This is a genomic window from Undibacterium pigrum (assembly GCF_003201815.1).
GTDB classification, from domain to species: Bacteria; Pseudomonadota; Gammaproteobacteria; order Burkholderiales; family Burkholderiaceae_D; genus Undibacterium; species Undibacterium pigrum.
Window position 1 is genome coordinate 1 of record NZ_QJKB01000009.1, and the last position, 57,671, is coordinate 57,671.

At 51.3% G+C, this 57,671-nt stretch carries 41 protein-coding genes (1 of these 41 running past the window's edge); 18 read left to right on the forward strand and 23 right to left on the reverse strand.

All coding sequences use genetic code 11. The features are described from left to right. Nucleotides 1-1,467 (forward strand): DUF4214 domain-containing protein (locus tag DFR42_RS21650; RefSeq protein WP_146218941.1); only part of this gene is annotated, 1,467 nt, incomplete at its 5' end. Here DFR42_RS21650 and DFR42_RS21655 read toward each other — a convergent pair. The 5 genes from DFR42_RS21655 to edd all read right to left on the reverse strand — a co-directional run bounded on the left by DFR42_RS21655 (nucleotide 1,468) and on the right by edd (nucleotide 12,621). Further along, a complete protein-coding gene (locus DFR42_RS21655) occupies nucleotides 1,468-5,187 on the reverse strand; it encodes an ATP-binding protein (protein ID WP_110257139.1) in 3,720 nt (1,239 codons plus the stop codon). A gap of 242 nt (nucleotides 5,188-5,429) precedes the next feature. Beyond that, nucleotides 5,430-8,216: a phosphoenolpyruvate carboxylase gene (ppc, locus tag DFR42_RS21660; protein WP_211324390.1), complete on the reverse strand. Its 2,787-nt coding sequence runs from the start codon at nucleotides 8,214-8,216 to the stop codon at nucleotides 5,430-5,432. Nucleotides 8,217-8,417: 201 nt separating this feature from the next. Then, nucleotides 8,418-10,052, reverse strand: a complete 1,635-nt coding sequence (pgi, locus tag DFR42_RS21665) for a glucose-6-phosphate isomerase (RefSeq protein ID WP_110257140.1) — start codon at nucleotides 10,050-10,052, stop codon at nucleotides 8,418-8,420. Nucleotides 10,053-10,115: 63 nt separating this feature from the next. After that, a complete protein-coding gene (eda, locus tag DFR42_RS21670; RefSeq protein WP_110257141.1) occupies nucleotides 10,116-10,757 on the reverse strand; it encodes a bifunctional 4-hydroxy-2-oxoglutarate aldolase/2-dehydro-3-deoxy-phosphogluconate aldolase in 642 nt (213 codons plus the stop codon). A 22-nt stretch (nucleotides 10,758-10,779) separates the two neighbouring features. After that, entirely contained in the window at nucleotides 10,780-12,621 is a 1,842-nt protein-coding gene (gene edd, locus DFR42_RS21675; protein ID WP_110257142.1) for a phosphogluconate dehydratase, read from the reverse strand. A gap of 382 nt (nucleotides 12,622-13,003) precedes the next feature. Here edd and zwf point away from each other — a divergent pair, with 382 nt between their 5' ends. Genes zwf through DFR42_RS21690 form a run of 3 tightly spaced genes read left to right on the forward strand, consistent with a single transcriptional unit; the run spans nucleotide 13,004 to nucleotide 16,055 of the window. After that, a complete protein-coding gene (gene zwf, locus DFR42_RS21680) occupies nucleotides 13,004-14,464 on the forward strand; it encodes a glucose-6-phosphate dehydrogenase (protein WP_110257143.1) in 1,461 nt (486 codons plus the stop codon). Nucleotides 14,465-14,478: 14 nt separating this feature from the next. Then, on the forward strand, nucleotides 14,479-15,147 hold the full coding sequence (pgl, locus tag DFR42_RS21685; protein WP_170133624.1) for a 6-phosphogluconolactonase: 669 nt from the start codon (nucleotides 14,479-14,481) through the stop codon (nucleotides 15,145-15,147). Between the two features lie 11 nt (nucleotides 15,148-15,158). Further along, nucleotides 15,159-16,055, forward strand: coding sequence for an SIS domain-containing protein (locus tag DFR42_RS21690; protein ID WP_170133625.1), 897 nt, complete (start codon nucleotides 15,159-15,161; stop codon nucleotides 16,053-16,055). Nucleotides 16,056-16,338: 283 nt separating this feature from the next. On the opposite strand, the gene DFR42_RS21695 is transcribed toward DFR42_RS21690, so the two are convergent. Next, nucleotides 16,339-17,229: a hypothetical protein gene (locus DFR42_RS21695; RefSeq protein ID WP_110257146.1), complete on the reverse strand. Its 891-nt coding sequence runs from the start codon at nucleotides 17,227-17,229 to the stop codon at nucleotides 16,339-16,341. 381 nt (nucleotides 17,230-17,610) lie between these two features. On the opposite strand from DFR42_RS21695, the gene DFR42_RS21700 reads away from it, so the two are divergent. Beyond that, nucleotides 17,611-18,453 carry an HDOD domain-containing protein gene (locus DFR42_RS21700; protein ID WP_110257147.1) on the forward strand — a complete coding sequence of 281 codons (843 nt, stop codon included), beginning with the start codon at nucleotides 17,611-17,613 and terminating at the stop codon, nucleotides 18,451-18,453. Between the two features lie 15 nt (nucleotides 18,454-18,468). On the opposite strand, the gene ribA is transcribed toward DFR42_RS21700, so the two are convergent. The 4 genes from ribA to pepN all read right to left on the reverse strand — a co-directional run bounded on the left by ribA (nucleotide 18,469) and on the right by pepN (nucleotide 25,300). Beyond that, nucleotides 18,469-19,101, reverse strand: a complete 633-nt coding sequence (gene ribA / locus DFR42_RS21705) for a GTP cyclohydrolase II (protein ID WP_110257148.1) — start codon at nucleotides 19,099-19,101, stop codon at nucleotides 18,469-18,471. 291 nt (nucleotides 19,102-19,392) lie between these two features. Then, a complete protein-coding gene (gene ilvD / locus DFR42_RS21710) occupies nucleotides 19,393-21,270 on the reverse strand; it encodes a dihydroxy-acid dehydratase (RefSeq protein WP_110257149.1) in 1,878 nt (625 codons plus the stop codon). A 306-nt stretch (nucleotides 21,271-21,576) separates the two neighbouring features. Next, on the reverse strand, nucleotides 21,577-22,578 hold the full coding sequence (locus DFR42_RS21715; RefSeq protein WP_110257150.1) for a class 1 fructose-bisphosphatase: 1,002 nt from the start codon (nucleotides 22,576-22,578) through the stop codon (nucleotides 21,577-21,579). A gap of 43 nt (nucleotides 22,579-22,621) precedes the next feature. Next, the gene (pepN, locus tag DFR42_RS21720; RefSeq protein ID WP_110257151.1) at nucleotides 22,622-25,300 is read right to left on the reverse strand and encodes an aminopeptidase N; all 2,679 of its coding nucleotides are present in this window, start codon (nucleotides 25,298-25,300) and stop codon (nucleotides 22,622-22,624) included. 358 nt (nucleotides 25,301-25,658) lie between these two features. Between pepN and DFR42_RS21725 the strand changes: the two genes are divergently transcribed. After that, nucleotides 25,659-26,294, forward strand: coding sequence for a DUF4136 domain-containing protein (locus tag DFR42_RS21725; RefSeq protein ID WP_110257152.1), 636 nt, complete (start codon nucleotides 25,659-25,661; stop codon nucleotides 26,292-26,294). Nucleotides 26,295-26,352: 58 nt separating this feature from the next. Here DFR42_RS21725 and DFR42_RS21730 read toward each other — a convergent pair whose 3' ends face one another. The 3 genes from DFR42_RS21730 to DFR42_RS21745 form a co-directional block, all read right to left on the reverse strand. Continuing rightward, nucleotides 26,353-28,587, reverse strand: a complete 2,235-nt coding sequence (locus tag DFR42_RS21730; protein ID WP_110257153.1) for a DUF1631 family protein — start codon at nucleotides 28,585-28,587, stop codon at nucleotides 26,353-26,355. A gap of 328 nt (nucleotides 28,588-28,915) precedes the next feature. Beyond that, nucleotides 28,916-29,890, reverse strand: coding sequence for a quinone oxidoreductase family protein (locus tag DFR42_RS21740; protein WP_110257155.1), 975 nt, complete (start codon nucleotides 29,888-29,890; stop codon nucleotides 28,916-28,918). Nucleotides 29,891-29,918: 28 nt separating this feature from the next. Beyond that, nucleotides 29,919-30,830 carry a DMT family transporter gene (locus tag DFR42_RS21745; RefSeq protein ID WP_110257156.1) on the reverse strand — a complete coding sequence of 304 codons (912 nt, stop codon included), beginning with the start codon at nucleotides 30,828-30,830 and terminating at the stop codon, nucleotides 29,919-29,921. 485 nt (nucleotides 30,831-31,315) lie between these two features. Between DFR42_RS21745 and DFR42_RS29305 the strand changes: the two genes are divergently transcribed. Beyond that, nucleotides 31,316-31,486 carry a hypothetical protein gene (locus DFR42_RS29305; protein WP_170133626.1) on the forward strand — a complete coding sequence of 57 codons (171 nt, stop codon included), beginning with the start codon at nucleotides 31,316-31,318 and terminating at the stop codon, nucleotides 31,484-31,486. Between the two features lie 75 nt (nucleotides 31,487-31,561). Here DFR42_RS29305 and DFR42_RS21750 read toward each other — a convergent pair whose 3' ends face one another. After that, complete coding sequence (locus DFR42_RS21750) at nucleotides 31,562-33,166, reverse strand: helicase HerA-like C-terminal domain-containing protein (protein ID WP_110257157.1); 1,605 nt, start codon at nucleotides 33,164-33,166, stop codon at nucleotides 31,562-31,564. Between the two features lie 130 nt (nucleotides 33,167-33,296). Between DFR42_RS21750 and DFR42_RS21755 the strand changes: the two genes are divergently transcribed. The 9 genes from DFR42_RS21755 to DFR42_RS21795 all read left to right on the forward strand — a co-directional run bounded on the left by DFR42_RS21755 (nucleotide 33,297) and on the right by DFR42_RS21795 (nucleotide 41,173). Next, entirely contained in the window at nucleotides 33,297-34,022 is a 726-nt protein-coding gene (locus DFR42_RS21755; protein ID WP_110257158.1) for a YebC/PmpR family DNA-binding transcriptional regulator, read from the forward strand. A 1-nt stretch (nucleotide 34,023) separates the two neighbouring features. Continuing rightward, the gene (gene purD / locus DFR42_RS21760) at nucleotides 34,024-35,298 is read left to right on the forward strand and encodes a phosphoribosylamine--glycine ligase (RefSeq protein ID WP_110257159.1); all 1,275 of its coding nucleotides are present in this window, start codon (nucleotides 34,024-34,026) and stop codon (nucleotides 35,296-35,298) included. A gap of 108 nt (nucleotides 35,299-35,406) precedes the next feature. Further along, nucleotides 35,407-36,306: an oxygen-dependent coproporphyrinogen oxidase gene (gene hemF / locus DFR42_RS21765; RefSeq protein ID WP_110257160.1), complete on the forward strand. Its 900-nt coding sequence runs from the start codon at nucleotides 35,407-35,409 to the stop codon at nucleotides 36,304-36,306. Beyond that, nucleotides 36,297-36,980 (forward strand): nicotinate (nicotinamide) nucleotide adenylyltransferase, encoded by a 684-nt coding sequence (nadD, locus tag DFR42_RS21770; RefSeq protein ID WP_110257161.1) that lies wholly within the window; start codon nucleotides 36,297-36,299, stop codon nucleotides 36,978-36,980. Before hemF ends, nadD begins: the two co-directional genes overlap by 10 nt. 5 nt (nucleotides 36,981-36,985) lie before the next feature. After that, nucleotides 36,986-37,729 (forward strand): ribosome silencing factor, encoded by a 744-nt coding sequence (rsfS, locus tag DFR42_RS21775; RefSeq protein ID WP_110257162.1) that lies wholly within the window; start codon nucleotides 36,986-36,988, stop codon nucleotides 37,727-37,729. Between the two features lie 202 nt (nucleotides 37,730-37,931). Next, nucleotides 37,932-38,402 carry a 23S rRNA (pseudouridine(1915)-N(3))-methyltransferase RlmH gene (gene rlmH / locus DFR42_RS21780; RefSeq protein ID WP_110257163.1) on the forward strand — a complete coding sequence of 157 codons (471 nt, stop codon included), beginning with the start codon at nucleotides 37,932-37,934 and terminating at the stop codon, nucleotides 38,400-38,402. A gap of 20 nt (nucleotides 38,403-38,422) precedes the next feature. Continuing rightward, complete coding sequence (locus DFR42_RS21785) at nucleotides 38,423-39,040, forward strand: Maf family protein (protein WP_110257164.1); 618 nt, start codon at nucleotides 38,423-38,425, stop codon at nucleotides 39,038-39,040. Between the two features lie 21 nt (nucleotides 39,041-39,061). Beyond that, nucleotides 39,062-40,534 carry a ribonuclease G gene (gene rng / locus DFR42_RS21790; RefSeq protein ID WP_110257165.1) on the forward strand — a complete coding sequence of 491 codons (1,473 nt, stop codon included), beginning with the start codon at nucleotides 39,062-39,064 and terminating at the stop codon, nucleotides 40,532-40,534. A gap of 3 nt (nucleotides 40,535-40,537) precedes the next feature. Further along, nucleotides 40,538-41,173, forward strand: a complete 636-nt coding sequence (locus DFR42_RS21795) for a hypothetical protein (protein WP_110257166.1) — start codon at nucleotides 40,538-40,540, stop codon at nucleotides 41,171-41,173. A 55-nt stretch (nucleotides 41,174-41,228) separates the two neighbouring features. Here DFR42_RS21795 and DFR42_RS21800 read toward each other — a convergent pair whose 3' ends face one another. Genes DFR42_RS21800 through fabI form a run of 3 tightly spaced genes read right to left on the reverse strand, consistent with a single transcriptional unit; the run spans nucleotide 41,229 to nucleotide 44,707 of the window. Beyond that, a complete protein-coding gene (locus tag DFR42_RS21800) occupies nucleotides 41,229-42,491 on the reverse strand; it encodes an acetate/propionate family kinase (RefSeq protein WP_110257167.1) in 1,263 nt (420 codons plus the stop codon). After that, complete coding sequence (locus DFR42_RS21805) at nucleotides 42,488-43,900, reverse strand: bifunctional enoyl-CoA hydratase/phosphate acetyltransferase (protein WP_110257293.1); 1,413 nt, start codon at nucleotides 43,898-43,900, stop codon at nucleotides 42,488-42,490. Before DFR42_RS21805 ends, DFR42_RS21800 begins: the two co-directional genes overlap by 4 nt. A 27-nt stretch (nucleotides 43,901-43,927) precedes the next feature. Then, nucleotides 43,928-44,707, reverse strand: a complete 780-nt coding sequence (gene fabI / locus DFR42_RS21810) for an enoyl-ACP reductase FabI (RefSeq protein ID WP_110257168.1) — start codon at nucleotides 44,705-44,707, stop codon at nucleotides 43,928-43,930. A 295-nt stretch (nucleotides 44,708-45,002) separates the two neighbouring features. Between fabI and DFR42_RS21815 the strand changes: the two genes are divergently transcribed. Together DFR42_RS21815 and DFR42_RS21820 are read left to right on the forward strand one after the other, a co-directional pair. Then, nucleotides 45,003-46,835: a PHA/PHB synthase family protein gene (locus DFR42_RS21815; RefSeq protein ID WP_245937044.1), complete on the forward strand. Its 1,833-nt coding sequence runs from the start codon at nucleotides 45,003-45,005 to the stop codon at nucleotides 46,833-46,835. Between the two features lie 110 nt (nucleotides 46,836-46,945). Continuing rightward, nucleotides 46,946-47,728, forward strand: coding sequence for a substrate-binding periplasmic protein (locus DFR42_RS21820; RefSeq protein ID WP_170133627.1), 783 nt, complete (start codon nucleotides 46,946-46,948; stop codon nucleotides 47,726-47,728). 4 nt (nucleotides 47,729-47,732) lie between these two features. On the opposite strand, the gene DFR42_RS21825 is transcribed toward DFR42_RS21820, so the two are convergent. The 6 genes from DFR42_RS21825 to dnaE form a co-directional block, all read right to left on the reverse strand. Beyond that, complete coding sequence (locus DFR42_RS21825) at nucleotides 47,733-49,730, reverse strand: diguanylate cyclase domain-containing protein (protein WP_110257170.1); 1,998 nt, start codon at nucleotides 49,728-49,730, stop codon at nucleotides 47,733-47,735. 299 nt (nucleotides 49,731-50,029) lie between these two features. Further along, nucleotides 50,030-51,055, reverse strand: coding sequence for a lipopolysaccharide heptosyltransferase II (gene waaF / locus DFR42_RS21830; protein WP_342766857.1), 1,026 nt, complete (start codon nucleotides 51,053-51,055; stop codon nucleotides 50,030-50,032). An 8-nt stretch (nucleotides 51,056-51,063) separates the two neighbouring features. Then, nucleotides 51,064-51,642, reverse strand: coding sequence for a peroxidase-related enzyme (locus tag DFR42_RS21835; RefSeq protein WP_110257172.1), 579 nt, complete (start codon nucleotides 51,640-51,642; stop codon nucleotides 51,064-51,066). Between the two features lie 18 nt (nucleotides 51,643-51,660). Further along, the gene (msbA, locus tag DFR42_RS21840; protein ID WP_110257173.1) at nucleotides 51,661-53,406 is read right to left on the reverse strand and encodes a lipid A export permease/ATP-binding protein MsbA; all 1,746 of its coding nucleotides are present in this window, start codon (nucleotides 53,404-53,406) and stop codon (nucleotides 51,661-51,663) included. Nucleotides 53,407-53,467: 61 nt separating this feature from the next. Then, the gene (locus DFR42_RS21845) at nucleotides 53,468-54,787 is read right to left on the reverse strand and encodes an O-antigen ligase family protein (protein WP_110257174.1); all 1,320 of its coding nucleotides are present in this window, start codon (nucleotides 54,785-54,787) and stop codon (nucleotides 53,468-53,470) included. A 4-nt stretch (nucleotides 54,788-54,791) separates the two neighbouring features. Beyond that, nucleotides 54,792-57,671, reverse strand: the 3' portion of a protein-coding gene (dnaE, locus tag DFR42_RS21850) for a DNA polymerase III subunit alpha (protein ID WP_110257175.1). Its footprint extends 639 nt past the window's final position; only the last 2,880 of its 3,519 coding nucleotides appear in the window; the start codon falls outside the window, past its right edge; it ends in the stop codon at nucleotides 54,792-54,794.

Below are 57,671 nucleotides of genomic sequence, written 5' to 3' on the forward strand. Positions count from 1 at the left end.
AATACCGTGACGGCGATTGGCAGCACGAATTGGAACCTGCCTAATCAGATTCTGAGTGGTAACAACACCCTGAAGGTCAGGGTAGCGGATCTGGCTGGTAATAATGGAACAACACAACAACAAGCTTATTCCATACTCACTTACGCCGACAATACAAGCACCAAGCCTTCTGACAATACCATCCCAGGTACTGATCCTGACGCAGATGGCGATGGCATATTGCAAAGCATAGAAGCGGAAGTACCAAACTGGCTGGCGAATGGTATTGGTAATGGCAAGGGGGATGGTAATGGTGATGGCAAAGCAGATCAGTCACAAAAAGACGTTGGCTCCCTGCTATGGAACAACGGCAGTCTGGTCAATACCCATTATGTCACCGTGAGCGTTGATCAATCACTGGCCTTAGGCAAGGTCGCAACGACGGCCAGTCCATCGAATCTCCCCAGTGACTTGCAACTGCAATATGGTTTGATCACTAGTCAGGTCAATGGTGTGACTGCAGGTAGAGAGGTCAACCTATCTCTGTATACCGACAAGCTGGGATCGGTGAATGGCTACTGGGTACAGGACAATGCCGGTCACTGGAGCAACATCGCCAGCACAATCACAGAGGTGAATGGCAAGTTGAAAGTGGATTTCAAAATCACGGACGGTGGTTTATACGACAGTGATGGCAAAGTCGATGGCAAGATCAGCTTTAGAGGTGGACTGGGCTTTAAAACCAGCTCGCTTCCCGGCGACAGGGACGGCGACGGTATCCCGGATGCCATAGAAGCAAAAGTCGGTACCAAACTCGATGTCAAGGATAATGATGTCTTGCACCGCTCGGATTTGTTTGCCATGCAGTTGTACCGTGATGTGCTGTTCCGTGAAGCGGATACAGCCGGGCTGCAATACTGGCAGGGGCAGATAGAAACCGGCAAGATGAGTCGCGCCCAGATGGCTGCATCCTTCATGGAGTCAGTTGAATTCCAGACTGGCATAGGCGGTATCACACGTCTTTACTTCGGTGCCTTTGATCGCTTGCCTGACCGTGAGGGCCTGGCTTACTGGATGCAGGCACAGAAAGATGGCATGAACCTGTCCAAGATCAGCTCGTCCTTTGTGGCCAGTGCAGAATTCCAGAAAACCTATGGGGCGCTGGACAATACCGCCTTTGTGGACCGTGTCTATCAGAATGTCTTGCACCGTCCTTCGGATGCAGCAGGCAAGGCTTACTGGCTGGGACAACTGGGCAATGGCTTGAGCCGCGGCGACATGCTGGCAGGCTTTACGGAGTCGACCGAGTTCAAGGCCAATTCACAAGCCAAAGTGTCGTTAACGCTGGATTATGTGGGCTTGCTGGGACATGCGCCTGATCAGGCGACCTTTGATGCCTTGCTGGCGCAATCTGGCACGGATATCGTCACGCTCATTGGGCAATTTATGAACTCGCCGGAGTATTTGGCGAGGTTTATGGCTGGGTAATCAACTTTGCGTAGTTGCTGGCAGCAAAATATGTTTTTGCTGCTGCAACTGCAAAACTGTCATCGTTTGCGATATAGCCCGAAGCAATCCCTGCGCACCTTGCGCTGTTGCCATCTCCAAGGCATGGTCAAGTGTTTCGCGAGCCAGTTCAGGATTGCCATCTTGCATATGACATAAACTACTCAATCGCAGTAAATCTGCATGACAGTAATAGTCTTCGTATTTGTCGATTTCGCTTAGCGTCTTGTTCAACAAATACCTGGCTTCATCCCAGCAATGCAGTTTGATCAGGGTGCTGGCCAATACCCAACTTGCCGTAGTAGTACCAGCCCGGTAGGCATTATGTAAATTATCTGCTGCCTGTAAGGCAGGTGTAAAGTCTTTCAGCTTGCCGCCGCTTGCCTGCGCAGACAGATAAAACAGACTGTTCATGCTTTGCCATAAAGGGAAACCATACTGCGTACCCAGTTGCACCCCCTCCCCTGCCAATATGCTTACTTCATCTATTTGACCAGCAGTCCAGCACATAGCGGTATTAAAGGTCAGCATGAAACACAGGGCGTGACTCTTCTTGCGTTCGCGTGCAAGTAAGGTGCTTTCGAGTGCGAGGGCATACGCACTGTCATCATTCAGGAACCACAAGTTCCAGCACAGAAAAGCACGTATCAGTATTTCAAGGTCCTCGGCCCAGTATCGTTGCCTTTCTTCAAGGTTCAGTTCTCTGGCAATAGCTAATCCTTCTTGCTGATAATTGAGTGCCTCAACAAACAAGCCGCGCCAAAACAAGGAATTGCCGAGCGCAAAGCACGCCATCAAGCTCTTGGCGGGGGTATCCGCCAATTCTTCCAGTCTTCGCGCAATGCCCAGGCCATCGCTCTTGCCTTGCGAACTTCCACCCATGTATAAACCACTTAAGGCACGGAACAGGGCTTCGGTTTCTGCTTCACTGGGTGCAGACAAACCATTCAGACTATCGCATACAGCGCGGAATTGCTGATGCCCCAACTCTGAACCATAACCCTGGCAAAGCAAGGCTGCACCACCAACTGACAGGCGCAAAGATGTCTGTAAATGCTCTAACCCGGATTGCTGCTTTAAAACAATTTCCAGGGCCTTGCTGAAATGATGCAAGGCGTCCATGGCAAACTCATTCGCCAATGCTTTCTGACCACTAACCGTCCACCAGTCGACTGCTTCTTTCCAATGATGTGCTGCTTCAAAATGTCTCGCGATCTCGGCACTTGATATATCGGTATCTTTCAATAATTGCCCAGCCACTTGCTGATGCACAAGGCGTCTTTGTATCTCAGGGCAGCTCTGGTAGGCTGCATCGGCAATCAATGCGTGGACGAAATGATAGTAGCCTGGCTTTTTACTGACTTGTATCAATCTATAGGAAATGGCTAACTGCAACGGACCGTCAACGTCTGCATCCGGCACTATCTCATGCAAAATGCGTGCATTGAAGTTGTTACCAATGACAGCAGCCAATTGCAAAACTTTTTTGTAAGGGCCTAATTTATCCAGTTCGCTCTGCAGCAACTCTTTAACCGGTACCAGATAGTGTTGCCCATTCTCTGCGAGACTGAGCGTAAGGCGCTCAATAAACAGAGGGATACCACCACAATCAAGGGCTATGCGCGCATAGTCTTGTGCTGATAAAAGATGAGCCTGATCACACGCGGCAACCAATTGCTCTGCTGCATCCAAAGTCAAAGGGAATAAATCGGTGACGACTGGTGAGGCTCCCGCATATTCCAGCGGAGAATCCGGCCTTGTGGTTACCAACAACAAAAGGCGTTGATGCTCCAGGCAAGCGGCATAGCGCGCCAGAAATTCTCGCGTGGTGAAATCGGACCAATGAAAGTCGTCAATCAAGATCATGCAAGTATTTTTCTTGGACAATTGATCAAACAAAGTGCCTAACGCTGCAAATATCTGATTCTTGTTATCAACTTCCGCCAGCATGCTTTGATCAAACAAGGACAAGAAGGCATGCAAAGTCTCTTCCTCCGGCTCATAGCCAGGGATCAGTTGCTGCAATTGCTCTCTTATTTTTTCTGAAAATTCATTAACTCTGATGGATGTTAAACCAAACAATTCTGCCAGCGCGAGCCGTAAAGGCGCCAGTGATTGATGCTGATATTCGAGAGTGCAATAAATGCGTATGACACGGTTTCCAGCGGTATCAAGCCGACGTGCCAGTTCGCTGGCCAAACGAGTTTTTCCTATACCTGCATTGCCGCGCAAGACCAGCCATTGTGGTTGACCGCGACTGGCCTGCTCCCAGTACGCCATCAAGGCTTGCATTTCTTCTGTGCGACCTATCAAGGGAAGTTCCTGCTGGCTGTAGATAGCTGACACTTTTCTAGTTAATGTATACTTGTCTATGCCACAGGCATAGCGTTCATGCGCTTGCACTGGAACAGCATCGATAGCCAACCTATCCCTGATCTGAATGGCAACCACATCATCAAATACAAGACCACCTGCATCAGCAGCCCAGCAAAGCTCCTGCGACAATCTTGGCAAAGGACCAAGAAAGCGTATATCATCAAGGGAACACTGCACCTTGCCTGCGCAAATCCCTATGCGCAAGTGTTGTTGCGACTCGTCACTGAGCATGATTTCCTGAGCGGCATAAATACTCCTGAGAGCATCTTGTTCAGGTTCAGTATGCATACCAAAACTGGCATGAAAGCCTTGTCCCACTACAGCATTGCAACGCCCTCCCCACAACTTGATTTTTTCCTGTGCGTAGCTAAGCGACTGCTCTAGTTGAAGCAGCATTTCAGTATCAGTGCCACCAGCACTTTGCGACAGATCAAATTCCACATACACGATCGTTAACCAGCGTATTTCTGGTAACGCACTGGGAACAAGCTGCTCGATCAGATCTCGATTTCCGACTACTTCTGCGACAGTGGAAATGGGATTTTGCTGCAATAGATTGCGTGTTGCAGCAGAGGCGCGCGTACCAAAGGCAGACAGTAAATTCTGCTCCAATGCATACAATACAAAACTGGCACGTTTCAAATCACCATAGGCAAGCAACAGACGAATCAAATGTGCCGCAGTAGTTTCATTCAGGGAGTCCTGCTCCCACAGTTGATTCGCAATCGCTACTGCGGATGCGACACGTCCAGATTTCTCCTGTTCAAGACACAATCTTGATGCGAGATCACGCCAACGCGTTTTCAAATACTTGCGCGTCTGAGCTATCCAGGCATGTAATTCAATGCCCACATTGAGTTCAAGTCGCTCCAAAAAATCAAGATTCAATTGGGTTAGCCGCGGCTCAAAGCTCTTTACCAGCCAATCACAAAAAGCGACATGCTCGTCATCTGCTTGCCAGTCATTGAGCAACAAGGCAATATCTACATTGACGCGCTCATCAGAGAAAAAAGCAATGCTGTCTCGCCTGCTCTGAATTATCTGAGCCCCCACCGCACCATTAATGAGTTTGCTGAGATTACTGAGTACCTGACGTAAATTGGTAAGTGCTGCTGTCCCGCGCAAATCGGGCCAGAGTAAATCTGCCAACTGTTCCCTGGCTACCCATCGGCCATTAGCGACTGACAGGTAAGCCAGCAGATAAATGGCTTTGCGGTATTTTAGCTTCCCAGAGACATCCTCACCATTCACTTTCAACTGAAACGCCCCCAGAAAAGAAATATCTAGACGCGCTATGGGAACATCGGATAAAACTGAGCTATGCATGATCAAGTTCTGTGAATATTTTCACTAATAAATCAGGGTTAGCAGAACATGGATCTAAAACAAAGACCCTGTGTCCAACCCTAAAGCGACATATTATAAGTGATAAATATTCAAGCCGAACCTATCCATCTGCCTTGCACTTGAAGCTACGCAAGTACGGCGTGGATTTTTGATCGGCTATAAAAATATAAAAACCTCTCTTGTCACATACAAGAGAGGTTTTTGGCTGGAAATCCATTTCCTCAACCGCTATTACGCAAACCTGCAGCAATACCATTGATGGACAAATGTATGCCGCGATGCACCCTCTCATCATCGTCACCATTGCGATAACGCTCCAGCAATTCCACCTGCACGTGATTCAAAGGTGAGAGATAAGGGAAGCGATTGCGTATGGACCTTGCCAGCAGGGGATTCGCCGCAAGCAATTCATCCTGACCAGATATGGATTTTAATATTTCTATCGTTGCTTCATGCTCAGCCTGTATGCGCGGGAAGATGCGGTTGCGCAAAGACTCGTCCTTGACCAGCTGTGCATAACGGCTGGCGATGCCGATGTCGCTCTTGGCCAGCACCATTTCCATATTCGATAACACGGTACTGAAGAAAGACCATTCCTTGAACATGGCCTGCAGAGTCTGCAAACCGTTATCAGGATGCGTCTTCAGGTATGCTTGTACTGCTGAGCCAAAACCAAACCAGCCCGGCAACATCAAACGGCATTGCGACCAGCTAAATACCCACGGGATGGCGCGCAAGTCTTCTATCGCTGTCGATTTTTTGCGTGATGCCGGGCGGCTGCCTATATTCAAGCCTGCAATCTCAGAAATGACTGTCGATTCCCAGAAATATTTCTCGAACCCTTCAGTCTCATAGACCAGATTGCGGTAAGCTTTGAAGGCGTGGTCAGACAATTCTTCCATCGCTGACAGAAATTCAGGCTTGGGTGCGGTTTCAGTATGGGCCAGCAAACTGGCTTCCATGGTTGCCGCAGCCAACACTTCGAGATTACGTCTACCCACTTCAGGATTACCATATTTGGCAGTAATCACCTCGCCTTGCTCAGTCAGGCGAATTTGCCCTTGCACTGCACCGGCAGGCTGTGCCAGGATAGCCTGATAGCTGGGGCCGCCGCCACGACCTACCGAACCACCACGTCCGTGGAACAGGCGCAGGCGCACCTGGTGCTTGGCGAATACGTCTATCAGATCAAGCTCCGCCTTATACAATTCCCAGCCTGAAGTCAGGAAACCGCCATCCTTGTTGCTGTCTGAGTAACCGAGCATGACTTCCTGGGCATTACTGCGACTTGCCAGCAAGCGTGCATAAGCCGGTATGCCAAACAACCTGTCCATGACAGGCGCGCTGTTTTGCAAATCGCCTATGGTTTCAAACAACGGGATGATGTTGACATCCACACGGCCCTCAGCCGGATGCAGCAGACCAGACTCTTTCAGCAGCAAGGCCAATTCCAGCATGTCAGACACACCATCGGTCTTGGAGATAATGCAGTTTGGCACTGCACCCTTGCCATAGCGTTGTTGCGCAGTGAACGCAGCGCGGTAAATTGCCAGCTCGGACTGGGTTTCTTCCGAATATGTCAGATAAGGCGAAGCCAGCGGACGGGCTGAACTGATCTCTTTAATCAGGACTTCTATGCGCTGGTCTTCATCCAAATCCAGGTACTTCAGTTCAGGATTGGCTGCTTGCAGCAATTCATGCACTACGCGTTCATGCACATCTGAATTCTGGCGCAAATCCACAGGTGCCAGATAAAAACCAAATACCTTGACTGCACGGCGCAAGTGGCGCAAACGGCCACGCGTGATTGCGGCAGAACCATTGGCATACAGTGAGTGGTGAACGATATCCAGATCAGCAGCCAGTTCTTCTGCCGTTGCATAAGGTTCGGCGATACCACTGGGGTGTATCACTGGCTCCAGATCCAGCAATTGCTTATAGGTCGCTGACAGGCGCGCATACACGCCGCTGATGGCCAGACGATAAGGCTCGTCTGAGCGGTGCGGCGAATGATCGGGTGAACGCTCAGCCAATGCCAGCAAGTCATCAGAGACTTTCACCAGCAAATTCGCCATCGATAACTGCGAACCCAGGGTATGCAATTCATCGAGATAAAATTTAAAGGCACGGGTGGCCTGCATGGCCAGGGTCTTTTCCAGCACAGTGGCCGTGACGAAAGGGTTACCATCACGGTCGCCGCCTATCCAGCTCCCCATTTTCATGAAACTGGGCAACTCATGCTGGGCAAGCGCGGCATCTTTGCTTGCTAATAAATCTTCCAGGCCCGCATACAGATGCGGCAACTCGCGCAGGAAGGTGTAGTCGTAAAAACTCAGGCCATTTTCGACTTCATCGAGCACTGACAATTTGGAAGTGCGCAGCATACGTGTCTGCCATAGAGTCAGCACAGCACGACCCAGGGCTTCATCATTGGCTGCCGATTCTTCCGGTGTCAGTTGCATGCGGTCACGCTCGTCAAGCAGGCGGGTAATCACCATCTGGCAATTCAGGATACTCTTGCGCTGCACTTCTGTAGGGTGGGCAGTCAAGACCGGAAACACTTGTGCAGTCTCAAAAAAATCCAGTAACTGCTGGCTGCTATGACCTGTGTTGTACAGTGCTTCTATGGTATGCGCCAGGCTACCCTGGCGCGGCGCAGAACCTGCAATCAAATGCGCACGAGTACGGCGTATGTGATGCTGGTCTTCTGCCAGATTGACCAGATGTGAAAAATAACTGAAGGCGCGTATGACTTGCGTGGTCTGGTCATTGGTCAGTGTATCCAGTGTGGTTTCCAGCTCGGCGCGCGCAGCTTCATCGGCGTCACGGCGAAAGCGTATGGAATTCTGGCGCACCTGTTCAATGAGATCGAATACTTCATCACCATGCTGGTTTCTTACCGTGTCGCCTAATATGCGGCCCAGCCTGCGTATGTCTTCACGCAAGCTCTGGTCTTTGTCGTCGCTGATATCGTTCATTTTTAATTGCGGATGTAGGTGGGCATTCATGCTGACAAATTCTACGGTAAGGATAAAAACAGATCGATGAAAATTCTTGTGCGTCTGAAGTGGCAATATATTTACAACTGCGAAGACGCAGCTCTACAGAGTAAGCAACTGCCTTGACAGCATGCTTACACCTTCATATAAATTTAATATATCAAATACATTGAGGCTCGCCTACAACACCAAGGCGTCAGAAATGAAACGCTAAGCGGCCTTTTTTAATTTATGACTACGGCCAACTGCCATCAACAAACCCTTGGTTGAACTATCGTAATCTTCCTTGACTGCACTTGGATCAAGACTGATCAATTGCTGCGCCAGCGACTTACCCAACTCCACACCCCATTGATCAAAGGCATTGATATCCCAGATCACGGATTGCACAAACACCTTGTGTTCATACAGTGCAATCAAGGCACCCAAAGAACGTGGTGTAAGAGAATCCAGCAAGACCGTCGAGGTCGGGCGATTGCCTTCAAATACTCGCGGTGCCAATACCTTGTCAGGCAGATCACCAAGTTCAGCGCGTACTTCCTGCATGCTCTTACCCCAGGCCATGGCCTTGGATTGTGCAAAGCAATTTGCCAGCAGCGCCTGATTGTGACCCGGCAAACCAGCATCATCATCAGCGACTACGATAAAATCGGTAGGGATAATCGTTGCACCCTGATGCAATAACTGGAAATAAGCATGCTGGCCATTGGTGCCGGCTTCGCCAAACAATATAGGTGAAGTCGTGTAATCAACTCGCTGGCCTTCACGCGTGACGGACTTGCCATTGCTTTCCATTTCCAGTTGCTGCAAGTAAGCAGGCAAGCGCGTCATGCGCTGGTGGTAAGGTGCAATCGACAGTGCTTGCAAGCCAAGAAAATTGATATTCCACACGCCTATCAAGGCCATCAATACTGGCAGGTTTTGTTCCAGCGGTGCCTGGGCGAAATGCAGGTCCATTTCATGCGCGCCTGCCAGCATTTCTTCAAAACGGTCTGCGCCTACATACAAGGCAATCGACAGGCCAATCGCGCTCCACATGGAATAACGGCCACCGGCCCAGTTCCAGAATGGGAAGACATTTTCAGGGGCGATACCAAAATCAGCAGCAGCTTTGACATTAGTGCTCAGTGCCACGAAATGCTGGCGTATCTGATCGACCGGGCAACCGTGCGATAACATCCATTCACGCGCAGTGCGGGCATTGGTCAGGGTCTCCATGGTCGAGAAGGTCTTGGAGGCCACTACGAACAAAGTCGTTTCAGGATCAGCATTGGCCAGCGCGTCAGCCACATGACGGCCATCAACATTGGAGACGAAATGCAGGGACAGGTTTTTTTGCGACCACGGTGCCAAAGCGATGCAAGCCATTTGCGGGCCAAGGTCTGAACCACCGATACCAATATTGACGATAGTGCGTATGGCTTTGCCGGTATAGCCCTGCCAGCGCCCTTCCCTTACCGCATCGCTGAACGTCCGCATTTGCGCCAGCACCTGGTGCACATCGGCAGCAATGTTTTCACCATTCAAATCAAAGGATTCGCCTTTAGGCAAGCGCAGTACCGTGTGCAAGACAGCACGGTTTTCCGTCTGGTTGATCGCTTCACCGCGCAGCATCGCGTCGCGGCGTGACTCTACATCTTGCTGCCTGGCCAATGCCAGCAAATTCAACTTTGCTGTCGTGTCTATGCGCTGCTTGGAGTAATCAAGCATGATGCCGCAGGCAGAAGCTGAAAAATGCGCAAAGCGCTGAGGATCAGCACGAAACAAATCTTTCAGGTTGGGCATGTTGGTGGCACGTTGCTGCAACAAACCCCAGATAGGAGTACGCGATACGGAAGTGACCATAATCTTGCTTATAGACGAAAAGTGATGAGTGAAAGTGCTAAAAAATATTATTCCAAACTGTATTTACTTCTTGCCTGCTGCGGCAGCGGCTGCCGCCAGCGCGCCAATCGCCGCCCAGTCACCCGCATTAATCAGAGACGCAGGACACATCCACGAACCGCCCACGCACAGGATATTGGATTGCTGCAATAGCGCTGGCGTCGCCTCCACTGTGACACCACCGGTCAGGCAGAATTTCACATCCGGGAAAGGACCGCCCAGCGCCTTTGCCATTTTGGTGGCACCGACGATATCAGAAGGGAAAAGTTTGACGACATTGAAGCCATGCTCCAGCGCCAGCATCAGGTCACTCGCACCACCAACGCCAGGGAAGTATGGCAGGCCAGAATCAGCAGCCGCTTTTGCCAGCACAGGCGTGATACCAGGGCTGATACCAAAAGCCGCACCCGTTTCTTTGACTGCATCCAGCTGCGCTTGTGTCAGTATCGTACCCGCACCCACCGTCACAGTCGGGCAAGCCTTGACGACTTCGCGCAAGACTGTCATGGCATTTGGCGTGCGCAAAGTAATTTCCACGGCTGGCAAACCATTCTCTGCCAGCGTAGTCACACAGCGTATGGCCTGATCGACATCATCAGTAACGAGGATAGGCAATACGCGGATTTGTTCCAGTTGGGCGATGATGTTTGTTTTACTCAAGCTCATGATGGGTTTCGCTTTTAGAAAATTAATCTATAAAAAGAGTGGATGCGCCATGCTCAGGTGCTGTCACGACACGACGCTGTGCGGCAAACAAATCGCGCCCATAACCGAAAGTGACTTCCTTGCTGAGTTCACGCACGGCGCGCTGTGACCAGACATCGGCATCCACCAGGGCACGCAATTCGCCAGTGTGTACATTGAGTTCAACCACATCACCATCACGCACTTTACCCAGCGGGCCGCCTTGTGCAACTTCCGGACTGACATGCAGAGCCGCTGGCACTTTGCCAGATGCACCGGACATACGACCATCTGTCACCAGCGCAACCTTATAACCTGCCGACATCAGACTGCCCAATACGGGAGTGAACTGATGCAGCTCAGGCATGCCATTCGCCTGTGGCCCCTGGAAGATGACGACAGCAACGAAATCCATATTCAGCTCACCTGCTTTATAGGCCTTGACCAGAGCATCCTGCGATTCAAATACTTTTGCCGGTGCCTTGATGATCCATGCATCCTCAGGTACGGCAGAAGCCTTGACGATGGCACGACCCAGATTGCCATGCAATAAACGCAGGCCACCGGTTGGTGCAAATGGATCAGTCACATTACGAACGACTGTAGTGTCAGTCGATTCTGCGGGTAAGGCCTCCCATTTGACTTTGCCATCTTCAGTCAATACAGGGCGGCTGGTATGTGAATTCAATCCATCATCGCCATAGACTGTCATGACATCGGCATGCATGAGCCCAGCCGACAGCAATTCGCGTATCACAAAGACCGGGCCGCCGGCATCTTCAAAGGCATTCACGTCTGCAGTGCCGTTGGGATAAACGCGTGTCAGCAAAGGGATAACGGATGACAACTCATCAAAATCCTGCCAGTCTATGATGATGCCAGCCGCGCGGGCTACGGCAATCCAGTGGATAGTATGATTGGTGGACCCACCTGTCGCCAGCAGTGCGATGACGGCATTGACGATGGTTTTTTCATTGACCAGCTGGCCTATGGGTTTGTAGTTGCCGCTTTGCTCTGTCAATTGCAGGACACGCTCTACTGCTGCATCTGTCAGCACGCTGCGCAATGGGTCACCAGGGTGGACAAAGGCTGCACCCGGCAGATGCAGACCCATGGCTTCCAGCAGCATCTGGTTGCTGTTGGCTGTGCCATAAAAAGTACAGGTGCCTGCGCTATGGTAGGCAGCGCTTTCTGCGGCGAGTAATTCTTCCTTGGTCGCCTTGCCTTGAGCATAGCGCTCACGCACTGCGGCTTTTTCTTTGTTCGACAAACCAGAGCCCATCGGGCCTGCTGGTATGAAGATGGTAGGCAGGTGACCAAAGGCCAGCGCACCTATCAGCAAGCCGGGTACGATCTTGTCGCAGATACCGAGGCAAAGCGTCGCATCGAAAGCATCATGGGTCAGCGCCACTGCAGTCGCCTGGGCAATCACATCACGTGAAAACAGCGAGAGCTCCATACCGGGACGGCCCTGAGTCACGCCATCACACATGGCAGGCACGGCACCTGCCACTTGCGCAGTACCACCAAAGCGCAGGGCTGTCTGGCGTATCTGCGCTGGATAATGTTCATACGGCTGATGTGCCGACAACATATCGTTGTAGGCAGTAACGATGCCGATATTGGGTTTTTGCGCCTGATTGAGCCAGATCTTGGTGCCGCTGTCCATTGCCGCATTGGCATGCGCCTGATTAGCACAGGACAGGCTGGCACGACGCGGGCCGCGGCCACGCATTTGCTCCAACTGGGAAAGATAAGTACTGCGCAAGGTTTTGCTGCGCTCTGTAATGCGCTGTGTGACCTTGTCGATAACAGGATGCAACGCAGTGGATGGGGATGTCGTCATATAACACCTGTGACCCGTTCGGGCGAAAAATAAGAAAGCTGTCGTAATACTGAATCAATGCCAACAAAGATAGCATAAATCCCTTCATTTCTGTAACAAACTTTCAGTATTTTGATAATTAGCTGTTTTTTTTGGCAAAAACTTCAAATTTATCGTAATGAAACTACATTTTTGAATATTTTCTGGCATAATCAGGATAAATCACTATCATCAATGTAGTACATCTTTTGCAATGCATGAGAAAGCACTAGTAAGCATAAGTAAGCAGCGCAAAGAAAAGAGCAATCTCAAGCTATACCGCGGAACACACAGAACGTACGGGAACATATACCCGCCGTCTGTACCGCACCCAACATAACAACCAACACAACACGGAGTCAGCATGACCACATTTGTCTTATTTGGCGGCACCGGCGACCTTGCCAAGCGCAAGATCATCCCTGCTTTGTATAGCGCATTTGTGAATGGCAGGCTGGATCAGGATTTCAAATTCATCGGTGCTGCACGCGAAAAATTGACGGATGAAGAATTCCGCGTGCGTGTCGCCGCCGCCATAGAATCTTATGCGGCCAATGTAGATGGTGCGACAGAAGAAAAACGTGCCGCTTTCCTGGCGACTACGCATTATTCAAAAATTGACGCACGCATCCCTGAAGATTTTGCTGCGCTGAAAAGTGGCCTGCAAACCAGCGAAACCAACGCCACCCTGTTTTATCTGGCGACTGGCCCGGACATCTTTATCCCCGTGGTTGAGCAATTGTCCAAGCATGGCCTGGTTGAAGGCAATGCCCGTGTCGTGGTCGAGAAACCATTAGGCCGTGATGCCCAGTCTGCCAAGGAAATCAATCAGTCCCTGCGTTCCTACCTGAACGAAAACCAGATTTACCGTATCGATCATTACCTTGGTAAAGAGATGGTGCAAAATCTGCTGGCGCTGCGCTTTGCCAATTCTTTCCTTGAGCCTTTGTGGAACCGCAAATGGATACAGGATGTGCAAATCTCTATCTCTGAACAAGTAGGTGTGGAATCACGTGGTGATTTCTACGACCACACTGGTGCGCTGCGTGACATGGTACAAAACCATTTGCTGCAACTGGTCTCCATCGTCGCCATGGAACCACCGGTAAATGCCAACCCGGACGCGATACGCGATGAAAAAGTCAAAGTCTTGCGCGCCCTGCACAAGTTCACGCCGGATGAAGTCAGCAAGAAAACCGTGCGCGGCCAATACCGTGCCGGTGCTGTTGATGGCAAACCGGTTATCGCTTACCAGAATGAGCCGGGCGTGCCACCGTCTTCACGCACTGAAACCTTTGTCGCCATCCGCGCAGAGATAGACAACTGGCGCTGGGCTGGTGTACCTTTCTACCTGCGTACAGGCAAGCGCATGGCCAGCCGTAGTGCTGAAATCACGATCAATTTCAAACCTATTCCCTACTCCATTTTCGGCAAATCGCAAGGGCCTTTGCGCTCTAACCGTCTGGTGATTTCTTTGCAGCCAGAAGAAAGCGTGCAACTGTATATGAAGGCCAAAGAGCCTGGCGAAGGTATACGTTTGTCTGATGTTGCACTGAACCTGGACTTTGCTGAAGTGTCGAATTCACGCCGCGTTGAATCTTATGAGCGCCTGTTGCTTGATGCCATGCATGGTGACCTGACCCTGTTCGTGCGTGACGATGAACTGAGTGCAGCCTGGGCCTGGATAGACCCTATCATGAGCGCCTGGCAAAACGACAGCGAAGGTCTCAAGTCATATATCTCCGGTAGTTGGGGCCCTTCTGCTGCCAGTTATTTGCTGGCACAGCATGGAGCAGCCTGGGGTGAAGAATTCGTTGAAAGCTAAGCGATAAAATGACCATGAAATACCATAATTTTGACAACTTCACGGCACTGACCGAAGCCCTGAGCCAGCAATGGCTGGATGTGATACAGACCACGCCTGATGGCAGCAGCTTTGCCCTGGCTGGCGGCTCCACGCCTGCGCCTGTGTATCAGCGCCTTGATCAGTTGCTATCGAATATAGATGCGCACAATCCCATCAAGCTGGTGGCCACTGACGAACGCTGGGTGCCGGATCAGGACACGCAAAGCAACGAAGGCTTGTTCCGTCGTTGCCTGTCTGGCTCTGCTGCAGGCAAACGCTGGCAACTGGTGTCCCTGAAAAATGCTTCCAGTACGCCGGAAGTGGCGACCGAAGCCATCAGTGTGCGCCTGAATGAGCAGTTGCCACAAGCCTTCAGTGCCGTCTTGCTGGGCATGGGTGCGGACGGACATATCGCCTCCCTCTTCCCTGGTGCACCTACCCAGCATGATGACCTGGCTTGCCTGGCGGCTGTACATCCGCAAACCCGCCAGAGCCGTATGTCATTGTCTTTGCCGCGCTTGCTCAATACCAAGCGCATCTGGCTGGTCATCACTGGCGCAGAAAAACGTCAAGTGCTGGAACAGGCGATAGAAAATAATCTGCCGGTTGCGTCCTTGCTGCGTGAAGCAGGCTGTACCATAGATGTTTTCTGGTGTCCGTAAAACTTATGTATATGGCCAATCCGCTCTCTGACAATAAGCCCAACACGCCTCCTGAAAAAGGCTTGCTGGCTCGCATACGCACTGCCAGCACGGCCTTGAGCCGTGCTGAGCGCCAGGTGGCAGAATTTTTACTGCAAAAGCCGCATGACGCATTGGAGATGTCGATACGGGTTCTGGCCCAGGCGTGTGATGTCAGCGAACCCACCGTGGCCCGCTTTGCCCAGAGCATGGGTTTTGATGGCTTCAAAACCTTCAAGCTGGCCTTCGCCAAGAGCCTGGCAACTGGCATCCCTTTCCTGCATCTGGATGTTAACCAGGCTGACCATGTACGGGATGTCTTGCCCAAGGTTTTTGACCGCACTATCGCCGCATTGATGGAAGCCCGCAATAATGCCAATACCGCGACCTTTGAAGCCGCAGTCAGCCTGCTGGCGCGGGCCCGCCGCATAGAATGTTATGGCTTGGGTTATTCCGGCGCGCTAGCAATTGATGCACAGTTGAAATTTTTTCGTTTTGGCATACCGACGACGGTATTTTGCGATGCCCATTTGCAGGCACAATCTGCCACTTTGTTGAATAGCGATTGCGTCGTCGTGGCATTTTCCCGCACAGGCCGCACGCGTGACCTGATCGACAGTGTACAACTGGCCAAACAGGCAGGTGCCAAGATACTGGTATTGTGTGCCAGTGGCGGCCCGCTGGCAGAGCTGGCTGATGTACATATCGGTGTCGATGTGGAAGAAGATCCTGACATCTACACCCCCATGACTTCTCGCCTCGCGCATCTGACTTATATCGATGCACTGGCAGTGGCTGTTACCCTATTGCGTGGCCCCGCCGCCATCGACATGCTGGAAAGAGCCAAGGCCAGCATCAGTGAAAAACGCCTCGTGCCTAAAATAGGCTGAAGCTTATTTAGAACTCATTTCATAAATAGGATGAGTGCGAACAAGACGATTTGGGATGCAGTGCAAGGCGTGACGCGCTGCTAAGGCGTCCGCCTTTGCAAGCGGCGCAACGCTGCAATGCGCCCAAATCGTCAGTTCCCGAAGGGTTTGCCTCATAACGCGCGCTGGACTGCGTTGGACTCGTTGTCAATAGCACCGCTATTGACTGCCTCGTCCGCCTTGCCAGCCCACGTTATGAGGCAAACGCATCTCACCCTATTTATGAAATGAGTTCTAATTACATTTAATCACAAGCGCCTACTGCACTGCACGCAGGAAAAGTCTTTTGCTTTTTCTGCGTAGTGCACTTGCCAGCTTTGGCATCGCAGCTAATGGTGTAGGTGGTTTCCAATACCTCGACCCAGCTACCAATCTCACACTGCTGCGCATCTTTTTCCTTGCCTTTGAAGTCAGATTCGCTGCGCGTCAATAACTGTATCGTGCCGGGCTTGACAGGCTTTACAGGTTTCATTTCGAAGCTTTGCGCCTGGTCCTGAAATTTTGCAGTCAGATAAGCTTTACCATTCTGTTTCAAATCAAAAATAGTATAGCCATCACCGGGTGCATCTCCCATGCAACTCTGCTGCTTACCTACCGCAATGCGCATGCTGGTATCTGGCAGGGCCTGGCTCTTGCTGTCGATATCTGCCAATTTCTTCATGTCGCTTTTGGCAAAAAAGACTGAGCGAAATTGATCCACGCCAGCATCAATATCATTGCTATGTGCCGTCAACACTTCGCGCAGTTGCAGCGAGACATGTTCGCCAAGATCTTCAAACTCGATCTGCACTACCCCTTGCGGCAAAGGTGGCAAGTCTTCACCTGCCCTTTCTATGCCATATGATTTCAGTTGCCGCGCATTAAACTCATCAATCAATTTACGCAACGCAGCCTCATCATAAGTTTTCATTTTCGCTTGCAGGTCGCCTATAAAACTATCCGCTGTTTCCGCTATAGCTGGCTTTACTGGCGGCGCATTCACCGTCGTGCTGGCAGCAACTGAGGCGGCAACGGCTTCAGAAGAAGCAGATGCTTGCAGGTCTTCAGCCTGCTTTTTACCGCAAGCACAGAGTGCGATGCAAATCACGGCTAATTGAATAAATCCTGTGAATCTGGATGCCTGGAAGGAAAACATGTCTTTGAGCCCGATGATATACAAACAAGAAATTGATTTTAAATCCAGTCAGACTTTATTGCTCATAAATGATGGCGAGGGAGTGACTATAAAGCGACGATACCCCATGGCATAGCCCGGGAAAATCAGGTAGCTGGAATAGCATAGCCGCGGCAAGCATGCGGGCACACCGCTTTTCATCCAGATAATCACGCCAATTATTTTCCCACCCAGAGCCAGAGAGATTGATTTTGCTGTCAAACAATTCGACTTTGACACCATTGCCTTGATCACGATTTGCTTTCTGATTTTTGTAGCAAATTGACACAGATAAGAAAAATACAAGTCTGTTCTTGATATTTCTGGCAAGCTATAAGAATATTCTTCATAGGAGCCAGATCAATGAATCCCATCTCTCTTGCCCAGATTATTGACAGCGTCCAGGATTTGCCTACCTTGCCTGCCATCGTGATGGAATTGCTGAATAATATTGATGATGAAGAATTGAATATGCATGAGCTGGCACAAAAGGTCAGCCATGATATGGCATTGACGGCCAAGACCCTGCGCTACGCGAACTCGCCCTATTACGCCACCATGATCAAGGTGACGACGGTACAGCAGGCGATTTCATTGCTGGGCTTAAGTACGGTACGGCAAATCGTCATGACTGCGGCATTGACTGGCTGTTTCCCTGAAAATAATTGCCAGGGGTTTAGCCATAAGGAATTCTGGCGGCACTCAAATGCAGTCGCCATCGCCGCCCGCATATTGGCGCGCCGGCTCAATTTCAATGTTGATGTCGCTTTCACGGCTGGCTTGTTGCACGACATAGGCGCACTGGTATTGGCTACCTGCTATAGCGAGGCTTATGAACATGTGCTGGCACAGCGCGAAGAATTGCAAGCGACACAATTTGAAACCGAAAAACAGATATTGGGAATTGATCACGCCCTGGTTGGCGAAACCCTGGCTGTGCAGTGGAATTTTTCAGAAGTCATGATCAAGGCCATCGCTGGTCATCATCACCCGGAAAAACCGGGCCTGGGCTTTCTGGCGACCATCATCCATGTCGCAGATGGGATAGCCCACGCACTGGGTGTGACAACCTCGCCCGACCTGGCCCCACCAGAAATCACTGGCCAATCGTGGGAAAGCCTGGGACTTGACCAGGCTTTGTTCGATGAAGTGCTGGCAGAAGCTGCCATAGAATTTGAAAAACTGCAGGAAGCAGTCGAGGTGTGAGTGTAGGCCTTGATTCTACAAATCTGGCTGTATCAAATGCCCCAGCTTAGTGGCCTTGGTACTCAGATAGCGCTCATTATAGGGATTGCGTTTAACGATCAGGGGCACATGCTCCTGCACCCTGACGTTCATGCCTTCCATCGCAGAAATCTTGCGCGGGTTATTGGTCATCAGGCGTACAGACTCAATACCCAGATGTTTGAGCATGGGGTCACACAGGCTGTAGTCGCGCAGGTCCGCAGCAAAACCCAGCTTTTGATTGGCTTCTACTGTATCGGCGCCCTCGTCTTGCAGATGATAGGCACGTACTTTGTTGAGCAAACCTATGCCGCGCCCTTCCTGGCGCAGATACAGCAAGGCACCACGCCCTTCCTGGGCGATTTTTTGCAGGGCCAGTTCCAGTTGCGGGCCACAGTCACAGCGCTTGCTGAACAAGGCATCACCGGTCAGACATTCTGAATGTATGCGCGCCAGCACGGGCTGACCATCAGCCACATCGCCAAGAGTCAGGGCGATGTGTTCTTTGCCTGTTGCCGTTTCGACAAAGGCGTGCATGCGGAAAGTTGCCCAGGTCGTGGGCAGATTACAGGAATCAACATATTCCAGGGCCTGTTCATCTAATTTGACAGGCTGGTCATTGCTTAACATACAATTCTCGCGGATTCTTTTTATGGATTTATTGCCTAGCATAGTGCCATCAGTGGCTTTGATTACATCGGCCAAGGCTAGAGTATAAACGAGACAGGCATTTTCTACCTGCCACTGCGAACGGGCGTTTTATTCTTGATCAAAGCTAATCCATGCTATATAGGGTCTGCATCCTCAAAAGCAAGTAGCTGGCGGAGTAGAGGGTTTCCACAATAAAAAAGAGCACCCGTACTTGCAAGGTGCTCTCTTCCTCATGGCTTCGCAAGCAGACCAGCTACCTGCGCCAGATTCTTATCTGCGCTGCAACTGCGTAATATCCCTGACCGCGCCACGGTCAGCCGATGTTGCCAAAGCCGCATAAGCCTGCAAGGCTTGTGAGACATAACGCTCACGGTCCACTGGCTGCCAGGCTTGCGGGCCGCGTGCTTCCATTGCTGCCCTGCGCTGCGCCAGGTCGCCGTCGCTGACTTTGAGATTGATGCTACGGGCCGGGATATCGATTTCTATGATATCGCCCTCTTCCACCAAACCAATAGTCCCACCTTCGGCAGCTTCTGGCGATGCATGACCGATCACCAGGCCGGAAGAACCACCAGAGAAACGGCCATCCGTGAACAAGGCGCAGGCTTTGCCCAGGCCCTTGGATTTGATATAGGAAGTTGGATACAGCATTTCCTGCATGCCGGGGCCACCTTTAGGACCTTCGTAACGGATGATGACGACATCGCCTTCATGTACGGTATCACCAAGGATGGCCTCAACCGCAGAATCCTGGCTTTCAAACACGCGGGCCTTGCCGGTGAATTTCAAGATACTTTCATCGACACCAGCGGTTTTGACGATACAGCCTTTCTCTGCCAGATTACCGTACAAGACCGCCAGGCCACCATCTTGCGAATAGGCATGCGCCTTGTCGCGTATGCAGCCTGCTTCACGGTCAGTATCAAGACTGTCAAAACGCTTGTCCTGTGAGAATGCAGTCTGGGTAGGCACGCCACCTGGTGCAGCGCTGAACAATTTGCGTACCGAGGCATTGTCTGTCACGGCGATATCGTTTTGTGCAATCGCATCAGCCATGGTCGGGCTATGTACGGTCGGGCGTGCAGTATCGAGCAGACCAGCACGGGCAAGTTCACCCAGGATAGAGATAATGCCGCCAGCACGATGTACATCTTCGATATGGTATTTATCGGTCATCGGTGCAACCTTGCACAGACAAGGTACTTTGCGTGAGATGCGGTCGATATCAGCCATCTTGAAATCCACACCCGCTTCATGTGCAGCAGCCAGCAAATGCAAGACAGTGTTGGTAGAGCCACCCATGGATACATCGAGTGCCATGGCGTTTTCAAAGGTTGCCTTGTTGGCGATGGAGCGTGGCAGTATGGAATAATCATCTTGCTCATAATGGCGCTTGGCCAGCTCAACCACCAGACGGCCAGCGCGCAGGAATAATTCCTTGCGATCTGCATGCGTCGCCAAAATCGTGCCATTGCCTGGCAAGGACAGACCCAGTGCTTCAGTCAGGCAGTTCATGGAGTTTGCCGTGAACATGCCAGAACATGAACCACAGGTAGGACAGGCAGAACGTTCTATGCGGCCTATCTCTTCATCCGACACACTACTGTCACCGGCCTTGATCATGGCATCGACCAGATCAATCTTCACTATTCTTTGTTCACCAGTCTGTTTGGGATGTAAAGTCTCCAGCACCTTGCCTGCTTCCATAGGGCCGCCAGAAACGAACACGACAGGGATATTCAAACGCATGGCTGCCATCAGCATGCCAGGTGTGATCTTGTCGCAGTTGGAGATACAGACCATGGCATCAGCACAGTGGGCATTGACCATGTATTCAACAGAGTCAGCAATCAGTTCGCGCGAAGGCAGTGAGTACAACATGCCGCCATGGCCCATGGCGATACCGTCATCCACGGCTATCGTATTGAATTCTTTGGCCACACCACCAGCCGCCTCAATCTCACGCGCCACCATCTGGCCCAGGTCTTTCAGATGCACATGACCGGGCACAAACTGAGTGAATGAATTGACGACAGCAACGATAGGCTTATCGAAATCACCATCTTTCATGCCAGTCGCACGCCACAGGGCGCGGGCACCGGCCATATTGCGGCCATGGGTGGTGGTACGGGAACGGTATGCGGGCATGTCTGACTCCAGGCTGGCGATAAAATGAAAATGTTATATCAGCATGCGCTTAGGGTTTCGATATGTCAAATATGGAATTTATTGAGAATTAGGTCGTTTTAAGTATTAAACCAAAAAGATCACCACAGAGACACCGAGACACAGAGAAAGGCAAGAGAAAACCTGAGCGTCTTTTTAAGATTTGATTTTCTCAGTGTTTACTCTGCGTCTCGGTGTCTCTGTGTTGAGAGGTCTATATCCAAAACACTAACAACCAATAAAAAAACGCGAAGCATCAAACTTCGCGTTTTAAGAATCATGACCCCATCATTCCTGATGGTATTGCGTCACTCTTTCCACTTCGTTTTTTGAACCGAGGAAAACCGCCACGCGCTGGTGCAGTTTTTCTGGCTGGATATCCAGCATACGGCGCTTGCCGTCAGTCGATGCGCCGCCAGCCTGTTCGACGATAAAGGACATGGGGTTGGCTTCGTACATCAGGCGCAGTTTGCCAGCCTTGTCTGGTTCGCGCTTGTCTGCCGGGTACATGAAGATGCCACCGCGGTTCAGGATGCGGTGTACGTCAGCGACCATGGAGGCGATCCAGCGCATATTGAATTCTTTACCGCGTGGGCCAGTGCCACCGGCCAGCATTTCGTCCACATAGCGTGTGACTGGCGGGTACCAGTGGCGGGTATTCGATGCGTTGATGGCAAACTCTTTGGTGTCTGCCGGGATTTGCATATTGCGCTGTGTCAGTACCCATGAACCCATTTCACGGTCGAGGGTGAAGCAATTAACGCCATTGCCTGTCGTCAGCACCAGCACTGTTTGCGGGCCATATACGGCATAGCCAGCGGCGACCTGCTTGCTGCCTGGTTGCAGAAAATCCTGCTCGGTTGGCTTGCCCATGCCGTCTGGTGCTTTCAATACCGAGAAAATGGTACCGATGGAGACATTGACGTCGATATTGCTGGAACCATCGAGTGGATCAAACAAGAGCATGTATTCGCCCTGCGGATAGCGGTTCGGTATCGGATGTATGCTTTCCATTTCTTCCGATGCCATGGCCGCCAGGTGGCCGCCCCATTCATTGGCTTCGAGCAGGATTTCATTCGACAGGATGTCGAGTTTCTTTTGCACTTCGCCCTGAATGTTTTCGCTACCGGCTGTGCCCAGCACTTCACCTAATGCGCCCTTGCCTACTGCATGGCTGATGGTCTTGCAGGCGCGTGCGACGACTTCGATAAGCAGGCGCAGTTCTGCCGGTATCGAATTATTCAGGCGCTGCTCTTCGACCAGATACTGGGTCAGGCTTACACGTTTCATGTTGATCTCTCGATTTTTTCAGTAATTCTTGTAAATTATTTGCTTAAGACGCAAGTGCCTTGCTGACTACTTCAAGCACGTCTTTCGACAGCTTCTTGGTATCTGCTACTTTTTGCAGTGCCGCCTTCATATGCGCTTGCAGGCTTTCTGGATATTTTTTCCAGCGATCCATACTGCGTGCCAGGCGAGCTGCGACTTGTGGATTGAGCTTGTTAAGTGCAATGACCAGCTCTGCCCACAAGGCATAACCACTGCCATCAGCCGCATGGAAGCGGGATGGATTGGCATTGCAGAAAGCAAAGGTCAAACTGCGTGCGCGGTTAGGATTGTTCAGCGTGAAGGCAGGATGCGTCATCAACTCACGCACCTTGGCAACATCGGTGGTACGTGCAGTTGCCTGCAACATGAACCATTTGTCGATGACCAGAGCTTCTTTCTTGAAGTCTTTATAAAAGGCTTTCAAGGATTTGGCTGCCGATTTGGCTTGCTTGTCATTGCCACTGAAGTTAGTCAGTGCTGTCAATGCCGCCAGACGGTCTGTCATGTTTTCTGCTTCATCGAACTGGGTTTTCGCCAGCTCAAAAGTGGATTCATCCGACCATTCGAGCAGATAAGACAGAGCCAGGTTTTTCAAACCACGCTTGGCCATGGATTGTGCATCCGGGCTGTATTTGCCTGGAGTCAGATGAGCTTCATAAGCACTCAGCAAATCAGCGCGCAGATGTTCTGTGATGGTGGCGCGGGCAAACTGGCGTGCGGTATGGATGGCTTGTGGGTCAACGACCTTGAATTCTTCTGCAATCATGGCTTCTGATGGCAGTGTCAACACCAATTCACGGAAAGCCGGGTCAAGGCTGGCATCGTTCAGGGTAGCGCGCAGGGCTTCGATGAACATGCTATCCAGGCTGAGTTCTTCACCTTGCTGTACAGCCGTCGTCAGTTTGACAAGGCGGCGCGTGGCCAGGCGCTGGCCAGCTTCCCAGCGGTTGAATGGGTCACTGTCATTTGCCAGCAAGAGGCCCAGTTCTTCATCGCTGTAGTCGATTTCCAGCACGACTGGTGCAGAGAAATTGCGCAACAGGGACGGTACTGGTTTGCTGCTAACACCGGTAAATACAAAAGTCTGGCTGGCTTCTGTCAGTTCCAGTACCAGACTGGTCGCACCAGCCTGTGCTTCGTACGCTGCGCTATGCAAAGGAATATCTTTGCCATCTGCACCCAGCAAGCCCATGGCAACCGGGATGTGGAAAGGCAGTTTTTCTGCCTGGCCTGGTGTAGCCGGGCAAGACTGGCTGAGGGTGATGGAGTAAGTCTGCGCTTCTGCATCATAGGTCGCATCCACCTTCACGCGTGGCGTACCAGCCTGGCTGTACCAGCGTTCAAACTGGGTCAAGTCACGCCCACTGGAATCTGCCATGGCAGCGCGGAAGTCATCGCATTCAACAGCCTGGCCATCATGACGCTCGAAATACAGATCCATACCTTTGCGGAAGCCATCATGACCCAGCAAGGTGTAATACATGCGCACGACTTCTGAACCTTTTTCATAAATCGTGACGGTGTAGAAGTTATTGATTTCTACAAAAGAATCAGGACGTACAGGATGCGCCATAGGGCCTGCATCTTCAGAGAACTGAACCTGGCGCAACAGGCGTACATCTTCTATGCGTTTAACGGCGCGGCCTGTGGCTGTGCCTACCAGGTCGGCAGAGAATTCCTGGTCACGGAATACTGTCAGGCCCTCTTTCAGCGACAACTGAAACCAGTCGCGGCAAGTGACGCGGTTACCTGTCCAGTTATGGAAGTATTCATGACCTACGACAGATTCTATGCCGGCATAGTCAACGTCAGTAGCGATAGATGGATTTGCCAGCACGAACTTGGTATTAAAAATATTCAAGCCCTTGTTTTCCATCGCGCCCATATTGAAGTCGCCAGTGGCAACGATCATGAAGCGGTCAAGGTCCAGCTCCAGGCCAAAGCGCTCTTCATCCCAGCGTATGCTGTTTTTGAGGGAATCCATGGCATGCTGGGTTTTATCCAGATTGCCGTCTTCTACCCAAACCTGCAGCAAGACTTTGCGGCCAGATTTCAACTTATAGTCTTCTTCCTGGCAAACCAACTTGCCCGCCACCAGGGCGAACAGGTAAGAAGGCTTTTTGAACGGGTCTTCCCATTTGGCAAAATGGCGTCCATCGCCGAGATCACCTTCTTCAATCAAATTGCCATTGCTCAACAACACAGGGAATTTTTTCTTGTCGGCACGCAGCATGACGGTGTATTTCGCCATGACGTCAGGGCGGTCAGGGAACCAGGTGATCTTGCGGAAACCTTCTGCCTCGCACTGGGTAATGAAGTTACCGTTGGATGCATACAGGCCGGACAAAGAAGTATTCTTGAGCGGATTGATCAGTGTTTCAATTTCCAGCGTGACTTCGTCAGGCGCATTGGCTATGCGCAGGGTCTCGCCTTCTATCTTGTAGGCAGACTTTTTGAGATTCACGCCATTCATGCGCAGTTGCAGCAATTTCAGGGATTCGCCAAACAAGACCAGGTCTTTTTCGCTGCTGTCATGGTTGCGGCGCATGGTCATGCGGGTAGCTACATGGGTGGCGCTCAGTTCAAGGTCGAAACCCATTTCTACTGTGTCTACCCAAAACCCCGGGGCTATATAGTCTTTACGGAAAATTGTCTCTGGTTTGCTGGCAGTATCGTTACGCATGGATGGAGTATCTCGCGAAAATAAGTTGAATAACAAAGTCTTATGAACCCTGCAAAGACCGCCATTTTACCAAGCTGTGTCATTACAGGTATAAAAGTCGCCTGAATAGACCCCAATTTGCGCAGAAAGTTTGGTGAAATTGTGAAATTTATGCTCACAAATACTGACTAAGCTGAGCAAATCAAAGAATATCTTTAAGCTGCCGCTTACCCACTCAGAATTTGGCAGTTCATCTGCTACACATACAGGCACACAGACGGTCACAAAATCGATACAACACGTTACAGTAAGAGCAACAACATTGCGAAATCAGGCATATCATATAAGTATCACGAACACATGCGTCAAGGAGTAGAACATGAAAAAACTAGCCCTTTTTTTTAGCCTGGCTTGCAGCCTGCTGTTGAGCGGTTGCGCAACGACATTCAGCAGTCAGGTCAGCGTATTCCATGAATGGCCAGCCGCCAATCAGGATAAATCCTATATTTTTGAGCGCGCACCGGGTCAGGAAAACAATCCGGAACATAAGCTATATGAAGACATGCTGCGCGGCCGTCTGCAAAACCTGGGCTTCAAGGAAGTCGTGGCAGGGACAACGCCAGTATTGAAAGTTGAATTGCAGTATGCAACGACCTTGCGGGAAGTCCAGTATTCACCATTCTGGCAGCCTGGCATTTATGACCCCTATTGGGGTTTGCACTTCAGCCGCGGTATTTATCGCCGTCATTACATTTACTACTCGCCGTTTTGGGGCTTGCCAGCTTACCCCAGAGGCTGGTCAGATATCAATATGCGCAGCACTTTTTTGCATCAGTTGCAAATCCGTATTACTGAATTGAATGGGAATAAAAAACTGGCTGACATCAAAGCCAGTTCCGAACAGTTTAATCCTGAGATTTCACTCTATGTGCCCTACCTGATGGATAGTGCCTTGAAAGACTTTCCTGGCAAGAATGGCAGTACCAGCAAGGTTGAATTTACTATCAACAATTGATAAGTAAACACGACGACAGGCGCTGAGCCTGTCGTCTTGAATGACGTGAATGATGGACTTATGCCGCCGGAGGATCACGCAGTGCTTCTACCAGTGCGCGGTCGACCACCGATTCTGCGACTATCTGTATCGCTCTGCCCTCCCGGAACTGAGCAATCAATTCGTCGCTGGATACAGAAAAAGCATCATGCCCCTGGCGATTGGTGAAGATATAGCGGGTACGCTTGGGGCTGACCCAGGCCAGTTTGAAACGGGTAGTGACGCCGCTGGACATCTTGGTAAAGTCAACCCAGATACCACGTTCCATAGTTTCTATGACGCGAGCCCACTCATCTACCGGTTGCTCTATCTGATCCTGCACATGGCGGTTCAGACGTTTTTCACTGGCGCGCTGTGCGATATTGACGGCAATTTCCAGTTGGCGGCGCGGTGAAAACTCCAGTGGTGCGCGGGCAATCGCTGCGTGGCGCTCAGCCAGTTTGGAAAAGAAGATAACGCGTTCTGGCTCATCCCACTTGATGGCATTGAGCCAGGCATTCAGCAGCGACAACATGGCTGGCAGTTTGCTGACCAGTTCCTTGCGTTCTTCTGCACTGTTCTTGGGTTTCAGGCTCCAGATCAGGTCATCCATCGTCCGCAGGGCATTTTCCAGGGCGTTGGGTTTTTCTTCCTTGACGTTATGCGATATCGTCAAGATCCTGATCCATTGTTCCTTGAGGAAAGTCTCCAGGAAACCTGCAACCTCACCTGTTTCTACCCTGATGGCGACATCGTTTTCTGCGAATTCGCGCGCCAGGCGCATTTTCTCTTGCTTGAGTGCAACAGCAACAGGCTCGCTAATGGCGACTTCGGTTTGCTGTTCTTCTTCTTTGAGGAAGGCTTCCAGGTCAGCAACAACGTCAGAGAACAATTCTATCTGCTGATCAAAATCCTGTTGCACCCGTTCAACGATACCTTCTATCATTTGATAGAGCGGGTCTTCTGACGAGGTATCACTGTTGAGCAAGACGCTGGATTTTGCCAGGGTATCGATCAGTACCCGCGCTGGATGGGTTTCCTTGAAAAAGAAATCCTTGTCCAGCAAAGCCACTTTGAGCGTTGGTATCTGTAACTGACTGATGAGGTTCTTGATATCGGCGGGTATGCTTTGGTCATTGAACACATAATCAAAGATGCGCGCCAGCAGTTCTATAGTGCTTTGATCTATATGCGTCAGGCCACCGGCATTGGGTTGCTGCGACAATTGACGCAAATGCGCCGTATCCATGGGCATGGGATTGGCGGTGAAATCTCTCTGCACACTGGTCAGATAATCAAAGAACTGCCGGTCTATGGTGACCATGTCAGGTGCATTGCCACTAAAGCCCTGGCCGCCAGCATCCTGACCGCCGGTGAAGGGAATACCCCCACCCATAGGCTGACCACCGCCGCCACCGCCACTGCCACCGCCACCGCCACCGCCACCGCCACCGCCACCGCCAGTAACAGTATTGCCGAACGACCCGGGCGGCGCATTACCCGAGAAAATATTACGCAGCTTGTTTTCCAGATAAGGATCGCGATCGCTAATATCTTCAGAGCCAGAGATCATATTCTTTTTCTGTTTATTACGATAACCGTCATTAAGTTCGGGCAAGATGCCGCGCTCAACCATCGCCTGATTCAATTCTCGGTAAATTGCACCCAGTTGCAGGAATAATTCCGGTTGCAGCAAACGCAGTATCAGGTGATGTGTTTCGGGATTGGGTTCCAGCTCCATCCACGCCTGATGGACGGCTTTGACAAATAATTCCGGTCGAAAAGGGTTTTGTGAAACGCTGATTGGACTGCGGCGCAATACATGGCCTATGCGCATATTGAGCGCAACCAGTTGCTCAGCATTATTGACTTCCAGCGACTGACTCAAATTACGGCTGAGCACCTTGCTTTCCATCTCTTCAAAACTGACGAGAGAAAAATCCTGCTTGCCTTCGTCCGTCCTTGCACGCTTGCGGGTATTGACAACACTGACTTCTTTGGCAAGCGCAGCATTGACCTGCCCGGCAACCAGGCGATAAAAAGTCGTACCATTGCGTTTTAATTGCTGGTAAGCCGCAAAGCTGCTGGCGACCTCCTCCGGTCTGACGGTCTGGTCAGACAATTTGAACAAAGCCTCAGTAAGACGCCCCGCAAATGCCTCAATTTGCGAGGACACCAGATTAGTGGCAATGGGCACCAGACTTTGCAGTATCAATAAACGGCTAGAGCTGGAAAACTCACTGGTCTTGGCAGTATTTAGTGGAATGGTATCCATCGCTCTTTTTTATTATAGTCAGGTTATCAACGAAACTTGGTTTGCACTGTTTGGTTTCAAAAGCTTGCATTTTGCCAAGCCGGACAGGCTTGCGCAATGCCAGCATCAGCAAGAACAGTGCAGTAAAACAACAAAGCTGCAAAATAGCTGCCGCCCGTATTCAAGCGCTCTTAATTAGTATAGTAAGCCTCCGAGCCTACTGTAATAGCAACGATCAGCATGACTGCAAAAATAAGTACCAGAAGCAGGCGCCCAAATTTGGGGCTCCCGCTCTCTTTATCCTCAGCTTGTTTCGTTGGTGGTGTTACTTGCGTCATATTTTCTTGCTTTAAGGAATTAGTATGCTGGAGCCAGTGGTCTTGCGGGCCTCCAGCTCATGGTGGGCTCGCGCTACCTCACTCAGGGAATAGCGCTGGCGTATGTCTATTTTAACTTTGCCACTCTCTACCATTGAAAATAAGTGTGCCGCCATTTGCTCCAGATCATCACGTTTAGCCGCATAACTCATCAAACTTGGCCGTGTGATGAACAATGAACCGCGTGAAGCGAGCTCCCCCAGGCCGAATTCAGGCACTGGCCCGGATGCATTGCCAAAGCTGACCATCATGCCCAAAGGAGCAAGACAATCCAGCGATGGAATGAAGGTATCTTTGCCGATGGAATCATAAACGACAGGCACCCCTTTTCCATCCGTAATTTCACGAACTCGCTGAACAAAATTTTCCGTGTTGTAATTGATGACATGGGCGCAACCATGGGCTTTGGCCAACTCGGCTTTCTCATCCGAGCCTACAGTACCTATCATGGTGACGCCTATGGCACGTGCCCACTGGCAGGCAATCAGGCCGACACCACCAGCGGCTGCATGGAATAATATGGTTTCGCCACCCTGCAAGGGAAAGGTGCGATGAAACAGGTATTGCACCGTCAGCCCCTGCAGCATCATGGCGGCGGCAGTCTCAAAACTGATGCTATCAGGCAAGCGCACCAGATTGTCTGCAGGCATGATACGGGCTTCTGCATAGGCACCGTTTGGCCGCCCGGCATAGGCTACACGGTCACCCACCTGCACGTATTTGACGTCTGGACCAACTGCCTCAACAATGCCAGCACCTTCCATGCCCAATCCACCCGGCAAGGCTTGCGGGTATAAACCAGTACGAAAATACACATCGATAAAGTTCAGGCCACAAGCCTTCTGGCGTACCAGAACTTCACCCGGGCCCGGCGCACCCAACTCCACATCGACATATTCCATCACTTCCGGACCGCCAGTCTGCTGTATACGAATTGCCTTGACCATTTACCCCTCCTGAATAAGTTTTCTGTGTTTAGGTTTTTTTCCTGGACAGCAAATACATGCCGCCCATGACCAATACTGTCCCGGCTAACTGCCAGCTAGTGATGGGTTCGCCAATGAAGTAGGCCCCGAGGAACAAAGTCGATACCGGGCCTATCATGCCAGCCTGCGAAGCAGTAGCGGCACCTATGCGTTTGACAGCAATCATGGTCATGAACACTGGCAATACCGTACACATCACGGCATTCACTACAGACAATGAATATACAGCAAGCGGCTGCACCAGCATGCTGGCCGGGCGCAAAATAAAAAACTGGCCTATGCAGGCGGCACTGGAAACACACATCGCATACGACACCAGGCGCAAAGAACCCAGCCTTTGCACCAGTTGGCCCGACTGTATCAGGTAAATGGCATAAGAAATCGCCGCTCCCAGCACCAGCGCTGACCCCAGCATGACATACTCGCCACCCAGTTTAAGGTCGTGGAAAAATACCAGGACGATGCCCAGGTAAGACACCAGTAAAGCTGTCCATTCCAGCTTGCTGACCGCGCGTTTCAAAAAGAAGGCTGATATCAGCAAGACAAAGGAAGGAGTCAGGAACAGAATCAGGCGTTCAAGGCCAGCACTAATATATTGCAAGCCAAGGAAATCAAGGAAAGACGACAGGTAATAGCCAACCAGGCCCAAAGCAACCAGCCTCCAGCGGTCAGCCTTGCTCAGGCTACCGGACTTATGCATTTGCCAGATGGCAATCGCCGCAAAAATAGGCAGCGAAAAAGCCATGCGAAAACAGATCAGGGTGACTGCATCGACGTTGTAGCGATAAATCAGTTTGGCAACGATGGCCTTGGTAGAAAAAAGTATGGCACCAACCAGGGCGATAGCAAGCCCTGTCAGGTAGTGGCGACGGGCAAGTATTCTTGATTGTTCTGTAGGCATAAATATATAGAACTCATTTCACAAATATAGATGAGATGCGTTTGTCTCATAACGTGGGCTGGTAAGTCGAACACGGCAGTCAATAGCGGTGTTGTTGACAACAATCTCATTCACTTCTGTGCGCGCTATGAGACAAACCCTTCGGGAACTGACGATTTGGGCGCATTGCTGTGTTGTGCCCCTCGCTAAGGCAAGAGCCTTAGCAGCGGACCACGCCTTGCACTGCATCCCAAATCGCCTTGTTCGCACTCATCCCTATTTATGCAATGAGTTCTAAAAGAGAGCCTGACTGTTACATGGCCTAAAACCTTAATTTCACACATAAATTACCCGGAGGAAAGCAAATAACTTTCATAGGGGAAATAACTAACAATTTTTCACATGGAATTTTACATTTGCTTGCCAAATTTGACTTTGTATAACTATTAATTAACACATTGTTCATTACACTTAATTGCATGAACAACATTGCAGGAGAAAACCAAATGTACACGCCCCGCTTACAATATGCAGATCAGCCGGTACTCCGCCCTAAACGTGCGATGACCGACATGCCGCAAAGGCAAACAAAGAAAGTATCTCCAAAGCAAAACGATAGTTCCCTGAACAGCATCTTCAGGCGTCTTGCCAATAGCAATAGCCAGGATCAGGAATAATCTTCCCGCTCAGCAGATACGGGCAAATACTGCTGAGTTTCTGGCGCATCACAAAATCATTGTCAGGCAGCACGATTATTTTTTCAGGATGGAACCCAATACCCCGCGGATAATTTCGCGTCCAACCTGAGAACCCATAGTTCTGACCGTAGACTTGATCATGGTTTCGACAACATTGTCCTTGCGTCGCAAGCCTGCGCCACCAAACAGGTTACCGAACACACTCTTCAGTGTGTCACCCACGCCACTGCCACCACCCTCTTGTTGCTGCGCAGGCTGAGCAACCTGTCCTGAACCAGTTGTTTGCCTGGCAGGTGCAGAAGCTGCGTTACCCCACCTACTATCCTTATTCCCGGCAGCATTACCATTATCAGCAGCTTTGTCCGAAGTAGCGGCGCTGTTGGCGACCCGGCCAGTCAATTTTTCATACGCAGATTCACGGTCTATATGCTTCTCATAGACACCGGCAACAATGGAAGTCTGCATGATTTGCTGACGTTCATCTGCCGTTATCGCACCTATTTGCGATGAAGGCGGCACGATCAGGGCACGTTGCACGATGTTTGGCCGGCCTTTATCGTCAAGGAAGGAAATCAGGGCCTCACCAACACCCAGCTCGGCAATCACTGCTGCGGTATCCAGTTTGGGGTTGGGGCGGAAAGTTTCTGCTGCGGCCTGCACTGCTTTTTGATCCCTGGGCGTGTAAGCGCGCAAGGCATGCTGAACACGGTTACCGAGTTGTCCCAGCACGGTATCAGGAATATCCAGCGGGTTTTGCGTGACGAAATACACGCCCACCCCCTTGGAACGTATCAAACGCACCACCTGCTCTATCTTTTGCAGCAAAACCTTGGGAGCCTCATCGAACAATAAATGGGCTTCATCAAAGAAAAATACCATCTTGGGCTGTTCTACGTCGCCCACTTCTGGCAGGTGTTCATACAACTCAGACAGCATCCATAGCAAAAAGGTGGAATACAGGCGTGGTGACTGCAGTAACTGGTCAGCAGCAAGGATATTCACAAAACCACGGCCATCACCATCAGTCTGCATCATGTCATCCAGATTCAGCATGGGTTCGCCAAAAAATTGCTCACCACCCTGCTCTGAGATGGTCAGCAATGAACGCTGGATAGCACCAACACTGGCGGCGGAGATATTGCCGTATTCAGTCTGGAATTCAGCAGCATTTTCGGCCAGGTATTGCAACATGGCGCGCAAATCCTTGGTATCGAGTAGCAGCAGGCCATGGTCGTCGGCAATCTTGAAGGCCAGTTGCAAGACACCCTCCTGGGTATCATTCAGATTCAGCATGCGCCCCAGCAGCAAAGGGCCAAGATCAGATACCGTAGCGCGTACCGGGTGGCCTTGCTTGCCAAACACGTCCCAGAAAGTCACAGGGCAAGCCTGCCATTTGGGTTCATCGAGTTGCAGGGCTTGCAGTCTCTGCTGGATTTTGCCCGTTGCACTGCCTGCCTTCGCCATGCCGGACAGGTCACCTTTGACGTCTGCCATGAAGACTGGCACGCCAACGGCAGAAAATGCCTGGGCCAGTGTTTGCAGGGTAACCGTCTTGCCGGTACCCGTGGCACCAGTGATACAACCATGGCGATTGGCCCAGTCAGACAATAAATTCAGGTCGAATTCGGTGTTTTTAGCGATCAACAGAGGTTTTGACATAGTTTTGGAGGGTGATTTGGGGAAGTCGGTCGGTGCCACTATGGTAAAATACTGGTCTTCATTATAAAACCAAGCCAGGCAAAATTGCCGCCCTCAGGGTGAGCTATTGTCAATTCAGGAAAGAGCGATCATGGCAGGACATAGTAAATGGGCCAATATCAAGCATAAAAAAGCAGCAACCGATGCCAAACGCGGCAAGATATGGACGCGTCTGATCAAGGAGATCACGGTTGCAGCACGCATGGGTGGTGAGGATGTTGATTCCAATCCCCGTCTGCGTCTGGCAGTAGACAAGGCGGCTGACGCCAATATGCCAAAAGAAAACGTCACGCGCGCGATACAACGCGGCGCGGGCACACTGGAAGGCGCAAACTACGAAGAAGTACGTTATGAAGGTTATGGTATAGGTGGTGCCGCCATCGTGGTTGACTGCATGACCGATAACCGCGTGCGCACCGTGGCTGAAGTACGCCATGCCTTCAACAAATACGGTGGCAATATGGGTACTGAAGGCTCCGTCGCTTTTTTGTTCCAGCACTGCGGCCAGATGTTTTTTGCCCCAGGCACGAATGAAGATGCCCTGATGGAAGCTGCCCTGGAAGCGGGTGCGGACGATGTCGTGACTGACGAAGAAGGTGGCATAGAAGTGTTGTGCGCGCCATTCAGCCTGTCGGACCTGCGTGCCAGCCTGGAAAAAGCCGGTTTCAAGGCAGAAGTCGCTGAAGTCGTCATGAAACCAAATACTGAGACCGTATTTGCCGGTGACGAAGGCATCAAGATGCAAAAATTGCTGGACGCCCTCGAAAACCTCGACGATGTACAAGAAGTATTCACCAACGCCATCATAGAAGATTAAGATGAAATTACTCGTAGTCGGCTCTGGTGGCCGTGAACATGCACTCGCCTGGAAACTCGCACAATCTGAACGTGTACAAACCATTTTTGTCGCCCCCGGCAATGGTGGTACCGGCGCTGACAGCCGTCTGAAAAACATCAACATCACAGACCCGGCAGCACTGGCAGACTTTGCCGAGCAAGAAAACATAGGTATTACCGTAGTCGGCCCTGAAGTGCCACTGGCTGCTGGCATAGTCAATATCTTCCGCGACCGTGGCCTGAAAATCTTTGGCCCTAGCAAAGAAGCGGCACAGCTGGAAAGCTCCAAGGATTTCGCCAAAGCTTTCATGCACAGGCATGCAATCCCTACGGCTGAATACCAGACTTTCTCTGAACTGGCACCTGCGCATGACTATATCAATGCCAAGGGCGCACCTATTGTCATCAAGGCTGATGGTCTGGCGGCTGGTAAAGGTGTGGTCGTTGCCATGACCGCTGAAGAAGCGCATGCAGCAGTCGATATGATGTTGTCTGACAATAAGCTCGGTGATGCTGGTGCACGCGTCGTCATTGAAGAGTTTTTGGCAGGTGAAGAAGCCAGCTTCATCGTCATGGTTGATGGCAAGAATATTTTGCCACTGGCAACCAGCCAGGATCACAAGCGCCTGCTCGACAATGACGAAGGCCCGAATACAGGCGGCATGGGTGCCTACTCCCCTGCCCCTATCGTGACGCCACAACTGCACGCCCGTGTCATGCGCGAAATCATCGTGCCTACGGTACAAGGCATGGCCAAGGACGGTATCGTATTTACCGGCTTTTTATATGCTGGCCTGATGATTGATGACCAGGGCAATCCAAAAACCCTGGAATTCAACTGCCGCATGGGCGACCCGGAAACCCAGCCTATCATGGCACGCCTGAAGACAGATTTGCTGCACGTGGTTGAACACGCAGTGAACGGCACGCTTGATACGGTGGAACTGGAATGGGACAGGCGTACCGCCATGGGTGTCGTCATGGCAGCTGCTGGTTACCCTGATGCACCGCGCAAAGGTGACAAGATCACCGGCATCCCGGCAGAAACTGCAGATACCGTGACCTTCCATGCTGGTACATCGCTCAATGAAAAGACCTTGAACGTGACCGGTGGTCGTGTGTTGTGCGTGGTTGGCCTGGGCGACACTGTCAAACTGGCGCAAAAACATGCGTATGACGTGGTGGAAAAAATCCATTTCGACGGCATGCAATATCGCCGTGACATAGGCTGGCGCGCGCTGAACCGCAAGCATTAATCCTTGCCAGGCGTACATGTTTCATGTGCGCCACCGATCTTTTAAAGCGGGTTGAGAATAGTCCAAAGACTAGTCCAGCCCCTTGCGTTTTTTAGAGTAGATAGCAGAATGACAGATACACTTGCGGTTAAAAACTACTTTCTGGGCTTGCAGGCTGCTATAGTCGCGGCTCTCGAAGAAGTTGATGGCCATACTTTTATTACAGACAGCTGGGAACGTCCTGAAGGTGGTGGCGGTATCTCGCGCGTGATAGAAGAAGGCAAGGTATTTGAACGTGGCGGCGTCAATTTTTCCCATGTCATGGGAAAAAACCTGCCACCATCTGCTGCTGCCGCCCGCCCTGAGCTGGCTGGCCGTCAGTGGGAAGCCATGGGTGTCTCGCTGGTTCTGCATCCGCGTAACCCGTATGCACCTACCGTGCACATGAATGTGCGCTTTTTTACCACCCGCGCCGAAGGGCAGGAAGATGTCTGGTGGTTTGGCGGCGGCATGGACTTGACACCGTATTACGGTTTTACGGAAGATGCGGTGCATTTTCACCAAACATGTAAAATGGCGGTCCAGCCTTTTGGTGCAGACTTGCATGCCCGCTTCAAGAAATGGTGTGACGAGTATTTTTACCTGAAACACCGTAAAGAAGCGCGTGGCGTAGGCGGCATCTTCTTTGATGACTTCAATGAGCAGGATTTTGCCAGCAGTTTTGCCATGATGCGTAGCGTCGGTGATGCCTTTATTCCGGCTTATCGCCCTATCCTGGAACGTCGCAAAGACCAGGAATATGGCGAGCGCGAGCGTGATTTCCAGGCTTATCGCCGTGGCCGCTATGTAGAATTCAATCTGGTATTTGACCGCGGCACGCATTTTGGCCTGCAGTCTGGCGGCAGGACAGAATCCATACTGATGTCCATGCCCCCCATTGTCAAATGGCGCTATGACTGGAAACCAGAGGCTGGCAGCCCGGAAGCAGCACTGGCTACAGACTTTCTGGTGCACCGGGAATGGGTTTAGAAACTGCGGAAACTGCGGCACCACCTTGTATCCTGGTATTGGGTGGCAGCTTTGACCCTGTGCATCTGGGGCATGTTGCCCTCGCCCATAGCCTGGCAACGGCATTGCAGCCGGATGAATTGCGCATCATTCCCGTAGGCCAGCAATGGCAAAAGAATGAGTTGCAAGCTACAGCAACACAAAGACTGGCCATGCTGAAGCTGGCCTTTGAAGACTGGCAACTCTGCCCTGTCAGGATAGATGAGCAAGAAATCATCCGTGCAGAGCAGGGTAAAAGTAATTACACCATCGATACCTTGCACCAGCTACGCAGAGAAGTTGGCGATGAGGCATCACTGGTATTTGCCATGGGTGCAGATCAGTTGCAAAATTTGCACACCTGGCGCAATTGGCAGGCCTTGCTCGAAGTGGCGCATTTGTGTGCTGCATCACGCCCGGGTTTCAGCCTCGATATCAGCAGCCCCGACATTGCTGACGTCTGGAAGAAAAATGCCATCAGCGCCCTGGAAATGCGTTCACGGCCAGCCGGTGGCACTTATCTGGAGAGAAATCTGGCGCAAGATGTATCTGCGACCCAACTACGTACTGAATTAAAACAGCATAACCCGACAACAAGATTGCTAGTCCCGCACAAGGTGCTAGACTACCTACAACAACAAACTATCTACCAATAAAAAATATGGATATTAAAAAACTGCAAACCCTGGTCGTTGACGCTCTGGAAGACGTCAAGGCGCAAGACATACAATTGTTTGAAACTACCCACCTGACCAGCCTGTTTGACCGCGTTTGTATCGCCTCTGGTACATCCAACCGTCAAACCAAGGCTCTGGCCGCGTCCGTACGCGACAAAGTCAAGGAAAACGGTGGCACTATCGTCAGCATGGAAGGTGAAGCGACTGGCGAATGGGTACTGGTCGATCTGGGTGATATCGTCGTCCACATCATGCAGCCAGCCATCCGCGCTTACTACCGTCTGGAAGAGCTGTGGGGCGACAAACCTGTCAAATTCGGCGCGGCAAAGCGTACTTCTGCTAAAAAGGTCGAGGCTGAAGAAGACAGCGACAAGCCTAAACGCGTCCGCAAAGTGGCTGGCAAGGCTGCTCCGCTGGAAGTCACGCATGACATGATGGCGATCCAGACTACGCTGGAAGATGAAAAGAAACCAGCGCGCAAACCACGCGTCACCAAAACTACTGGCGATGCTGAAGGCAAGCCAGCACGCAAACCGGCGGCACGCAAAGCTGCTGATGGCACTACTGCGGCCAAACCAGCCAAGATCCCAACCGGTGGCCGCGTGAAAGTAGCTGCAACTAAAACTGCAGTTGCTTCCGCCAAGCAAGCCGCAGAAAAACGCACAGCCAATGCTGCTGCCGCGCCAGCAAAACGCGCTCCGGCACGTAAGAAAGCAACAGAGGAATAATTCTGTAAAAGCTCGATCCCAAATGGCTGCCTCGTGCAGCCATTTGTTTAAGAGAAGGACTTAAGCAAAACCGCCACAGCTGCGTTGTAGCTCCTAGCCGTACTAAAGTACTGTCTTCGTCGCTACGCCTTGCTGTGACAATTTTGCTTAAGTCCTGAAGTACCCGGTTTCAAGACCTATTTCGCAGCAAACAGACACAAACATGCAATTGATCATCGCCGCCGTCGGCCACAAAATGCCCTCCTGGATAGAAACAGGCTTTCAGGAGTATGCCAAGCGCATGCCGCCAGAATGCCGCGTCATCCTCAGGGAAATCAAACCGGTAGAACGCTCGGGCAGTAAAACGGCTGAAACCGTCATGGCCCTGGAGCGCACTAAAATCGAGGCAGTCATCCCCAAGAATGCCCGCATCGTCGCCCTGGATGAACGCGGCAAGGACTGGACCAGCGTCGCCCTGTCACAAAACCTCACGCAATGGCAGCAGGATGGCCGCGATGTGGTCTTTATCATCGGTGGAGCTGATGGTCTCGATGCAGAATTCAAAGCCAAAGCCGATACCCTGATACGCATTTCCAGCCTGACCCTGCCACATGGCATGGTCAGGGTACTGCTGGCCGAACAGCTATACCGCGCCTGGTCAATTACCCAGAACCACCCTTATCACCGGGTATAAGCTATACCAAGGAGACCGCCATGCTAAAAGAAAATAAAATCTACCTGGCATCAAAAAGCCCAAGACGCCGCGAATTGCTGCACCAGGCAGGTATAGAATTTGACTTGCTGCTGCTACGCGATGCCGCACCGCGCGGGCCAGATGTGACCGAGATCGTCTTGCCTGGCGAAGCACCAGAGGCCTATGTCAACCGTGTCACCCAGGAAAAAGCAGACAAGGCATGGGAAATCATGCATCTGCGCAAAATGCTGCCACGCCCCGTGCTCGCCGCCGACACCACGGTGGTACTCGGCAAGCAAATACTAGGCAAGCCTGCCGACAAACAAGAAGCCATACAAATGCTGAGCATGCTGGCAGGTCAGACACATCAGGTGCTGACCAGCATTGCCGTGCATTCTGCACTGGGCAGTGCCGCCGTCACCCAATGCTCGGAAGTCAGTTTTGCTAAGCTAGATGAACAGCAGATACTGGCCTACTGCAATAGCAATGAACCCTATGACAAAGCCGGTGGCTATGGCATACAGGGCGCGGCTGCCCGTTTTATTTCACACATCAAAGGGAGTTATTCTGGCATCATGGGATTACCTTTATTTGAAACCTGCCAGTTGCTGCGTCAGGCAGGTATCTTTATTCCCTAAATTGAAGTATCAGAGAAGCTTATGAGCGAAAACCTCCTCATCAATATCACCCCTCAAGAAACCCGCGTTGCCCTGATGTTCCAGGGCGCGGTACAAGAACTCCATATAGAACGTACATTGTCACGCGGCCTGGTCGGCAATATCTACCTGGGTAAAGTCGTGCGCGTCTTGCCTGGCATGCAGTCTGCCTTTATCGATATAGGCCTGGAACGCGCCGCCTTTCTGCATGTGGCCGACATCTGGGATGCCCGCTCACAAGACGCCAATGGCAATACCAACGCGCCGCTGACACCGATAGAAAAATTGCTGTTCGATGGCCAGTCAGTGACTGTGCAAGTCGTCAAAGACCCGATAGGCACCAAGGGCGCACGTCTCTCTACTCAAATTTCCATCGCAGGCCGCATGCTGGTCTACCTGCCGCAAGACTCACATATCGGCATCTCGCAAAAAATAGAAAACGAAGCCGAACGCGAAGCCCTACGTACCAAGGTACAAAACCTGCAACAGCCAGAAGAAAAAGGCGGCTTCATCGTCCGCACCATGGCAGAAGATGCCTCGGATGAAGACTTGAAGGCCGACGTCGATTACCTGCGCCGCACCTGGTCCACCATACTGCAATTGGCCAAGACCCAGCCACCAACGACCCTGCTGTACCAGGACCTGAATCTGGCACAGCGCGTCTTGCGCGACTTTGTCAATGAAGAAACCGACAGCATACAAGTCGATTCGCGTGAAAATTACATCATGCTGCAAGAGTTTGCGACGCATTACATGCCGTCGGTACTTGGCAAGCTGCAACACTATATAGGTGAGCGCCCGCTGTTTGATTTGCATGGCGTGGAAGAAGAAATAGAGCGTGCCCTGGGCCGCCGTGTCGATCTGAAGTCTGGCGGTTACCTCATCGTCGACCAGACCGAAGCCATGACCACTATCGACGTCAACACCGGCAGCTTTGTCGCTGGCCGCAACTTCGATGACACCATCTTCAAGACCAACCTCGAAGCCGCCCACGCCATCGCCCGCCAGCTACGCCTGCGCAATCTCGGCGGCATCATCATTCTCGACATCATCGATATGGAGAATGAAGAACACAAAACCGCCGTGCTGGCTGAACTCAACAAAGCCTTGTCACGCGATCGCACCAAGCTATCTGTTTCCGGCTTCTCCGCTCTCGGCCTGGTAGAAGTCACCCGCAAACGCACCCGTGAATCACTGGCTCATGTACTGTGCGAACCCTGTCCTGCCTGCAGCGGCAAAGGCCAGGTCAAAACCGCCCGCACCATCTGCTACGAAATCCTGCGCGAACTGCTACGCGAAGCGAAACAATTCAACCCCAGAGAATTCCGCATCATGGCTTCCCAAGTCGTGGTCGATATGTTTCTCGAAGAAGAATCCCAACACCTGGCCATGCTCGGTGACTTCATCGGCAAACCTATTTCACTGCAAGTGGAGAACGTGTTTCATCAGGAGCAATACGATATTATTTTGATGTGATCCATGAGTACACCACCACCCAGCCCAAGACTATTCGTCATTTTTGCCAGGGAAGCCCATGTAGCGGCAATCTTCGCACGGGGACCAAGCAACTGGTTTCACGTCATTCGCTGGGATACTCCCAATGACGTCTTTGAATCTGGCGCATGGATGCGTGGCCGTTTATACCCTCAACGCTGTGACCTGTCGCCAGATGGGGAACTGTTACTCTATTTCGTGCTTCAGGCGCGACCCTGGCGCACAGACTATAAATCATCCTGGACGGCCGTAAGTCGCCTGCCCTGGCTGCACGCCCTAGGACTCTGGCCACAGGGCCATACTTGGGGTGGTGGCGGTTATTTTATAACGAATCGCATAATTTCCCTCGAAAACGGTCTTTCGTATAAAGCTCACCCTGAGCATATTCCCCTTGGACTGGAAGTTATTTCCAGCGGTGGAGAACGAAAATCGTCCAGTAATGAGGTCGCAGGTGCAGAATGGTCAGGCCGCGACCAAAATAATCGCCTGGTATTTACTGCCAATGGAAAATTGCACTGGCAGCGAGAAGATCAGACTGTGCAGGTCTTAGCCGACTTCAACGGCAACAAACCCGCCCCGTGCGAGGCGCCACAATGGGCCAAGCGACCATTGGCAGACTAATCTCTGCATGCAAGTATCCAAGTTGTATCGAGCCAATTCTGGTTACTGTCCAAAATCATAGGTATATCCCGGCCTTTGATATGCAGGAATTGGTAGTATCACTTCTCAGTAACTGCTGCGCATCCATTGCAGCAACACGCCCCTCATCAGTAGGTACAATCCAGACTTCTATTTTGCTGCCTGGAGTATGAAAAGACATGATATCGTCACCGCGTGCCGCCTGATTTTTTTCCGCGTCGACTTGTACACCAAGATAGGCCAAGCCTTGTACCACTTGCTGCCTCAATGCGGCATCGTGCTCGCCTATACCACCTGTAAACACAAGTACGTCGAGGCCGTTCAAACAGGCGCTTAATGCACCGCATTCGCGTATGACGCGATAGGTGAACAGGTCTATGGCAAAGCTGGCTTGCGGGTCGCTGCTGGCGCGCAAGGTGCGCATGTCGGCAGAGATGCCTGATATGCCAAGCAGACCAGATTCTTTGTACAGAGTGGTTTCTATTCTCTTCCCATCCCAGCCCTGCTGCATCAGGTGTAGCAGGACACCTGGGTCGAGGGCACCGCAGCGTGTGCCCATCATCAGGCCGTCTAGTGCAGAAAAACCCATGGAGCTGGCGATGCTTTTACCATTTCTCATGGCGCAAGCGCTGGCACCATTACCCAGATGCAGCATGATGACGCGCCCGGCGGCCGGATCAAATGCACGAGTCGATTGCAGGGCCAGGTGGCTGGCGACATAGCGATAAGACAGGCCATGAAAACCGTAGCGGCGTATACCAGTGGCACGTAGGGATTGCGGCAAGGCGAGCGTGCTTTCGCATGTGGGCATATCGGCATGGAAGCCGGTATCGAAACAGGCTATTTGAGGTATGCCGGGATAGGCGCGGCGAAAGGCTGCGACGCCTTCGAGATTATGAGGTTGATGCAATGGTGCCAGTGTGTCCAGGCTATGCAGATAGGCAAGGGCTGCGTCATCTATCACGATGGACGCTGAGAACCTAGCGCCGCCATGAACGATGCGGTGCGCGACAGCCACTATCTGCATGTCTGCGCTTTGGCTCATCAACAAGCTGTGAAGGTCCGCTAATGCGGCAGCAAACTGGTCCCCCTTTACTGCTTTGATTGCAGCTTTGTCCAGCGTCAATGTCTGCGTTTTAGTACCAGCGCGGAATTGTATTACGGGCTCACCGCCCGGTTGCAAGCCTTCGATCACACCAGTCAGATTACTTCGGCCTACCCCTGCATCAGCAAAAGGATACATGGCAAACTTGATGCTGGATGAACCTGAATTCACTGCCAGGATGACCGGGCTTTTCATGGCGTATTTTTCCGGTATTCATGGGCCAGCAATTTGACGAGCGCGGCTGAAGCAACTCTGGAAGATGGCCCGTCGGCACGGCTGGTCAATGCAATGGGCACTTTGGCACCGAGGACAACGCCACAAGTCGCAGCGCCTGCCAGATATTCAAATTGCTTGCCCAGCATATTGCCCGATTCCAGATCCGGCACCATAAGAATATCGACATCGCCTGAAACTTCAGAAACTATGCCCTTGATCTGTGCTGCACGGGCAGAAATGGCATTGTCGAATGCCAGCGGGCCATCAATGATGGCACCAGTGATTTGCTTGCGTTCTGCCATTTTGCACAATGCAGCAGCATCGATGGTGGACATGATTTTAGGGTTCACCGTTTCTACCGCAGACAAGAGCGCGACCTTGGGTAGCGGGATGCTCAATGCATGCGCCAGGTTAATGGCATTTTGCAGTATGTCAGCTTTTTCTGGCAGGGTGGGATAGATATTCAGGGCGGCATCTGTCAGCAGTAACAGCTTGTGATACATGGGCACATCCAGATGATATACATGCGATAGCCGGCGCCCCGTGCGCAAGGCCGCGCATTCAATGACGGCATGCATGAGTTCATCGGTATGCAGGCTGCCTTTCATCATGGCTTCTACCTTGCCTGTGGCAGCCATTTCTGCGGCTATGGCTGCTGCACCATCACTATGTGGTGCGTCGATTTTTTCAAAAGCTGAAATATCGATATTCGCGGCAGTGGCAACCGCAAGCAGTTTTTCCAGCGGCGCGATCAGCACCGGGATAATCAAGCCCTGTCGGGCAGCATCCACTGCTCCTTGCAAAGAATCTGCATCGCAGGGATGGACGACAGCACAACGTATCGCTGGCAAATCCTTGACACTGTCAAGCAGGTGACGCTGGCGCTCGCCCAGATCAAACATGGTCATGGTGGGCAAACGTGTGCGCGGGCGGCTGACTTTCTCTGTCGGGGCGATGACCAAGGCGTTTCCATAGACAACTCTGTCACCTTTCTGGTTGATAATTTCGCAGTCCAGGGTTACACGTTTTTTTTCATCATCTTTTGCCACGACTGTGGCTGATACGGTCAGGGTATCACCTATGCGTACGGGCTTGGCAAAATGCAGGTTTTGTTCCAGATAAATCGTGCCTGGCCCTGGCAAGCGCGTACCGAGGATGGTGGATATAAGTGCCCCACCCCACATACCGTGGGCGATGACACCGTGGAACAAGGTCTGCGCTGCATACTCAGCATCCAGATGGGCAGGATTAATATCGCCAGATACTGTGGCAAAAGCCTGGATATCGGCATTGGTCAGCGTACGAACCTGGCTGGCGCTCTGTCCTATTTGCAAGTCTTCGTAGACGACATTGGAAATAATATCTGGCTCGTTCAAGCCGGTGTTCATGGTATTCATAGAATTCTGTTTTTTTCCTTAATTCACGATATGGTAGCCACCATCAACATACAAGGTTTGCCCAGTCATGCCGGAAGATGCATCGCTGACCAAAAAGGCGGCCAGCCTCCCGATTTCATCCAGTGTTACCAACCTCCTCAACGGTGAGCGGTCTATGGCTTTTTGCATCAGCACATCAAAATCCTGCAAACCCGATGCGGCGCGGGTAGGCACAGGGCCAGGGGAAATGGCGTGTACCCGTATGCCATGTGCACCTAACTCAGTCGCCAGGTAACGCACGGTTGACTCAAGTGCCGCCTTGACCGGACCCATGATGCCATAATGAGCAACTGCTTCGTCAGCACCAAGATAGGTCATGGTCATGATACTGGCATTCATGCTCAAATGTGGCTCACATAATTTGGCGAGCCGGACAAATGAATGACAGGACACATTCATAGCGCGCGAGAAGCCGGCACTGGAACTGTCAATGACGCGGCCGCGCAAATCATCCAGCGGTGCCCAGGCGATGGAATGGATGAGGAAATCAAATTCACCCAGTTCATTTACTGCTGCATCAACCAGTGCTTCGAGTGATCCATCCTGCTCGACATCGCACACCACCAAGCTTGATTCAAGCGCATCTGCCAGTGGCCCGACGAATTGCCGGGCCTTGTCATTGACGCAGGACAACAGCATTTTTGCACCCAGTTGCCGCAGCATGGCAGCACATCCATAGGCAATGCTGTGTTCGTTTGCCAGGCCGATGATGATGCCACGCTTGCCTTGCAAAGAAAAAGAAGAGCTAGCTTCAGTCATTTATTTTACCGATCATGATGATGTGAGAATGTCGCCGGGGAACGCTGCAAAAGTACGCTGCGGGTGCCATTTTGCTTGCGCATGTTAGAAAGGCGCATGTTGCTCATCCAAACGTTGATGCAGATCAAACTCTGTACACAAACATCATAAAGACACGGCAAGAAAAAATTATTGTGAGTCACTAAGAAGTGTACTGTGAAAGTATTGCTGCATTTGCACAATGCTATTGATGCGTGTCAATTCAATTGAGTGACATGGCTGCCAGAATGCGCAAAGTCTCTATAAGGATGTACCGATGAAAACCGATTACAGCCCAACCCCACCCTATCAGCAAACTGAAGAAAAACGTGAGCAACTATGCTATCTCAGTGATGGCAAGACAGAAGTCCACCCCCTGGATATGCTTTTGCAAAACAATATCGCCAAACTGACTGGCGGTCTTTCTCCTGCAAGTATGGCGCTGGCCTGGATGGATTGGGGCATGCATATCGCGATGTCACCTGGCAAACAGATGGAACTGGCGAACTTGCTGCAAAAGCAAATAAGCAGTTGGCCACAACTTCTGACACCGGTCTTCATCGGCAGTGCTGTTGATAAAAAAAGTGCATCAAGTATGTCTGCAGATCACCGTTTTAGCTACCCGGGCTGGGCCAACTGGCCTTTCAATGCCATGAGTCAGTCATTCCTTCAAGGGCAGGAATTATTGCAGGCAGCAACAACGGGGGTGCGTGGTGTCAGTGCCCATCATGAAAATGTCGTCAACTTCATGTCCAGGCAATTACTGGATGTAATTTCACCAACCAACATCCCCATGCTTAACCCGGAAGTCATCGCAACTACACAGGCGACTGGAGGCAGGAATCTGATGACAGGCGCAGCGCACTGGCTGCAGGACCATGGTCTGGAATTTACCATTCCTGGTGTAGATACAGGTGAGCACAAGTCTGAACAACTATCTTACCAACCGGGCCGGGATGTCGCCGTGACGGAGGGCAAGATCGTATTTCGCAACCACCTGATAGAACTGATACAGTACGAGCCGCAAACTACCAAGGTCTATGCAGAACCTGTCTTGATCGTGCCTTCATGGATCATGAAATACTACATCCTCGACTTGTCGCCACATAATTCCCTGGTACGTTTTCTGGTCAGCCAGGGGCACACGGTCTTCATGATTTCCTGGAAAAACCCTGGCAAGGAAGACCGCAATCTAGGTATGCAGGATTATCTTGACAGCGGCCTGTTTGCTGCACTTGAAGAAACTGGCAAATCAAGCCAGCACAAAGCTGTGCACGCCGTTGGTTATTGTCTGGGTGGTACTTTGCTGGCAATTGCAGCAGCGGCACTGGCGAGTGAACATGCAAAAGAATACACCCGGCATTTGCCAGCAGTGAAGTCGCTGACTTTGCTGGCGTCACAAACTGACTTCACTGAGCCTGGCGAACTTGGCCTGTTCATTGATGACAGCCAGATAGCCCTGCTGGATGCGCAAATGTATGAGCAAGGCTACCTGACTGGCGAGCAGATGACTGGGTCATTTCAATTGCTGAATTCACGCGACCTGATCTGGTCAAAGATCATGCGCGAATACCAGATGGGCACACGCAATTCACCGAATGACCTGATGTCATGGAATGCCGACACCACGCGCATGCCTTACCGCATGCATAGCGAGTATCTGAAGCATTTATTCCTGCACAATGATCTGGCAGAAGGTCGTTATGAAGTGCATGGCCATGCCATTGCGCTCAATGACATACAGGCCCCCATGTATGTGCTTGGCACTGTACGTGATCATGTATCTCCCTGGCGTTCTGTCTATAAAATCCATGTGTTGACAGATGCAGTTATTGACTTTGTACTGGCATCTAGTGGCCACAATGCGGGCATAGTTTCTGAACCTGGTCATGCCCACCGCTCATTTCAACATTTGCCGGCAGATCAGCGCTGTCAATCGTTTCAGCAGGCAGATGACTGGTTCAAAGCCGCTACAAATGAGACAGGCTCATGGTGGACACATTGGCAAGCTTGGCTGAGCAATCATTCAAGCACCACACAAATCAAGGCAAAAGCAGTCGTTGACAAAGGACTTGGTGTTGCCCCTGGCAGCTATGTATTTGAAAAATAAGCTTAATTCACAATATTTCCAAATTTCTTCCATGCCATAAGGAGTAGAATATTTTTCGATAAGGCAAATCTCTTTGGTGGGGAAAGATCACGGCAACGATGTTAAAGAAAATGCATCAAAAAAGAAGGTATTTCCTGGGTGCCATTCCTTTGCTGCTGTCCACTGCTGGCTGGGCAGCAGAACCGCGCAAACAGGTTTTGCTGATTGCTGAATCGAATGCCACCAATACACCGCAAGTGCCGTATAACCCTATTTTCCAGCAAGCTGTGGGCTATGTGGAAAAGGAATTGAACCTGCAGTTTGAATACCGGCGCTATCCCTGGAAGCGATTATTACAAAGCCTGAATGAGGGTGAGGGACTGGCGTTTGGGCTGTCTAAAACCAGGGAGCGGGCGCTGACCCTGCACTTCTCCCTGCCCGCTTTTGCTACCCATGTCTGGCTGGTGGTCAGGAGTGACCAGACTTTTTCTTTTTCGCAAATTGCAGATTTACAGGGCAAGACGGTAGGCATGGTACGTGGCTCTACTTATGGCGATGAGTTTGACAGGGCAAAGTCCAGTCTCTTGCTGATAGAAGATGATTTGTATTCCCTGCCCTCGCGCCTGAAGAAATTATTGAGCAAACGCACTGATGTCATGCTCTTCAGCCACCATGACCCTGACCCACGCAAAGTGGAAGCCATGCTCAATAAAGTCATGCCTGAAATAGCGCCTGACACACCTATGCCACCTGGAGTGACATTCAAGGTACTGGATCATTTTCTGGCTGTCGATTACATCCATTTTGCGATACTGGCAAGCAAGGATGATGGCATCATAGAGCAGTTGAACAAAGCCATACGCAAGGGCCAGCAAGACGGCTCACTCTCGCCAGTGAACCTGCAAAAGAAATAAGCCACTACATCGAAACCCGCATGTTTTCCTGATAAAGCCTGACCTGGTCACGCCCGCCCGCCTTGGCGGCATACATGGCAATGTCTGCTTTTTTGGCCAGTTCGATTTCGCTGCTACCGTGGTCAGGATAGATGGCAACACCTATGCTGGCCGAAATGAAATGCTCATTACCGGCAATAGCAAACACCTGCGACAAGACTGCGCGCATTTTTTCAGCCAGCAGGCAGGCACTTTGTTCATCAGTAACATTCAGGGTAAGAGCGACAAATTCATCGCCACCTATACGGCCTACGGTATCGGATTCACGCAAACACTGCTTCATACGTTCTGCAGCCTGCTGCAGCAAAATATCGCCGACTGCATGTCCATAGGTGTCGTTGACAGGCTTGAAGCGGTCAAGATCAATATACATGAGTGCCAGGCGTGTTTTATTTCTTTTTGCCAGTGCCAGCCCCTGTGCCAGCCGCTCAAAAAACAGGGTGCGGTTTGGCAAATGGGTGAGGCTGTCATGATGGGCCAGATAGGCCAGCTTGTCATTGACTTGCTTGCGCTCACTGACATCAACTTTGACGGCAACATAATGCCGGGTCTTGCCTTTTTCATCCCTGACTGGGGCAATGTGGGCTTCTTCCCAATACACTTCACCGTTCTTGCGGCGGTTGATCAATTCACCGGTCCAGACTTCACCACGCAATAACTGCGCCCACATGGTCTGATAAGTTTCAGTAGGAATTTGCCCGGATTGCAGGATGCTAGGCTTTTTGCCTATCACTTCATCAGAGGCATAACCTGTTTCTATGGTGAAGTGGGGATTAACATATTCAATGAGGCTATCTGCATCAGTAATAATGACCGAGGTTGGGCTGTGTTCTATGGCAGAGGATAGCAGGTTCAGCCTCAGTTCATTTTTCTTCAGTTCGTCGAGGCTGTTGCCCAGTCTGCGATTGACTTTAAAGATATACAAGGCAACGCCACCAACAATGCCTGCAAGTAGCAACGTCACCATGGTCCAGAAATAAAACCAGCGCAAATTCACATCGGGATTGGCGTCATACAGAAATTCATCAAGGGGAAAATTTGCCGGCAACATGCCCAGTTCTGCGTAAGTGTCGGCAATATGCCGCCAGCGGCCAGGATTCATATAGCCGATGGCAATCAATTCGCGGCTCATTAAGTAACTGGTTTGCGCTGCTTCATAATGAAAAAATTCCTTGTTGTAGTGCTGGGCATCAGGCCCTTTATAACGCTGCAAAATCATGTCGATGATTTCATCCTGATGGCTCATCGCATATTCCCAACCGCGCAGGCTGGCAGCACGAAACGCTTTTACCCGCTCGGGATGGGTGCGAATTTCATGTTCAGTGGTGAACAGATTATCCCCATAAAAATCAATCCCGGCAGAACGTGGTGTAAAAATGTTATAGGCAAAACCAGCCTGGCCAAGACGAAATGGTTCATTGGTGAGATAGGCAGAGATCACATCGACCTTGCCGTCGATCAGCTCATCAAGGCTGAAGCTATGCTCGACTTGCTTCAATTGTTCAGAAGGCAGATGCTCACGCTTCAGATAGGCCAGCAACTCCTGCGATTGCGGTTCCAGCATGATGCGCTTGCCCATGAGTCCATGTACGGTTTGCGCATCAATCTCTTTTCTTGACACAAGGATCAGGGGTGAATGCTGGAATATGACTGCCAGTGCCACGACTGGCTTGCCTGCCTTGCGCGCCAGGATCAGGCTGCTGGTGCCCACACCATATTCTGATTTGCCGGAAACAACTTCCTCAACCACATCCAGCCCGGGTTGTGCCTGCACGAGGTCAACATCGATGCCAACCTCACGGTAATAGCCCAGCTCTTTTGCGGCGTAATAACCAGCAAACTGAAAAGCATGGGTCCATTTGAGTTGCAGGCGCAGCTTGTCAGCAGCCAGACCTGCGGGCGCAAGAAAAAGCTGCATGCACAGGCATGCCAAGCCTAGCCACCACTTTGCTTGCATAGTCATATGTGGATGCCAAAAGTATGTCAATACTGCAATGCCTTGCTTATCCCAGCTTAATGCTAGCGGGCAGCAGGCACAAGTACATCATGCTTTATTGAAACGATAAGTTATTGCGATCTTACAACAAGCGGCAAAGTCAATTGTGGCTTTACACAATCATTTACACTCGCAATCGATTGCAACAAACCCGCATTGCATCCGGTTGTTTGAAATTTCAGGGGTAACACTAGGGAAAATTGCAATTTAGCAAGAATGCTACACCATCGTCGCATTCTTGCCTTTGTTGAAAGAGGTGAACTCACTCAAGCCAGGATGACTTCCAAAGGCTGCCATACCATCTGGCTAGTAAGCTTGTTCATGCAGTCATGATGACCAAGAGGACATTCTCTTTGCTTGCACGGTGCGCAGGCCAAACGCAACGATAGTGAATGTGCAATATCAGAAAAAGGTGGCGCGTGGTTGGGATCAGTCGGACCATAAATGGCAATCACGGGTCTGTTGAATGCCGAGGCGATATGCAATAAACCAGAATCATTCGACACCATGGCATTGCTTGCTGCTATCAAGGCCAGCGCCTGATCGAGTTTGGTCTTGCCAGCAAACTGATGAACGGCAGGGCAAGCTTGCTTGATCTGCTGGCAAACTTCAACATCCTTGGGCGAACCCAGCAAAACAATTTGTGCATCGGGATGTGCTTGCAGGATGGTCCTGGCCAGTTCTGCAAAATGGCTAACAGGCCAGCGCTTGGCATTGCCAAATTCTGCACCGGGCGCAAAACAGATCAAAGGCTGTTGAGCAGACAAACCCATATCCTGCAAAACTGCATCTATCTGTGCAGCCGTGATTTGCAAGCGAGGCTTGGGGAAGCTCTGCACAAGCTCAGTTACAGGCTTGCTGGCGAGTGCCGCATAAAATGCGACCATGGCGCGCGGTGCGGGCTTGCTGTCATGGTGCATGACATTGATGAGGCCGTAACGGCTTTCACCTTTGTAACCTACCCGCTTTTTGATGCCTGCCATCCATGGTAGCAGTGCAAATTTGAGAGTATTTGGCAAAACATATGCTGCGGCATAGCCACGCTGGCGCAATATCTGCGCATAGCGCCAGCGTTCACGCAATTGCAGTGAGCCATGCTTGAAAGGTGTTTCCAGCACTGTATCCACTTCTACCATGGCGCGCAACACCGGTGCTACCCAGGAGGGTGCCAACACATCGATCGCAGCTTGCGGATGGTCGCGTTTCAGCAATTGCAGCAAAGGCTGGGCCATGACGGCATCGCCTATCCAGTTGGGTGCAATAACGAGAATGCGGCTTGCAGGACTTTGCACAACTACGCTCATCTTGGCGTACGCCCCATGAGAAAGAACTCATCATTCGGGCGCATGGAAATCACATTTGCCATGCGGTTCGACAAGCCAAAGAATGCGGTAATGGCAGCGATATCCCAGATATCTTCATCATCAAAACCATGCTTGTGCAACAAGGCATAATCTGCCTCATTGACGCTTTGTGAATCCAGGCACACCTTGATGGCAAAATCCAGCATGGCGCTTTGACGTGAAGTGATATCTGCCTTCAAATGATTGACAGCTACCTGGTCAGCCACCAGGGTATTCTTTGCATAGATGCGCAGGATGGCGCCATGAGCAACCACGCAATACAGGCAATTGTTTTTGGCGCTGGTGGCGGTGACGATCATTTCACGCTCGGCCTTGTTCAAGTTGCCTGTGGTCTTCAGCATCAGGGCATCATGATAGGCAAAGAAGGCGCGGAATTCATCGGGCCTGTGCGCCAGCGTCAGGAATACATTTGGCACAAAACCGGCTTTTTCCTGCACGGCCAATATCTTTTCGCGTATATCTTCAGGCAAGTCTTTGATTTCTGGAACAGGGAAACGGGAAATCGTGGTAGTCATGGCTTCTCCTTTTATCAATCAAGCGGCAAATTGCAGACGGTGCAGGTTGGCATAAGTGCCGCCATTGTCGAGCAATTCTGCATGTGTACCCATCTCTATGATCTTGCCATCGACCAGTACGGCAATGCGGCTGGCCCGTTCAATTGTTGACAGGCGATGGGCAATGACCAGCGTGGTACGGCCGAGCATCAGTTCGTCCAGTGCGGCCTGTACAGCGCGTTCAGACTCACTATCGAGTGCCGACGTCGCCTCATCCAGAATAAGGATAGGTGCATTCTTATAGATGGCGCGGGCAATCGCCAGGCGCTGCCTTTGGCCACCAGAGAGGCGCATGCCATTGTCGCCTATCATGGTGTTCAAGCCTTCTGGCAAATCACGCACGACATCGGTCAGATGTGCTGCCTGCACTGCCGCTGCTACGCGTTCAGGATCAGGATTGGCATCGCCATAGGCAATATTCGACACCAGGGTGTCATCAAACAAGACCACATTCTGGCTGACCATGGCGATTTGTTCGCGCAAGCTGCTGAGTGAAATATCCTGCAAGGAGATGCCATCAAGCAGGATGTCGCCAGAATCTGGTGTGTAAAAACGCGGCACCAGATTCACCAGAGATGTCTTGCCGCCGCCAGACATGCCGACCAGTGCGATGGTTTCACCCGGCGCTATGCTGAGGTTGATGTCTTTTAAGGCTTCCTGTTCCTGACCCGGATAAGAGAAGCTGGTGTGTACGAATTCCAGCTTGCCTTGCGCACGGGCTGGCAGGGCTTTACCACTATCAGTTTCCGGTAAAGTATCGATCAATGCAAACACCGACTCAGCCGCAGCCATGCCGCGCTGCATGGGGCCGTTCAAATCTGCCAGGCGCTTCAAAGGCGTCAGCAACAGCATCATCAAACTAACAAATTCGATGAAGCGGCCTGCTGTGGTGGAGTCTTGCGCTGCCTGCGATACGGCAAACATGATGACCACGGCCACTGCAATCGCCGCAGCGAGCTGTGTCAGCGGCGTAGTCGATGCCACGGCAATCGTGGTACGCATGGCATAGCCACGCAGTTTTTCATTCTTGGCTTCGAATCTATCCTGCTCATATTTCTGGCCACCAAAGATGCGTATTACCTGACTGGCACGCGTTGCTTCTTCTATGACCTGGGTCAGTTCATTGCTGACATCAAGCTGACTTTGGTTGAGCTTGCGCAAACGCTTGCTGACACCACGCACCAGGAAAGCCATGACTGGCATCATGACCAGGGCAATGATGGTCAGTTTCCAGTTACGCCACAATAAAGCTGCCAGCAACACCATCACAGTCAATGAATCGCGGAATAGCGTCGTCATCGAGACCTTGAGCATCTCGACGATTTGCTGCGCCTCAAACATGATGGTGTTGATGATGCGTCCGCTCGATTCACTCTGATAAAAACTGATGGGTACATTCAGGATGCGGTCAAATATCTTGGCGCGTAGCTGATTCAATAACCTGGTGGAGATCCAGGTCATCAGATAACTAGTGGTAAACGTGCAAATACCACGGAACAAAAAGATGGCTATGATGGCAGTTGGTACCATCCATAAGGCTATTTTTTTTGCATCGGCATTAAAACCGTGATCGAGGATGTAACCCAACACTTTAGGGAACATGACTTCAGTCGAAGCCGTACCCAGCATGGTCAGCAGTGCCCACCACACGCGGGAGCGGTAAGGTGTGATGGCCAGCCACAAACGGCGGAACACATCGATAGTTTCTTTATTGATCAAACTCATAGTATGAAATTCATATCCTGTCTTGGCCCAAGCCGCTTAATCAAGCAGGCTCACGCATAAATCATTTATTTGCTCTATTCCGCATGCCAGCCAGCGGTATTGCCAGCAAGATCATGAAAGCCATGCCAAACACGCCATCGCGCAAGATCGCATTGAACATGCCGCCCAGCATCATGGCGATGGTCAGCATCAGCAAGGGCATGGCCATTTCTTTAGTATCCGGATTTTCATGCACAGCCATACGGTAAGATACCCAGAATTGCCCCCCCCAGATCACCAGCAAAGCCAGTAAGCCAAGCACACCCAGTTCAGTCAGATACAGGAGGTAATCATTGTGCGGCGTGGTCATGGTCGCACTGATGAGGCCCCTGGCTTTTTGCTGGTAAAGGTGCATCCAGGTGGCGATACCATGTCCGGCCCAGGGTTTCTCTGCAATGATGTCGCCAGTGATCTTGAATAATTCAAGGCGCATGCCATCGTCACTGACTTTGCGTCCCTGAGAAAAATCATGCAACTGATGCACGGTACACAGGCTGCGCAATTTGAAAATTTCCCACGGCCCGGCCTGTACCAGTCGCACTTCACATGTTGTGGGTGGTGGCAGGCTCAATGCATATTTCCAGCCGCCGCCCAAGGCTGCCAGCAGTATCAAAGGCAGGGCCACTACTCGCCATGACCAGCCTATCTGGCGCAAGATCAACACACCGCATAGCAAGAAAAACAGCAGACTGGCCGTCCTGGTTTTAGCCAGCAAGACCAGTGTAGCAGCCACGTACACAATAGCCAGCACGCGCCAGACCGGATGATCACGGTGCGCACGCAATTCATGCAGCATCCAGGCTGCAGCAATCGCCATCAATATGCCAAGCAGGATGGATTTATTACCTTCATAAATCACATAGCTGCGAAACAGAGTATTGACTGGCAAGAGGTGCAAAAAATTTGCTACAAACAGCGTCGCCGCCAATATCGCGCCAGCAAAAAATATGTGCATGGCCCGCCTCTGCCACTGCCCAGCAGGGACAGCCAGGAAAGGCAGGAGAAACAAATAAGTCTGGTAATGAAAAAAGCCTGGCCAGAATTCTTTATGGAGCTCTGGCGGCACATCCTGCATGGCAGCCAGTACCACACTGACCAGGCTCAATCCAAGTATGGGCAACACCATGGGACTTTGCCTGACCCTGTCCAGCTTTTGCAGATAACTGCCCGATACCAGCAAGCTGATATAAAACAGCAAGACACCGCCATACATGACACCGACCGGGAAGAACAGGGTCAGCGGCAAGCCAGACAAAATCTGGTGCGGCAAAGACTGACGCCAGCCCAACTGTGCTTCCATCTGCATGGAGCCAGCCGCTGGCGATACACTGGCTGTATTCATGGAATCAGGCGTATTCAATTTTGACGTTTTTCATGGATAGCCACTCACCCAGGTTTTGCCGCAACACATCGTCCGGGTTCACTCGCCACTGATCTGACAGATACAGTTCAGCGCTGGCATTAGCATTTTGATAGCGTATCAATACCGGGCAACCATCGGCATTCAAATGTGGCTTCAGCATCTCTTGCAGTTTTTTGGTGTCTGCAGTCGATGTCAAAGTCAGACGTAAGCCTTGAGAAAATTGCACGCGGGCGCGGCCTATGTCCATGACTTTTTCAGCCGAGATACGCAAGCCGCCCGAGAACCTGTCTTCAGACACCTTGCCCAGCACAGCCAGGAATTCATCTTCCTTGAACAGGGATTTGAATTCTTCCATGAGTTCGCTATACACCGTCACTTCAACCACGGCAGTGCCATCATCAAGGCTGACAATGAGCAATTTGCCGCGCTGTGTCATCTGGGTGCGTACGCCAGTGATGATGCCGCAAATCAGGCGCAAGTCGCGCGAAGGCTCCAGTTTGGCCAGGGTAGTCTTGATGAACTGGCGTACTTCTGGCGCATAAGAGTCAAACAGGTGGCCGGACAGGTAAAAACCCAGCGCCAGTTTTTCTTCGGTCAGGCGTTTCTTGTCTGACCATGGTGGCACATCCAGGTAATCTGGTGGCGCGATCAAATCATCGTCATCGCCAAACAGGCTGACCTGGTTTGCAGCGGCTTCTGCCTGCACTGCTGCTTCCAGCGCAAAATCAACGGTAGCCAGTAAGACGCCACGGTCTTTGCCCAGGCAATCCATGGCACCGGCACGTATCAGTGACTCTACCGTACGGCGATTAACCTGACGCTTGTCAACACGTTTGCAAAAATCGAACAAATCCTTAAATGGTCCACCTTCTTTTCTCGCCGTGATAATGCTTTCTATCGCATTCTGGCCTGAGCCTTTGACAGCACCCATGCCATAACGTATCTGGCTGGATTTTTTGCCAGCTTCGGCAACAGGCATGAAGCGGTATTCAGACTGGTTGATATCTGGCGGCAGCATTTTGAGTTTGCAGATATCAATCGCATCTTCGACCAGAATCTTGACCTTGTCAGTATCATCCATGGCCAGCGACATATTCGCTGCCATGAAAGCAGCAGCATGATGCGCTTTCAGATAGGCGGTGTGATAAGACAGCAAGGCATACGCGGCAGCATGGGATTTATTAAAACCATAGCCCGCGAATTTTTCCATCAAATCGAAAATCTCGTCGGCTTTTTCTTGCGGCAAGCCATCCTTGGCAGCGCCGTCACGGAAAATCTGGCGATGCTCGGCCATCTCTTCTGCCTTCTTCTTACCCATGGCACGACGCAGCAAATCCGCACCACCTAGTGAGTAGCCACCGACCACCTGGGCCATCTGCATAACCTGTTCCTGATACACCATGATGCCGTAGGTTTCAGACAAAATGCCTTCGGTACGTGGATCAGGATAATCGAAACGTTCACCGTGTTTACGTTTGCAGAAATCCGGGATCAGGTCCATAGGACCCGGACGGTACAAAGCCACCAGCGCGATAATGTCTTCAAAGCGGTCAGGACGCGCATCTTTCAACATGCCTTGCATGCCGCGGCTTTCCAGCTGGAACACAGCCACGGTCTTGGCCTTGGTCAGCAATTCATACGAAGCTCTATCATCCAGCGGCAATTTGGCCAGATCAAAGTCTGCCATGGCCGGGTCCATCATCTTGATATAGCGCACTGCCCTGTCAAGGATGGTCAGCGTGGTCAAACCCAAGAAGTCGAACTTGACCAGGCCCACGGCCTCGACGTCATCTTTATCGTATTGCGAGACCACACCAGAATCACCGCCCTGGGTGTAGAGTGGGCAAAAATCTGTCAGCTTGCCTGGTGCAATCAATACACCACCGGCATGCATGCCTATATTGCGGGTAATGCCTTCTACCTGTTGCGCCAGGTCGAGCAGGGTTTTGACTTCTTCTTCGTTTTCCTGACGCTCGGCCAGCAAGGGTTCTTCAATAATCGCTTCGGCAATCGTGACTTGTTTGCCTGGTTTGAACGGGATCAGTTTGGAGACGCCATCGCAAAACATATAGCCAAAATCCAGCACCCGGCCAACGTCGCGTATCGCACCCTTGGCGGCCATGGTACCGAAGGTAGCAATCTGCGACACTGCTTCTTTACCGTAACGGTCTTTCACGTACTGAATAACCTTGTCGCGACCTTCCTGACAAAAATCAATATCAAAGTCGGGCATGGATACCCGCTCTGGGTTCAGGAAACGTTCGAACAGCAGGTTGTACTGCAAAGGATCAAGATCGGTAATCAGCAGTGAATATGCAACCAGAGAACCGGCACCAGAACCACGGCCTGGCCCTACCGGCACGCCATTATTTTTTGCCCATTGAATAAAGTCAGCAACGATGAGGAAGTAACCAGGAAAACCCATCTTGATGATGGTGTCGGTTTCAAACTTCAGGCGTGCCTCATAACGGGCGCGCTCTTTCTCGCGCTTTTCCTCATTTGGGAACAAATGCTGGAGGCGAAACTCAAGACCGCGCCTGGATTCATGCTCCAGGAAGTCATTGATGGTCATGCCTTCAGGTGTAGGGAAATCTGGCAGCTTGGGCTTACCCAGTTCCAGCATCAGGTTACAACGTTTGGCGATTTCGACTGAATTGCGCAAGGCTGCTGGCAAGTCGGCAAAAAGTTCTGCCATCTCAGCCTGGGTCTTGAAGCATTGTTGTTCATTGAACCTGCGTACGCGGCGGCCATTGGCCAGCATATCGCCTTCGGCAATACAGACGCGCGCTTCATGAGCGGTGTAGTCGTCCTTGCTGATGAATTGCACAGGATGGGTCGCCACCACTGGCAATTTGAGTCTGCC

Coding starts and splice junctions, on each gene's coding strand:
- DFR42_RS21655 (WP_110257139.1), bottom strand. CDS start 5,187: ATGCATAGCTCAGTTTTATCCGATGTTCCCATAGCGCGTCTAGATATT.
- ppc (WP_211324390.1), bottom strand. CDS start 8,216: ATGAATGCCCACCTACATCCGCAATTAAAAATGAACGATATCAGCGAC.
- pgi (WP_110257140.1), bottom strand. CDS start 10,052: ATGGTCACTTCCGTATCGCGTACTCCTATCTGGGGTTTGTTGCAGCAA.
- eda (WP_110257141.1), bottom strand. CDS start 10,757: ATGAGCTTGAGTAAAACAAACATCATCGCCCAACTGGAACAAATCCGC.
- edd (WP_110257142.1), bottom strand. CDS start 12,621: ATGACGACATCCCCATCCACTGCGTTGCATCCTGTTATCGACAAGGTC.
- zwf (WP_110257143.1), top strand. CDS start 13,004: ATGACCACATTTGTCTTATTTGGCGGCACCGGCGACCTTGCCAAGCGC.
- pgl (WP_170133624.1), top strand. CDS start 14,479: ATGAAATACCATAATTTTGACAACTTCACGGCACTGACCGAAGCCCTG.
- DFR42_RS21690 (WP_170133625.1), top strand. CDS start 15,159: ATGGCCAATCCGCTCTCTGACAATAAGCCCAACACGCCTCCTGAAAAA.
- DFR42_RS21695 (WP_110257146.1), bottom strand. CDS start 17,229: ATGTTTTCCTTCCAGGCATCCAGATTCACAGGATTTATTCAATTAGCC.
- DFR42_RS21700 (WP_110257147.1), top strand. CDS start 17,611: ATGAATCCCATCTCTCTTGCCCAGATTATTGACAGCGTCCAGGATTTG.
- ribA (WP_110257148.1), bottom strand. CDS start 19,101: ATGTTAAGCAATGACCAGCCTGTCAAATTAGATGAACAGGCCCTGGAA.
- ilvD (WP_110257149.1), bottom strand. CDS start 21,270: ATGCCCGCATACCGTTCCCGTACCACCACCCATGGCCGCAATATGGCC.
- DFR42_RS21715 (WP_110257150.1), bottom strand. CDS start 22,578: ATGAAACGTGTAAGCCTGACCCAGTATCTGGTCGAAGAGCAGCGCCTG.
- pepN (WP_110257151.1), bottom strand. CDS start 25,300: ATGCGTAACGATACTGCCAGCAAACCAGAGACAATTTTCCGTAAAGAC.
- DFR42_RS21725 (WP_110257152.1), top strand. CDS start 25,659: ATGAAAAAACTAGCCCTTTTTTTTAGCCTGGCTTGCAGCCTGCTGTTG.
- DFR42_RS21730 (WP_110257153.1), bottom strand. CDS start 28,587: ATGGATACCATTCCACTAAATACTGCCAAGACCAGTGAGTTTTCCAGC.
- DFR42_RS21740 (WP_110257155.1), bottom strand. CDS start 29,890: ATGGTCAAGGCAATTCGTATACAGCAGACTGGCGGTCCGGAAGTGATG.
- DFR42_RS21745 (WP_110257156.1), bottom strand. CDS start 30,830: ATGCCTACAGAACAATCAAGAATACTTGCCCGTCGCCACTACCTGACA.
- DFR42_RS29305 (WP_170133626.1), top strand. CDS start 31,316: ATGTACACGCCCCGCTTACAATATGCAGATCAGCCGGTACTCCGCCCT.
- DFR42_RS21750 (WP_110257157.1), bottom strand. CDS start 33,166: ATGTCAAAACCTCTGTTGATCGCTAAAAACACCGAATTCGACCTGAAT.
- DFR42_RS21755 (WP_110257158.1), top strand. CDS start 33,297: ATGGCAGGACATAGTAAATGGGCCAATATCAAGCATAAAAAAGCAGCA.
- purD (WP_110257159.1), top strand. CDS start 34,024: ATGAAATTACTCGTAGTCGGCTCTGGTGGCCGTGAACATGCACTCGCC.
- hemF (WP_110257160.1), top strand. CDS start 35,407: ATGACAGATACACTTGCGGTTAAAAACTACTTTCTGGGCTTGCAGGCT.
- nadD (WP_110257161.1), top strand. CDS start 36,297: ATGGGTTTAGAAACTGCGGAAACTGCGGCACCACCTTGTATCCTGGTA.
- rsfS (WP_110257162.1), top strand. CDS start 36,986: ATGGATATTAAAAAACTGCAAACCCTGGTCGTTGACGCTCTGGAAGAC.
- rlmH (WP_110257163.1), top strand. CDS start 37,932: ATGCAATTGATCATCGCCGCCGTCGGCCACAAAATGCCCTCCTGGATA.
- DFR42_RS21785 (WP_110257164.1), top strand. CDS start 38,423: ATGCTAAAAGAAAATAAAATCTACCTGGCATCAAAAAGCCCAAGACGC.
- rng (WP_110257165.1), top strand. CDS start 39,062: ATGAGCGAAAACCTCCTCATCAATATCACCCCTCAAGAAACCCGCGTT.
- DFR42_RS21795 (WP_110257166.1), top strand. CDS start 40,538: ATGAGTACACCACCACCCAGCCCAAGACTATTCGTCATTTTTGCCAGG.
- DFR42_RS21800 (WP_110257167.1), bottom strand. CDS start 42,491: ATGAAAAGCCCGGTCATCCTGGCAGTGAATTCAGGTTCATCCAGCATC.
- DFR42_RS21805 (WP_110257293.1), bottom strand. CDS start 43,900: ATGAACACCGGCTTGAACGAGCCAGATATTATTTCCAATGTCGTCTAC.
- fabI (WP_110257168.1), bottom strand. CDS start 44,707: ATGACTGAAGCTAGCTCTTCTTTTTCTTTGCAAGGCAAGCGTGGCATC.
- DFR42_RS21815 (WP_245937044.1), top strand. CDS start 45,003: ATGAAAACCGATTACAGCCCAACCCCACCCTATCAGCAAACTGAAGAA.
- DFR42_RS21820 (WP_170133627.1), top strand. CDS start 46,946: ATGCATCAAAAAAGAAGGTATTTCCTGGGTGCCATTCCTTTGCTGCTG.
- DFR42_RS21825 (WP_110257170.1), bottom strand. CDS start 49,730: ATGACTATGCAAGCAAAGTGGTGGCTAGGCTTGGCATGCCTGTGCATG.
- DFR42_RS21835 (WP_110257172.1), bottom strand. CDS start 51,642: ATGACTACCACGATTTCCCGTTTCCCTGTTCCAGAAATCAAAGACTTG.
- msbA (WP_110257173.1), bottom strand. CDS start 53,406: ATGAGTTTGATCAATAAAGAAACTATCGATGTGTTCCGCCGTTTGTGG.
- DFR42_RS21845 (WP_110257174.1), bottom strand. CDS start 54,787: ATGAATACAGCCAGTGTATCGCCAGCGGCTGGCTCCATGCAGATGGAA.